Raw genomic sequence first — 51121 nt, 5'->3', positions numbered from 1 at the left:
CCGCAGAAAAAACTGTGGACACACATGCTGCGCTCTCGACCATCGACAATCTATGTGCGCTTAAATTCGCGCTTACCAATGACGAGTCCAATTAGCCTCCCGTCCGGTTGAATATGTGGAACAGCTCCGAGCCGGTTGCACAGGAACTGTTGGTATCGACAGGCGGTCTTCATATGCACGCGGAACAGTTGCTCAGTGAAAAGGCGTCTATTAGGACGTACCTCTTACAACCGGCGCACTTCTCAGTTGCTCAATCGGAGATTTATGCACAAAGGCATACTGGCCGCATTACTGGTCGCAACCACGGTCTTCGTCTTGCCTGTTGAGGCCGTCGCGCGTCAGCGCATGGAATGCCGGCGTGTCTGGGTGCACGGTCACCTTGTTCGCAGGTGCAGGCCGCTGCCCCCACCACGGCGCTATCGCCATCGGTCGCCTCCGCATCGGCCGCCGCCTCCAGCGGTTCCGCCACTTCCGCCGCTTCCACCGCCACCGCGTCAATAGTCGTTTGTTGGGGGGGGCGTTCAGTGGGGCGGTGCGCTATTGCTTCCGCACGGCGTCAAGAAGTTTGCGCACAAGGTTGACAACGGTGTCAGCCTTGACCGCGCGTCGTATCGACGGAGTGACCGTGGAGTTACAGATTCGCAATCAGGCGTAGATTACAAATCTGTAACGTGTTGGTCAGCGTTGCGTCAAGCTTGAAAGGCCAGGATTGGGACATAGTCTTGCAGACTATCGCGGCGCCGGCCCCCGGCCGGCTCCGCGTCTCATGTTCGCAATCTGGGGGGGGGGGACATCATGAAGCGCGAGCCAAGCAAACGAACGGTAAGCATCGCCTTGGGGGTGGTCGATTCGGGGTGCGCTCCACCGTCTGGCCACAGGAGGTCCAACATGAAACTTGACGCCGCCACTTTCGTGCGACTGCGCCGTCTCGCTCCGGTTCTCGATGACGTACTCAACGCAGGAGAGGTCGAGCACGCAGACCAAGCCGTGGGCCTTGCTTCACTTGCTGAGCTATGCTCACAGTTGTTCGACGCGTACGACTACCAACACCCGGGCGAGATTGCGGAAGCACGCCTCGACGCCCTAGCGTCGCAGTAACACACTTCCTCCGCACTGGCGGGCAGCTTCAGTAATCGTCGGTACAATCGAAGGACCTATCGCTTTGACCTCAGAACATGACCGCACGCCCGTGCGTACAAGACGACTTTCTGCAGGCGCGCGTAACGGACAAGACCATCCTAAACGTGTTCCTTGTGAACGGCATCAGACTGAGCGGTCAACTGGCCGGCTTTGACCAGTTTGCAGTTCTGCTGGAGCTGGTCCAAGCGTGCAACTTGTTTTCAAACATGCCATTTCGACCGTGATGCCGGTCAATGGCAGGGGCCCGACACGCGACCCAAGCGGACGCGCCGATAAGTAGCGACAAGCCGAACCGCTTGCGAGCTCGCGTCCGATGAGAACTGCCATGACATACTGTGGCCTACGCTTCGCTTGCGCATAGCCACGCGACGTCCACGTCGAGAAGTTCAGAAAGGCGCTCACAATCCGTACTCTTCGGAACGGTAACTCCGGCGCGCCAAAGAGTCACGTCACCTTCCGGTACGCCGAGCAACCTGGCCACCCCGATGCTGGGTTCGCTCATGGTCATCTCTTGGTTGATAAACGATATAAACCGTATATCCTGTTGTCAAGCGTTTTCCCGAATGCATTGGCAGGTCGGATACACGACAGAATCTGTGCAGACAAAACGAACACCACTGACTCGTCTTAGCGATAGGTCGATTCAATTTGCATGCAGGTCGGCAACATCGTCTAATCGACTTCCCGCAGGCGCCCGCCCCCTCTCTTCGAACGCCAGGAGCGCATTATGGCCCAGCTCAATTTTGACGATGTCGTCAAGGCTATCGCCTCTGAGACCAATACACCTACAGAGACCGTATCGAAGCTGTATGCGCAGACGTGGGCCGAGTACAGCGACGGTGCGCGAATCCTGGACTACCTGACTCTCCTGGTAGCCAAACGCGTTCGTGAAAATCTTCGCGGTCGTCCGCAAGACAAGCATTAAACAACCGCCACAAAATTCGTCACGACGCGAATCGTTAATACGCACGGGTATGGGGTCGGCGAAGCCTCCTTGTCGCGGTCTACAACGCCTACTGCCCTTGCGCTCGACGTTCAGCTCGGCGGACGCGAGCCAGCGTTGGGTGGGTCATTGCTGCCGCCCTGAACTGCGACGCGCACCGGCTGGTCTAGGCTGCCTGCCACATTGACCGCCTGCAGTCGTGGGGCATCGCAAGCAAGTTCCATCACCCGTCTGTCTGGCAGCGAACGTGACTACGCCTCGATGGACCGTCGGGTAAGGCGACTTTGAGTCGTTGCATTGGAGAGGGTTTGCTCGGGCGTTCAAGCAAAATGGGCATAGAGGGCCGTGGCACCGGAAGACTCGCTATGCCCGATACAGGGTGTCGAGTGCGCCAGGTCAGAACGCGTGCCGGATACCCACAATCGCGCCGAGCTGCCCCACGCCTGGGGCCGGCGCAGTACCGCCACCGCCCGCACTGACCGAGTAGTGAGCGTGGTCACTGTTCCAGAGATACGCGACGTTGCCGTAGACGGCCGTGCGCTTGGAGAGGAAGTACGTCGCGCGCAGGCTAGCCATCGTCGCGCGCGCGTCCTGCTGCTGGACGACGACGCGGTACGCTTCGCCGTCGATGGCGAAGGCAGGCGTGATGTAGTATTGCGCGCCGAGGTAGAAGAGATTGGAGCGAACGCTGCCACCGGGGCCGTTCGACTCGACGCGGCGTCCAATCCATCCGCCACCGACCTTGACGCCAGCGAAGTTGACGTAGCCGTTTGCCTGCAGGCGGGCATCCCTGTCGCTGCTGGACGTAATCGGGAACGGCGCGATGCCGTCGAAGAAGTTCGCCGCTGCGTTGGTGCCGCCGCGTTGCTCGTCGTAAGCCGTGGCCACCCCGAAGTACGTGCTGTCGTACTTGAGCATCGCGCTCCATTCACGACACTGGCTTGCATCCCCGGGAACCTGTCCGGCGCAGGTGCCCTGACCCGGCGAATTGCCGGTGCCCGCGCTATCCCGTCCGAACGAGTATGTCGCGCCGACCGTAAAGCCGTGGAACTTGCCTTTGTAGGCAACGGTGTTGTCACTACGCGCGTTCGGCACGAAGGCATCCAGCGACCCGATGCCATAGATGTCCGGTCCGAGAATGTCGGCATCGGACAGGGCCCAATACGTCATCGTGTACTGGCGGCCAAGGGTCAACGCCCCCCAGGGCCCTTCAAGCCCGACCAGCGCCTGTCGGCCGAAAAGCCGTCCGCCCTGCCCGGAGTCGCCGCCACGCACGTTGAATCCGCTTTCCAGGATGAACGTTGCCTTGAGTCCACTGCCGAGGTCTTCAGAGCCGCGCATGCCCCAGCGCGAAGGCAATTCTCCCGTGATACCGGGCATACGAATCAAGTGGTCCCCGGCGGCGTTCGCATGGGTCACGTACTCAACTCCCGTGTCCATGATTCCATAAAGCGTGACGCTGCTTTGAGCAAATGCCGCGGCACTGAACATCCCTGCCGCCACAGCCGCAATCCTGCCGTATTTCATGAAGTCTCCTTGAACACGATTCATTATTTCGCACTACGAATACAACCGACCTGCGTGAATCTATGGCGGCGAGCTTAGAGTTGGACAGAAAAAGCAACAACAGGGAAAACCTCAAGGCGACAAAGCACCCTGAGGTTGAGCAAGAAGCGGAAGAAGATTGAGTTGCCCGGATTTTCGCCCAAGACACGTACGACATTCCATGTCTGGTATTTATGGAGGAAGAATCTACTGCAGGGGCTTGTCTTTGACGTTCAGCGCAGCGTCCGGGAGTGCCGCTGAAATGTATTCAATTCAATCTTGAACAGAATTGGTTCTCACAGCCAGCGACGCACACGCGCGCAATACTTGGCATAACGTTGCGCATGCAACCTCACCATGTGCGCTTCCTCGAAACGCACCTGAATCTGGACCAGCAGTTCCGACATCAGCCAGATGGCGAGAACGGGCCACGTCCCGACGACGAGCAGCTGGCCAAGCATCGTGCCTCTGATACCAAGATAGACAGGATTGCGTGACAGTGCAAAGGGACCGGACGTGACGAGTTCAGTCTGAGTGTCCGCGTCCACGCCCATTCGCCAGGCGGCACCCATCGATGCCTGAGAGGCAACGACCCAAATCAGGGAGATGATGAGGCACGCGACGCCCACCAATCGAACCCACTCGAGGCCAGCAAGGTTCAGCACTGGCTGCCCGCGCTCCCCCGTGAATCCATAGACCGCCAGAAATAGCCCATCGATGACGGGAAGCCAAAGGTAGAACCATCGGGCGACGAAGTCCCGCGCCGAGTCGCCCCGAGAAAAGGACACAGCATTGTGTCGTCTGTTTTTCGCAATCAGGATGCGGCCGACGACGGCTGTTGAACCGAATACGACTGCGTGAACGAGGGGAAGAAATCGCCAGAGGCTGGGGTCAATCAGTTGCATGAGGCTCGAGGAAAATACGTACGCACATGAGGCGGTGTGCGGCAGTCGATACGAAGATGAAGCGGAATGGTCTCACAGGCACCCAAATCGTGCTGCGTGAACAGCCTCTACGCCGTGCCATGGAGCTGCGCGAAGGCCCCCGTTTCGCCGTGTTCAACAGGAGTGCCAGTATTGTGCACGCCGTGCATTATTGTGTTGCAACGGTTTCCCTTCTATAGGTCGCGAGCTTGTGGCATCGTCACACTACGCGGTAGCGCGTCCGGCATTTTTGATCCATCGCCAATACGTGAGCGCCACGCTCCATATGTCGGATGTGCAGGATGCGCAATCCAAGGAGGAAACCGGAATGTCTGAGACCCCATTCGCAAGCGCCAAAGACGAACTCGTCGCCCTTTGCATTCTCTTTCTGGAAGAGGTCAAGGATATGACCACGAGCGCTGAAGTCGAGCAATGGCTGAATGCGAAGTACGGCGTTGAAAGTGAGCTGTACAAGGACGTGTCGCGACTGATTACCATCGGCGTGAAAGAAGGCTGGGCCGCCGATGTCGAAATCGCCGGTCCGCGCTATCGCCGCGCGCGACTGGTTGTGCCCTGCGCACAGACGTTTTTCTTCAGCATCACTGCGGTGTTGATGGACAGCACGGGAAACACCCAGAACAACCTAGAAGGCAGCTTTCGCGGTGACTACCATTCGCACCCGTATGGTGAGTTCAACATGGTTGTGCCGCTCAATGAAGGCGCTGCGCTCGCAGGTCCGAGCGGCTGGTGCTATGGCGGCTGGACGGCGCCGGCGCCGGGAAGCCACCACTACCCTGAAGCCAAGGGCGGTGCTGTTATCGCACTGTTCTTCCTGCCCGCCGGACGGATTGCGTACGACGTTACGCCGCCGCAGCACTGAGAGCATAGTCGGTTAAGTGACGGGATGAGCATGCAGGTCGAAGTGTGCGTGTCCTAATCCCCTGACGCAACGCTCAGGGGCTTTGTCTTTTCTGAACTTATGCAGCACGTCGGGCTTCGCCTTCCAAGTAGCGACCTTCGACGGCAGTCATCGCCGCAGCCTGCACGACGATGAAGCGGTGCAGGTGGTGAAACTTTTTCTATTGCCAGGATTGAGGCAGGTTCCATTGAGGTGCGCTTGCTTCGGTCACGGGGCTCTCCTTGCAATTGTCCTTAGCCGGTGTAGCCAATCGGCTCAGCGGGGCCCCGCTGAGAGGCCCCCTCAGAAGCTCACCTAGTGTGCGAGCGACTCTCCATCCGGCACGTCTGCAACGACCGCGTGCGAGCTGGTCGCCTGCTTGAGCAGCAGCGCCACGCACGATATGCTCCCTGCGATTGCCACGACTGTGAAGATGCCCGGCAGGCTGACCTGTTGCCGGGAGAGCTCAGCGACGAGAAACGAACCGGCAATGCCGCCAAAGCGGCCTACGCCTAACATCCATGCCACGCCTGTGCCGCGCCCCGCCGTCGGATAGTACGCTGCGGCGAGCGACGGCATCGAGGCCTGCGCCGTGTTGACGAGCACGCCGGCGACAAAGACCGCGCACACCAGCAGGCCGATGTTGCCAATTGACTGGCCGATTGCAAAGACGCTGAGCGCGCCAAGCGCATACGCTGCGGCGACCACGCGGTTCGGATTGAATCGGTCCATCAGCATGCCGCACAGCACGGTACCTGCACCACCTAACGGGAACAGCGCGGAAATCATTGCTGCGCGCTGAGGGCTCATGCCGGCCTCCTTGAACAGCACAGGCATCCAGTTCACGAGGCCGTAGAAGATGACAAGGCCCATGAAGTAGCACAGCCACAACAGCACTGACCCGAGGATGTACGAGCGCGACAGCACAATGCGAATGCCGCCACTAACGGGCGCACGCACCACGGCTTCCTGCATGACGAACGCCTGCGCAGACCAGGCGCTATCGTTGATACGAACCAAAACCTTGCGAATCTTTTCGACCGGCTGCTGCTTGGCAACCATGTAGCGAATCGACTCAGGCAGCATGATTGCGAGCATCACGGTGAGGAGAAGGGGCAGGGCGCCGCCGAAATGCAGAACGCTACGCCAGCCGAACTGCGGAATCATCCACGCCGCAAGGAAGCCACCGAATGCCGCACCCAGCGGAAAGCCGCAGAACATCAGGTTGACGATAGTCGAGCGGCGCTTGTCCGGGCAGAATTCGCTCATGAGCGTCACCGCATTGGGCATCGCCGCGCCCAGACCTACGCCCGTGATAAAGCGCGGCATAGTCAGCTCCGTCAGATTCGACGCATAGCCCGAACCAATACACGCCAGACTGAACAGCAGTACCGAGCCGGTCAGAACGAGCCGTCGCCCCCAACGGTCCGATATCGGACCTGAAATCAGCGCACCGCACGCGAGGCCGAAAAGCGCGGCACTCAACACCGGTGCCAGTGCGGCTTTGCTGAGGTTCCATTCCGACAACAATGAAGGTGCGATGAAGCCAATAGCGGCCGTATCGAAGCCGTCCATCAGTACGATGATGAAACACATTGCGAACACCAGCCACTGATATCCCGAGAAGGGGTGCTCGTTGATGAGCGTTTGTACATCGACAGTCCTGGTCTCTTCCATTGCATCCTCACTTATTGGATTGAAGTGAATCCGATACGGCCTGAATGCCAGATTTCACCGGCGGCCAAGCTTAAGAGCGTCAATTTCGGGCAACAACCCGGCAAAGCGTGGACACCTGACTGGCGACAAAGAATCACGCCACTCGCACGCTCGCGCGATGTGCCGGTTTTGCATCAAGAAGCCCCTATGTTTGCCGACTATTTGACGACGTTGATGCGACTTCTCTCAGAGACAAGGGCAGAGTGAATTCTTCGCATAACAATCTTGAACAGCGTGAATCAGCAGGTGCGGACCTGCCGCGCCACATCGGTAAGCTGATGCCTGAGCCATTGCAACGCTGGGTCTGCGTCGTTGCGCTCATGCCAGACAACACGCACTGGTACGTTCGGACAGTCATAGGGCGTCGCGCGCATTTTCAGTTCACCGTGCCGCTCCAGTTCGCGGCCAAGCGATGAGGGAACCAGCGCGAGCATGTTGCTGTGCCGAAGCAGCGCGGGTATCGCCAGGGAATGTGCAACCGACATGCGCATGCGTGGTGCCCCACTCTTGTCGGCAAATGCGACGTTGAGCGCGTCGCGATTGAACATCTCCGATTGCCTCGCGAGACCGCGTTCAACGATAAAGCCGCCCACCGCCCCGTCCTCCTCACCACCCTGCGAGATAGCAACAAGCGGATAGGACAGCAGGTCCTCGCGGGTCAGAGGCCGGTCGGCAATGGGATGTTCACGATGCAGGAGCAGCACATCGGTCTGCTCCCAGACCTTCATCGACCTGAAGCGTGACGGGACGTCTGCGAATATGCCGACCGCGATATCGATGCGCCCGACGTCTATTTGCCCCGCAAGGTCGAGCCGCGTCGAGGGCCGGATGACCAGGTCCACCAGCGGCGCTTCCGCGCTCAGTCGCTGGCTGAGTCGTCCGAGCAGCAGGGACGTTATGCAGTCGTTCGCGGCAACAACGAATTTGCGTTGTGCACCGCTAGGGTCGAACGCATCCACACCGAGCGCGGCCTTGATTTGCTGAAGCGCGCCGCGCACCGGCGCTGCCATGCCATGCGCGCGCATGGTCGGCTCCATCCCCCTGGCCGTGCGCACAAAGAGGTCGTCGCCGAGCACTTGCCGCAGGCGCGTAAGCGCATGGCTGATAGCCGATTGACTGAGATGCAGGCGCTTGCCCGCCAATGCAAGGTTGCGGTCTTCGAATACTGCGTCGAACACGCGAAGCAGGTTGAGGTCGATGCGTTCTGCTGACATGGTTCTAACCCTTGTTGCGAACAACGGCCTGTTGCGCGGCATAACGGCGGCAACTCATCCCGAATGCCTCAAAGAGCGAGCGCGACGTCCCATCACTCTCCACGGTGACTTCCGGGTGCCACTGCACACCCAGTGCAAAGTCGTTGCCGTCGAGTCGATAAGCCTCAATCAATCCGTCCGGCGCGCATGCCTCAACAGCGAGTGGCGGCGCCAGTACGGCAACGCCCTGCCGGTGAAGCGAATTCACGCGCACGCGCTGCTCGCCCGTGAGTGCGGCGAGCCAGCCACCGGCAGTGAGGTCAATGTCGTGCTTGTACCGGTAGCGGGTGGACAAATCCTCGTTGGGGTCTTCAAGGTGTTCAGCGGCGCGCCCCGCCGCATGAATGTCGGTATGGAGCGTGCCGCCAAAGGCCACATTCATTTCCTGGAAACCACGGCAGATTGCCAGAAACGGCATGCCGCGCGCGGCAGCGCCCCGCATCAGTTCCAGCGCGACGTGGTCGCGGTCGGGGTCAACCAGCATGTCGATATCCGAGATTCCACCGTAACGTCGGGCTTCGACATTCGAAGCGCCACCTGGAAACAGCAAACCGCTCACGCCGTCGAGATAGTCTTCGATGGTCTCGATGTCCTGCGTAGCTGGAATCAGAACGGGACTCACGCGCGAGCAGGACATCAATGCCCGGATGTAGCTGTGCTTTGCGCTGTGCAGGTCGTGTTCGCCCACAAAGAAGCGGTCACAGACAAGGCCGACGAGTGGGCGGCGGATTTCACCCGAACTCATTACGCGACTCCCTGTGCAACGAGAGCCGGCTGGTTCGCCAGCGCCTTCAGGTCGAAGTCGGGGTCGCTGACCTGCTGCGGTGTCGGCTGCGCGCCATTTGTCAGCAGCTTGCGCGCGAGCATGTGGTCCTGTGGCCTGTTGATGCTGTCGACCGCGATGAGCTTCACGCCACGGAAGTAAAAGAGCGAGAACTTGCGGTCTTCGACCGCGCCGCGCAGTACGAACTCCGTGAACCCGGTGTGCACTCCTGCCATTTGCAGTTTCAGGTCGTATTGGTCCGACCAGAACCACGGCAGCGCACGGTAGGGTTCCGTCCGGCCGACGATGGAAGCCGCAGCGGTTTTTGCCATATCGTTCGCGTTTTGCACTGACTCGATACGGCAGGCAGGCGTGCCGGCGGGCGCCCAATGCGGCACAAACGAGACGCAGTCGCCCGCGGCCACAATCGACGGGTCGCTGGTGCGCGCGAAGGAGTCGACAGCAATGCCCCCCACCACCTTCAACCCGCTATCTGCGGCCAGTTCCGTGTTGGGAACGACGCCGATACCGACCACGATGAGGTCGCACATCAGTCGCGAGCCATCCTCGAGTTCGACCGAGACGACATTGACCGTGTTGTGCAAGGCCACCACCTTGCGACCAAACTTGAACGCAACGCCATGCTCCGTGTGGGCGCGCAGCATGAATTCAGACAGCCAAGGCGAAGCGACCCGTGCCAGCAAACGTGGCTCTGTTTCGACGACGGTCACTTCGAGTCCCTGTTGACGCAGCGAGGCTGCTGCTTCAAGGCCGATGTAGCCGCCACCGATGACGACGGCACGCCGTGCGGTACGTACCGCTTCAGCCAGCCGTCGCGCGTCGCGCAGGTCACGCAGGTAGTGCACCGCCTCGCGCGTCGCGCCTGGGCAGTCGAGCTTGCGCACACGCGCACCGGTCGTCAGCGCAAGATGGTCGTACGCGATTCGGGCACCGTCATGCAGTTCGACTTCTTTGCGTTCGCGGTCGATGCAGGTGGCGCATGTAGATGGCATCCACTGAATCTTTTCCTCTTCCAGGAACGCCTGCGACCGCAGGAGCAGACGGTCCTCCGTATAACTGCCAGTCAGAAAGCCTTTTGACAGCGGTGGACGGTGATACGGCGCGTGGGGCTCATCGCCTAGCAGCACGATATGCCCGTCGAAACCGAATTCCCTTGCGGACGCGGCAAGCTGCATGCCCGCATAGGATGCCCCAACAATCACAAGCGTCTGTTTCATGAGGTCACCCCTGCTTCTGGACAATCTGCACGACCAGTCCGCTCATGGCGGGTGTCATGACGAGCTGGCAGCTCAGCCGGCTCTCGGGACGGCGCTCGGCGGCTACGCCCTCGAGCAGTTCCAGTTCGGACTCGTCTGGCGACGGCAGCTCCGCTGTCGACGACGCGTCGACATAGACATGGCACGTTGCGCACGACAGGCAACCACCGCACTCGGCATCGATGCCGCGCACATTGTTGCGAATGGCGGCTTCCATCACGCTGGTGCCAGCGGGCACCCCGATTTCCCGGCGCTCACCGTCGCGCAGAATGTAAGTGACGATAGGCATGGCATCTCTCCTTTACGATGGGAACACCGTCAGAACGTTTCGAAATACTCCCGGTGTTCCCACTCGGTGACTTCCAGGTTGAAGCGGTTGAGCTCGGCTTCCTTGAGCTTGCAGAAGTAGTCGACGAATGCATTGCCGAAACCTTCGCGTAGACATTCATCGGCACGCAGCGCGTCGATTGCATCGCCAAGCGTGCGAGGCAGCGAGTCGGCCTGCGTTTCATAAGGCGTGTCCGCCGAGGGCGGCAACTCGAGATTGCGTCGCAGGCCATCCATGCCAGAGAGCACCTGCGAGCCGAAGTAAAGATACGGGTTAGCCGTCGGCTCGCCGACGCGGTTTTCGACACGGCTTGCCGGGTCATTCGGGCCACTCAGCACGCGCAGCATCACGCCACGGTTGTCGCGTCCCCAGATGGCGCGGTCCGGTGCATTCGAATACGGCCGGTAGCGCCGGTAACCGTTGATGGTCGGCGTCGACAAGGCCGTCGCGCCCTGGGCATGCGCGAGAAGCCCCGCCAGATATTTCTGGCCGATCGACGAAAGCGGTTCATCGGCACAGGTCGGCATGAACACGTTCTTCCCGTCCGCGGCATGCACGAGCGACTGATGCAGATGCCATCCGCTCGACACCACATTCGGAATCCGCGGCCGGCACATGAAAGTCGCGTGATAGCCGTTGCGCTGGCAAATCTGCTTGACCGCGCTGCGAAACAGAATCATGTCGTCGGCGCCGCGAATGCCGTTCGTGGGGGCAAACGTGAACTCGAACTGGCTCGGACCATACTCGATCTCGAGCGAGCGTACCGGCAGCCCGAGCCCATCGATGTTGCAGCGGAGCAGTTCCATCACGTCGTCGACAGCGTCGTAACGCAACTCCGTCAGATACTGGTAACCATGCGAGAGCAGTTCGACATCGGGTGGTGTACCGGGCTGCCCTGAGTGCTCGGGCTTCATGTTCGGGTTGGTCACCTTGAAGACGTGAAACTCGACTTCAAGGCCGGACACGAACTCGTACCCATGACCGGACAGCTGGCCGAGCGCGCGTTTGAAGAGATGCCGGGTGCCAAACGGCACCGGCCTGCCATTGGCGAAGTAGGCGTCGCACAGCACCCAGCCGGTATGCGGCGCCCAGGGCAGGATGCGGAACGTCTCGGGGTCGGCGACCATCAGCGTGTCGCACGCGCCCTGCATTTCAGGCATGTCGAAGCCGCCGCCGGCAGTGAACACCGGGAACACCGTACGGTGTGAGGTATCTTTGGCGAGGAGCGTGGTCGTGAGCGTCACGCCACTTTTGAATGCCTTGATAGCCTCGTCGACGACGAGGGTCTTGCCGCGCAGAAGTCCATGCTGGTCGGGAAACGAAAAACGCACCACCCGGACATCACTCTTTTGCAGGCGCTCCAGCAGCGCTTTGTACGCAACGTGCTGAGCGTCTGTCCACAAGCCATGTGATTCTACGAAAGACATCTTTGATTCGCGCGGCGACAGGACAGCCGCGCGCTCCATTCAGGTTGCGGGGAGGTCCTCAAGCCTTCGGTGCCGGCCACGGGGCGGCCGTGCGGCGGTTGATGTCCGCCTCCTTCCAATACTCATCCCAGCGGTCCGCCGGGCCGATGCCGTCGATGGACGCAGGGCCGGTAAGGTGGGCCGCCTGCTGCTCGTCAATCATCATCAACGTCTTTTCGCCCGCTTGCGTCTTCTCAATCGCATCGACCAGCAGACGGCGGTACGCGGTGATGCCCTTGTCGGTGGTGCCCAGGTGCTCGCGCGTGCGGTCCTGAATAATACCCTGCGATTCGACGGCCCATTGGTCGTGAACGTTGATGTCAAAGCCCATGCCCGTGTACGTCTCGGTCAACTGCTCCTGCAGGTTGAAGCCGTAGTCGTTGCGTTTGTTCTTGCGCGACGTGTAGTCGGGCAGCTCATACAGTTCGAGCCGCTGCTCGCGCATCTGCTGCTTGTTGGTCGGCGCGCCAAAGCTCGTGAAGATGGCATACCAGTAGCAATTCTCGTCATCGACAGGTACGTGCCATTGCGTGATGGTCATCTCCGAGCTCATCGGAATCACGAAGGCCTGCGGGAACACGACGTTGGTCACACGAACGTGCGTCTGCTCGTCGTTAAGCGGCCGTTTGGCAATGAGGCGCAGGCCGTAATCGGCAGGGCTGACGAGAATCTCGGGCGATTCATATTCGCGCAGCACCTTCGTAATCGGCATGTCTGAGTCCGCTGACGCGCCACGGAACTGCTTGCCGTAGCTCTGGCTCACGTCTTCGTCTTCGAAGAAGCGGTGCAGGAACGATGCGTGAGCCGGGTCGATGCCGACTTCGAGCGCTTGGAGCCAGTTGCATTCAAAGAGGCCCTTGAAGGCAAACGTGTAGTCGCCCGGCGCGGCAAAGCAGTCGAAATTCGGGAAAGCCGGCGGTTCACCGTTGCCGATGCAGGCGAACAGGATGCCGCTGCGCTCCACGACGGGATACGCGCTCTGACCGACCTTCTTGCACAGCGTGCTGCCGGCAGGTTCTCCCGGCGTCGACAGGCAGTTGCCGTTGACATCGAAGAGCCACCCGTGGAACGCACAGCGCAGACCGCCCGCCTCGAGGCGTCCTGCCGCGAGGTCGGCGCCGCGGTGCGGGCAGTCACGGTCCAGCATGCCGTAGCGGCCCTGCTCGTCCTTGAATACAACGAAATCCTGGCCCATCAGACGCACGGCCCGGACCGGACGCTCGGCGGGCAGTTCGTCGACCAGCGCCACAGGCTGCCAATAGTTGCGCAACAGCTCGCCGGCGGGCGTGCCCTTGCCGACGCGCGTTATCAGGTCGTTTTGCTGGGAACTCATCATGGCTTTTCTCCGGCGGGAATGGTATGCATCACTCGAGTCAATGTATGCAACAAATCACATGGTGAGCACGAAGCATACGCGTAAGAATTCACTGATTCAATTTATGCATGCATTAGACGCTAGACAATCGCGCGCATCGGCTTCTGCATAGGCCGATTGAGTATACATAAGTATTTGATTTTTAATAATTTATTCAGCATTACCAGGATTTTCCCTGATACCGGCATTTGTACCGCAGACGAGTGCTGTTGCATACATCGTTGAACTTAAGCTCTGACACCAATAACCATTTGACGGCAATCGCTGCGACCATCGTCTACAATGCGGTACATGCTGAATGCAGCGCGTCTGCGATGATTGTCTGGCCCTGATTCGGGCCACTGGAGAAGAGAATGGAGTCCCAGCAAGAGCGCGTACTGGTCTATTTGCGCGACCTGATTCTCAAGGGCGAATTCGCGCCCGGAGAGCGCCTCGCCGAGGTGGCCCTTGCCGAGCGGCTGCAGGCGTCGCGCACACCGGTTCGACTCGCGCTCACCACCCTTGAGCAGGAGGGGCTGGTGGAACCCTCTCCGGCGGGCGGATATGTCATGCGACGCATCACGGCCACGGAAATCTCGGACGCCATCGCCGTGCGCGGACACCTCGAGGGCATGGCGGCCCGGCTGGTTGCCGAACATGGCGTGCCGCGACAGCTGTCCAACGCGTTGAACGAATGCCTGCGTACAGGCGACCGGTTGCTCGCCAAGTCCGAGCTGACGCTCGACGACTACGCGGTGTACACCGAGATGAACAACCGGCTCCATCAGCTTATCGTTGAAGGCTCCGGCAACGCGGCACTCATCCGCGCCATCGAAATGAACAACCGGCTGCCGTTCGCCGCAGCCAGCGCGATGCTGCCGATGCAGTCCGCCATCGATGAGGGCCGCCAGTGGCTTTTCATGGCACACCAGCAGCATCACAGCCTCGTTCAGGCAATGGAGCGAGGCGAAGGCGCCCGGGCTCAGGCACTCGCCTCGGAACACGTGCAGATTGCCCAGAGGAACCTCACCTACGCGCTTGAGCGCCCGGAGCTTTGCATGAAGCTCGCTCCGGCACTGCAGCTCGTTGCCGAAGCGGTCCTGTAGCAGCAGTCAGCACCGGGCAAGAAAGGCCTGCAGCCAGTCATGCGCGTCGGCGTTCGATGGGGAGGGCAATTCGGCCAACGTAACGCGGATGAAGTGGAGATAGCCAGAAATGCGCTAGAACTGGGCGCGCGCATCCGGCGATGCACGCTTGGTTTGCGATGCTTCACGAACGACGCTCACAGCCTCGTCGACCGCTTCGCGTGCAGCCGCCAGATTGGCGGCCGTCGGCGCATCAAACAGGAGCGCAAGACCGTCGAGCATGCACCGGTACGCACCTTCGGTGCCCTGCCATGCCTCGGGATGTATCGGGAACTATCGGACCCGGACCCGGACTCGGACCCGCGGAGAGCATATAAGGCTCGCCTATCGGAGACACTTCCGCTCAGGTTAGTCAACGGCGCGGTTGGTCGACGTGGCAATCGAACCAGCGGACCATTCGCCCAAGCCGAATCCCCGGCGAATCCACGCCACCTTGGCCAACATACGCACCCACGAATCTGGGGGCGCCTCAGCGGCGGCTTTAGGGGCGAAGCGTTTGTGATGCGGACAAAGACGCAGCTTTCCGGCCGCAATCGTCAGCAAAAATTCGGGCGCTGCGTCCCCTAGCCGTACTACTGCTTCTCTGCCGCCTTGCAACCAACTGCGCAGTATCTGCAATCCGGCTATCCGTCGAACCCAAGGAAAGTTGCAAATTGTTCCACCGTCGCGCGTGGGATACCAAGCTTGTTGACCGCCGAGTTCTCGTCCGCATAGCCCAACGACATTCCACATACGACATCGAAGCTGGGTTCCAGCTTCAGCTTTTGCGCGATGACTGTCTGGTATCGCGCGAACGAAACCTGCGCGCAGGTATCGAGCCCTCGAGCGCGCGCCGCCAACATCAGCGTTTGGAGGAAGATTCCGCAGTCGAGCCAACTGTATTTCTTGAGCCGCGTGTCGATTGTGAAAATCAATCCTACGGGCGCGCCGAAAAAGTCGAAATTACGTCCTGCTGCGCGAACTCGGGATGCAACGTCCGCTTTGTCGATTCCGAGCGCTCCGTAGTAACGGGCGCCGAAATCCTCTTGCCATGGCCTGCAAACCTCGGGCAAAGGGTTCGGCATGTGCTGCAACGGCGGGCAGTCATCTGCGACGTGTGCCTGCCCCAAAGCTTCACTGAGTTCCCGTTTCGCCCGGCCATGGAGCACGTGCACGTTCCACGGCTGAGTGTTGGAATTGCTCGGTGCAGTGCGCGCGACATCCAGTATCTCAACGATGTCGTCCTTCGAGACTGCATCAGGTCGGAAAGCACGAATCGCCCGCCGCGAACGAATCACGGCATCGACAATACAAGCATCCAGATGCGATTGGGAGCCGGTCTCCACGGCTTCAAGGATATCTGTGTACATAGTGTCTCGATGATGGCACAACAAAACGCCACGCTGCGGTGAAAAGCATGCAACATCCTTCTGAACGACAAGCAATGTCCACGTTCGATTCGTGGACAGCCGAGGACGGACGGCCATCGACTGCCGAAAGGGCCCGTTCGCCGGCAGCCAGGCCCAAAATTACCTTCCAAGATAGCGAAATGAGATGGCGCGAGTGCTAGGCAGGCTGCGGCTGGCAGTTGCTCCTGCTACCACGCAGGCGAACACTATCTGTAGGTTTGGGACTCGCCCGCGGCCAGGCACGCGCTTCATACCGCGTGCAATTCCGCGCCTGGTGCGAGCGGCGGGCCGAATGCCATTCGTCGAACCGCACCGCAAGTCGGCTTCGATTCGCCGAATCACATCACTTTCCCCAACGCTACACTCGCTTCTATCGAGCGATGCTGTTGAGCCCACTCACAGCCCGCACGATGCCCTATGGGTGTCGTTGCTAGATTTGCTGGAGCGGAACGTGAAGACTATGTGTGACAGGTCGCTTCGCTGCCAGGTCGAAAAATGGCTCGTGCCCGCTCCCGCAGCACCCGTTCACGTGACCGAATTCGGCCGGACGCGTTGGGGCGGAACACGATATGTCTGCGTCGAGACATCATCACAGAGTGGCATGCGCGTACTGTTCTTCTTTCGTCACCGTGACGGCACGTGGTGGGTGTTTACCCCTGCCGCCGGCAGTCGGAAGTTGACCGCAGAACGCCGGGTCGCGTAGAAACATGTTTCCAGGCTCGACAACCTCAGCGATGCCTGTCACTCAGGTCGTCAGCCGGCGGTAAGCACTCAGATGGCGCACCAGGCCTTGCTTGTCGCCGCGCGTCTCAAAAAGTATCGCCAAGTTGTGATGTGCGTCAGCGTAGGCAGGATTGAGTTCGAGACACCGTTCGTAGCTGCGCTCCGCTTCGTCGATTCGACCCAGTCCCTCGAGCGCGACAGCTCGGTTGAAATGCAGCACTGCGTCTTCCGGAAAATGGGACAGCGCATCGTCGAACACACGCAGCGCGTCCTCGCAACGCTTCTCGTCTTCACACAGTAAAGCGCCTAAATCAACGTAGGCGGCGTAGAACGGCTCGGGCGAGAACTCTACTGCTTGTCTGTATGCCCGCTCCGCGCCTTTCACGTCGGACTTCCTCAACTGCTCTCCAAGGTCGTACCATTCCTCAGCTTGGATAGCGGCATCTTTCCGCCATGGCGATGTGTCGAGGACAGCGACATTTCCCTTGATTTCCGCAACCTCGAAGTCAAGCAGGAACTGCCCCGTGGCAGCGTCCCACTGCGACGGGCCGGTCTTCACGACGACATCGTTCCCGACGGCTGTGACGCGAATACCTGAGAGTGGTAATTCGTCCGGCAGCTCGTCCCGCAATCGCGAGAGGGCTTGGACAATTTTGCGCGGAGGTATTTTCGCGGAACGTAACTGCAATGCGGTTCGCAGCAGAACGACATCCTGAAAGGTGAATCGGAGTTCGTTGCGCGGCCCGCGCGACGGCGTCACGAACCCCGCCGCAACCAGACCCGAGACAACGCGCCGGGACACGCCCAGCATCGCCTGCAGCTTGGGTAGCGTAACGTCGTGCGCGGTGTTTGGTGGCGTCACTTGCGCGCCCGGGCCCTTGCTGTGGTCTCGGTGGATACCTTTGGCGCGCGGGCCGCGGGCTTCCGCGCTTTGGGGGCTGCAGAAATTTCTACGACCGGCTCCGCGCTCTCTCGCTTGGGCGCGGCCGTGGCTTTCGCCTTGGCGCCTCCCTTAAGACTGGCACGCAATGCCTCCATGAGGTCGATAACCTCGCCGCTTGACGCCACCTCTTCAGACTCGGCCGAGACGACCTCCTTGCCTTCAATCTTTCTGTCGATGGCCGCAAGGATGCGCTTTTTCTCTTCGTCCTCGTAAGCCGACGGGTCGTAGCTATCCTCGGCACCCTGCTCGATGATTTGCAACGCCAGCTTTAGTTCAGCATCCGTCACTTGAACGTGTTCGACGCTCAAGTCCTTCAGTGACCGCACCTCGTCCGCAAAGAGCAACTGTTGAAAAACCAGCCCGTCTTCGTTCGGCCGCACCTGAACGATTCGGGTCTTGCCCTTGAAAGCCCACTTGGCCAATGCGCATCGACCGCTCTCGGCCAGCGCCTGCTGGAGCAAGCCGTATGGCTTTCCGCCTCGTTTGTCGGGTGCGATGTAATACGCCTTGTCGTAGTAGACCGGGTCAATCGCTTTCTCCGGTATGAAGGCCAGTATCTCGACGACGTGACTCGCGGCTTCCTCGAGCGCCTTGAGTTCGTCGCCGGTGAATACGACGTATTTGTCCTTCTCAAACTCATAGCCCTTCTTCATCGAAGAGCGTTCGACAACCGCGCCCGTCGACTCCGAGATGTACTGCTGTTTCACGCGGGAGCCATCGGGAGCAAGCAGGTTGAATTTGACGTCGGACGCACTTTCCGTCGCAGGATAGAGCTTGACAGGGATGGAAACGAGCCCAAAGGACAGGGATAACGAGGCGATGGAACGAGCGGGCATGAACTTCTCCTCGCGGAGGGCCGGTTTTCCCTAGCCCGCCAAGCAATGCATGTGCCCCCATCGGGGCTCCGGGTCTCCAGCTGGCACTCGGAACGTCCCACATTCCTGCGCTGGCCACCAGTCGAATCATTGTAGACGCTTCATTGCTGATGCCAACGACTGCCTCGTTGACCAGTAATCAGCCCACGGGTCTTGGGTCTGGAAGCTCAGGTACTCGCGCGCCGTCAACACGGTCCACTGCGCGCCACTCTTCAGTGCGGAAAGCTGCTCCCAGGACACCGGCATTGAGACCCCCATGCCCGGCCGAGCCCGGGCCGAAAAGGCGGCGACAGTTGTCTGGCCCATTCCGTTGCGCAGGTAGTCGACATAGACCTTGCCGACTCGATTTATGGGCCCTGAGGTTGCCGAAAATCGTTCGGGAATGAACTTGGCGAGATGTCGGACGAATGCGCGCGAGAACCCCTTTACCGTGTCGTAGTCATGCTTCGGTACCATCGGCACGACGATGTGCAATCCCTTGCCACCAGTTGTTTTGAGCCATGCCTTGAGCCCCAGCTCGGACAGGAGCGTGTGCACTAGGAGCGCCGCTTCCTGAATCTGCCCCCACTTGAGTCCTTCGCCGGGGTCCAGGTCGAAGATGACCCGGTCGGGCCTATCGAGCGTCAGCACTGTTGAGTTCCACGTGTGAAACTCGACAACATTCATCTGTGCCGCCGACATGAGCGCGTCAGGCGTGTCGACTGTCAGCAAGGGCCGGTGCCCAGGCCACCGATTCGGGTCGTGTTCCTTCAGACCTGGCATCCTTGTCGTCTCCGCATGCTTCTGGAAGAACATTTCCTCGCTGACGCCGGCGGGCGCGCGCAGCATCGCTAGTGGACGGTCCTTCAAGTGGGGCAACAGCCACTGCGCCACGCTCTCGTAATAGCGGAACAGGTCAAGCTTGGTGATGCCGGTCGTTTGGTCAATCACTCTGTCCGGGTGGGTGACCTTGACTTGTGGCGCAGGCATGGACGCTGACGTCGTGGTGGCTTCGCGGGTGATGTCGCCGGGAGACTTGTCGACGCGCAATCCTTTGAAGGAGGCCTGCCGCACGAGACCGTCGGGGGTCCACTCGGCGAACTCAACCTCCGCGACCAATATCGGCTGGACCCAGCGCTCGCTGCCAGCGGCCCGACTGGACGACCGAGGTGACTTTGCAGCGGGGACGTCAAATGGCGCGGAATCCACTTCGAGCGGGGTGAAACGGTTCCACAGGTCCCGCGCAGTCCGGGCATCCCAGCCCGTGCCGACGCTGCCGGCGTCGTAGAGCTTGCCATCCACGTAATACCCGAGCAGCAAGCTGCCAATCTCCCCAGCCGTGCCGCTGCGATTGGTAAAACCACAAATGACAAGCTCCTGTCGCAACCGGCATTTTGCCTTCAGCCACGTCTGCGACCTCCCTGAGACATACGGCGCATCGCGCCGTTTGAGCATCAAGCCTTCAAGACCCAGCCCCGAGGCAGCTTCGAATACCTGGGCCGGTGGCGCCTCAAAATCCTGGCTGAAGCGAATCCGTTCGCCCGCATTTTTCAGAAGCTGCGCGAGCAGCGCGCGCCTCGCCCACAGTGGCACACCCCGTAGGTCCTTTCCATCCAGGTACACCACGTCAAACAGGAAGTAGACGATGTTCCCGTTGGAAGCGTTCTCCATCGCATCCTGCAGCGCGGCGAAATCGGGAATGCCATCTTTGAGTACGACGATTTCGCCATCGAGCCACGCGCTGGAGACGGGGAGCCGCTCGACCTCTGCGGCGAGACCTGCCAGCTTCTTTGTCCAATCGTGCCGCCCGCTCGTAAAGAGTCGCACACGCCCCTTGTCGACACGCGCGAGCATGCGGTACCCATCAAGCTTGGCCTCGGTTATCCATTCACCTCCCGTCGGCAGGAAGCGGGCGAGGGTCGCGAGTTGCGGCTCGAGTTTCGCGGGAAGCGGAGCCGGCACCGCGGCAGAGAGGTCTATTTCCAAATCGGCTCCGCGCACGTGCCGGGCCGACTTGGGTTCGCGCTCTTCCACAAGCCCGAGCGGCCTCGCGACCACGCTGTCAGGGAGCGCCTTGATGACATCGTATTGCGCAAGCGGTTGCGCCCACTCGTCGCGTTTCTTGAAGAGCATCCACGGGTCTTGCTTGTCGTCCGGCTTTGCGATGCGCACCAGCTCCCACATGCCGGCGAGCTTTTCACCATGAAGGCGAAAAACAAGCTTGCCGCCTTTCATGCCTTCGCGCGGGTCGCCAACCGGGTCCCAGGTTCCGCGGTCCCACACGAGCACGCTGCCGGCGCCATACTGCTTGGGGGGGATAGTGCCTTCGAAGCTCGCGTAGTCGACCGGATGGTCCTCGACGTGAATCGCCATCCTCTTTTCCTTCGGGTCGTAGCAGGGACCCTTCGGAACGGCCCAGGACATCAACACGCCGTCGAGTTCGAGTCGAAAGTCATAGTGCAGTCGGCCAGACCAGTGCTTTTGGATAACAAAGGCCAATCGCTGGTCGTCAGCTAACGGGCTCGCAGCCGACGGCGCGGGCTCCGGCGTGACGTCGAAATCACGTTTCTTCCGGTAGTGGGACAGCGGCGAACGTGTTCGGTCAGGAGGAATGGAGGGCATGGGTTCAGTTTAGGGCCAACTGCTCTTCAGGCAGGGCCGGCATGGAATCCGAATGGTCCAATCGAATTGCTTGTTCTGACTCCGGCTTCGCGTACGACGCGACCTACCAAGTGTGGCCGAATGGAAGTCTGGTTAAACGTTCATGGTGCTAGGTCACATTGACGGCAGCATCGGCACCTCCTACAGGGGGGACCGGGGCGACGTTAGGGCCGGTACGCCGTACGCCTCGTCCTTTTTTTTGACGGCAGCTAACGACACGCTGGCAAGGGGGAGAGCATTGAAGTCTTTCATTGGCCGGAGACGCTCTTCGTCAACCTGCACACATTGCAGTCATCCACCGTCGCACTATTCTATGAACGAGACCGTTGAAGACGAAGAGGAGGCGCTAAATGGCAACGTATCACGAACTCAAGGCTCTATTGGCCGACCTTGCCCGTCAAGCAGAGGAAGCAAAGGCGCTCGAAGTTCATGCGGTCATTGACGAAATTCGCGCGAAAGTCGCCGAATACGGACTCACGGAACAAGACATTTTCGGGCGCCGCAGGCGTGCTCAGGTAAAGAGAGGGTTCGTCGGCGTACCAAATATCGCGACCCTAAGACGGGCGCTGAACGGACGGGACATGGCCGGGCGCCCGCCTGGATTAAGGCCGTGAAGGACCGCACCAGCCTCTTGATAGCAAGTTCAGCCGGCGCAGCGCCGGTCAAGCACACCAGCAGAAAGGCTGCCGGCAATGGCACAGCTTCAGAGAAAACTACGGCTGGCAAGGGCGCGGAGACGAAGCCCGCGCGTCGCGCGAGACGTGGGTCAGCCAGAAAAGCGACGATTGAGGCGACAGGCTAGCTTCGGACTGAGCCGACTTAATTGACGTGCGTGCCCGTGCGCCGCGCGCGCAGTTGCGCGGAATCAGCCGCGGGCGGAAATACGTGCCAGTAGCCGTCGTCGTGTTGGAAGAAAAACAGCGCGTGCAAACCCGTCGGTTGCCAAGTCTCTACGCACACGTAGCGCCCTCGGCCCGAGCAGGTGCGTCCAAACTCGGTTACATGCACAGGCGTGGTAGGGGCGAGCCATTTTTCGACTTGGCATCGCAGTGACTGCGCCTTCATGTCTTTCATCTGCTGCTCCCCATGCACCGGTAGTTTCGCAGCCCATTCGCCAGATGCCGCTAAAACATGAACCGGTCGCCTTCGATGTTCGAAGCCATTTCCCCGCGCCGCATCGAGACCTTCAGAAACCGCTTTAACTATAGCGCCGAAAACCGGCAGCGGCGTATGCTTCAGCAAGATAGCAACACAAACAAGCCTAGCGCAAAAGCGCGTGTGCGGCGGCTCTTGACCACGATTATTGGTGCGCTGCGCCACAGAATTATTTGGCCCTGAGTGGCCGACCTGGTTGATTCCCCGCCGGGCGGACATGCGCGTCTCACAGGGGCACACGGTGGCCGGCGCCCCGGAACGCAAGGCGTCGAACGAGTGGGAGGCAAGGATGGGACAGGTCGACTTCAGCACACTCGAGCACCAAGGTTGGGAGAGGGTCGCGCAGCCCTATCACACATACTTCGGTGATTTGACCACGCAGTCGAATCCGGCCATGCTCGACGCGCTCGGGATTGGTCGGGGCGCGCGTTTTCTCGACATCGCATCGGGGCCTGGCTACCTCGCTGCCGCAGCCGCCCGACGTGGCGCAGACGTCACCGGCGTGGATTTCTCGGCAGCGATGGTCGATAAGGCGAGACGCGTCTTTCCGGAACTTGAGTTTCGCATCGGCGATGCCGAGGATTTGCCCTTTCCCGACGACAGCTTCGACGCAGTGGGAATCAGCTTTGGGATGCAGCATTTTCCGCATCCTGAGCGTGCACTCGCGGAGGCATTCCGTGTTCTGCAACCTGGCGGCAGAATTGCCTTTACGGTCTCGGCAACGCCGGACAAGGCAGTCGGCTTCGCTATGGTGTTAAAGGCAATCGATGAGCACGGGACGACCGACGTGCCCTTGCCGCCGGGACCGCCCTTCTTTCGGTTCAGTGATTGGGAGGAGTCGAGGCGCGCGTTGCTTGATGCCGGGTTCGTGCAACCGGTGGTGCGGGAGGTTGACCAAACGCTTGTGCTTCGTGCGCCGGATACACCGTTTCACGCGGTCATGCGCGGTGGCGTCCGAATTGCCGCAATGCTAAACGCCCAGACTCCAGCCGCGCTGGCATCCATTGAACAGGCCGTCGCGTACGACGCAGAGGCGTACCGGAACGATGCAGGAGAACTGCGGATTCCCATGCCCTGCGTCTTGGCCTCCGCACTCAAGGCATAAGGGCCGGCTGTTTTATCGGAGCGGCCCTGGACCATCGACATACCTCTTTCGGCGACTATTGGTCGTCGTTGTCGGCCACTCGCACTTCGCGCGGTCTTTCGGGAGAACACCAGGGCTCGGGCGCCCTCGCATATGGGTTGTACGTCGCTTGAACGTCATGTACCGAAGCCTCATGAGTCGCGCCTACACGAATGACACAAAGAATTGAAAACGCCAATCTCGCAACATATGAGCTGGAGCTAGCAGGCATGCTTGCACGCGCATTCGAACAGGACCCGCTCGCCCGTTACGTCTTTCCGGACGACGCGGTGAGAAGACGTCGTCTGATATCCGTTTACCGACTCTATCTGCGTGTCTTTGCGCGAGGTGGACGGGTGTTGGTCAATGACGCGCGTAGTGCGGCAGCGCTGTGGCTACCGCCAGGCCGGTATCCGCTAACGTGGGCACAGCACCTTCGGTTGCTGCCACGAATGTTATGGGCCACGGGCGCCACCGGTTTCGCAGCGGCAACCCGCGTATTGGACCATCTGGATAGCATGCATCCCGCGGGCAAGCCGTTCTGGTATCTGGGCGTGCTCGGGGTCGACCCTGCTAGCCAACATCGGGGACTTGGAAGCGAGCTCTTACGCGTCGGACTTCGCGTGTGTGACCAAGAAGATGTTGCGGCGTATCTGGAGACCGCCGAACCCGGCAACTTGTCGTTTTACGCCCGGTTCGGCTTCTCCGAACTTGTCGAGTCCCGGCTGCGCGGCGGACCAACGGTCTGGAGCCTTTGGCGCGACCCAGACCGTGATTCGGTCTGACCGCCCTCGGGGGCATCGACGGCCCCCACGCATACCAGTTCGTTACGAGCTGATGGACTTCGAAGTAGCGAAGCGGGAAAGAAAAGCCGTGGTCGATGCCGACGATGGTCGGGACGTCCTCTTTCAGCAGGTCTGCGAGCCAGACGGCTACGCCGCGCCGGCTCCAGTATTTGCGTGGACTGGGCGGGGGAAGCACCTCCTCCGGCTGCTCGCCTGGGGTCTGTGCGACGTACACCCGCAGTCCCTTCAGGCCATCGGTCGGAGTTCGGGCTCCCGAGTAGTCAATTCCAACATAGCGATGAAAAGCAGCTGACATATCTCGCTGTTTCTGATGACCGCTGTCTGGTCAACCATCCCTTGTGGAATCGGGGCTTTCAACTGCGGCCCCGCCGGGCTAAGGCTTGAGTCCGATAGGTCAGAACCACAAGTTATTGATTTTACGTTGATTTGTTGGTGTTTTTGCAAAGTTAACCAAAACTTCAGGCGGCGGTTAACCGAAACTGATGGTGTCCTCCATTGGCAGGGCGCGCACAAAAACGGCGCACCCCTGTCGTGAATTACGACTTCGCGGGGCGGCCGGTCTTCACCGGTTCCAAGGCGGAGACTGCCGCCACCAGACGCTTATCCGGCGCAAACGCGAGCATCTGCAGCCCCGCGCGCAGCAACTCGCTCTTCTTCACCGAAATGCCTGCCGCGACGCAGCGCTTCTTGAGTTCTTCGATCTTTGCGTAGTCCGACTTGGGCATCGTGAAGCTGTCGCGCACGACCTTCTCTTTCTTGGCGCGGCGCGCTTTCTCTTCGGTTGCGGCCGGTGCCGCAGCGGCATCCGCCTTCTTGGCCTTGCGTGCTTCAGCCGTCTTTGCAGCGGCTTTCTTCGGCGCCGCTGTCTTGCGTGCCTTGGCCGGCTGCTTGTCGGCTTTGGCTTCGGCTGCGGGTTGCTCGGCGCTCTTGGGGAAGTGGAACTTCTTTTTGGTGGGCTCTTTGAGGACGGGTGTGTTCATGTCGATTCCTTGGAAACAGTAAAAACAGTATATACGATTTTAGAGGCGGCACTTTTGGCGGCCGGTGGACGCAGCGTTTTCCGCTTGTCCCCAAGGGAGGTCAAACTTCGGGCCACACGGCGATTCCGTCTGACGATTCCGCGCTCGCGTAGAATCCGCGCCTCGGCATGAGAAGGGGGGGGCTGATTAGGTGTTTGCGAGCGTTGGCACTCGACGCCATGCTTGTAACACTGTCACGGGCTTGCAAAACTGGCTCGGCAAGATGACATGTACAAAAATAGGTACGACGGGGCGAAGCAGTGACCAAGAAACATAATGTGCTGTTTCTCTGCAGAGAGAACGCGGCACGCAGCATCATGGCCGAGGCCTTGCTGCGCGAGCTGGCTGGCGGCCGATTCGAGGCGTTCAGCGCGGGGTCTGATCCGGCCGCACGCGTGCATCCGCTGGCGATCAAGCAGTTGCGGCCCGGCATTTCCGACCTGGAGCGGCTCGGTCCCAAGAGCTGGCTGGAGTTTACGGGCGAATGGGCGCCCAGGATGGACCTCGTCATCGCCCTGGACAGTTCCGTTGCCGAATATCACGCGCCGCGCTTTCCCGGTGAGCCCGAGTTCTACGAGTGGAGCTTCGCGGACCCGCTCGCAGACGGCATGAGCCAGCGCGAGAGAGCGCGCTCGTTCGAGAGCGTCTTCTGGCAGATTCTACGGCGCATCAGCGTGCTGATTGCGTTGCCGCAGTGCACATTGCACGCGCCGCGTCAGGTTCCGAGCCGCGTCGTTCCCGAGGGCGAAGCGCTACTGCAAGTGTAGGCGCCGGGCGTGCGGGGCAGCGCCACGCCCCCGGGCCTGGCGCTGCCCGGGAACGTTCGATGCTCGCCTCCGGTTATCGATAGGCTGACCGGAGGCATCATGAACTACCAGCCCCACGCTCACTTGCTTTGCATGGGACCGGAGTACGCGCTAAAGCGCTACTCCGGATCGACACGTTCGCTGCCCCCCGAGGGGGCGGATGCCTTCCTTGGGGCGGCCCGGCGCCCCAAGGAAGTCCCCCGCCCCGCAGGAAGTCCCCTTGGGGGATTGGGGGATTGGGGGATTGGGGGACGGGAGGCACCATGAAGCCCGCGATTAAAACCCCCGACCCTCACGACATCGTGAGAGAGATTGCCGAGTCGACGCATACCGACGAAGAGACCGTCTCCAATCTGTACGCGGAAACGCTCGACGAGTATCGCCGCAGCGCAAACATCTTCGACTACCTCCCGCTGCTGGCTGCAAAACGCGTCCGCGAACGGCTGCAGCGGCATTGAGCGACATGCAGCGGCAATTCGGCAAACTGCTATGTAAATCGCCCTCGAATCGCCCAATCGCTTTGGGGCTTCACCCTCTACACTGGTTTCCATGGAGCGAGTTGTTGAGTCCATCGGCGCGGTCTTCCCCCCGCGTTGGTTTTAGCCGTACCAGTGATAGCGGTTCAAGCAGCTGTAGTCGGCGCAGGATGTTATCGAAGCAACGGTATTTGAAGTGCACGCAGGAGCAGCACCGCGCAGTCGGAGGTCGGGCGGTATCGGCAACAAGCAGCAACAAGCAGCAACAAGCAGCGAAGGCGGCACGATTTGAAATGCAATAGGGGTTAGCAACGAGGAGTAGGCGCGGGCCAATTGAAGCAGCAGGCAGTCCATGCAAATAAGAGCTGCACCTGTGATGAGAAAAAGTCGGCAAGCATCTACGCGCCTGCTCGATATTGCTCATCCACACGAGCCCTGTTCCCCGCGGAACAGGGCTTTTTTTTGTCGGGTCCCGTGCAAGGCATGTTCCATGCGGAGCGGTGGCGCCACGTTTTGAGCCACGCCGGGCGTGGATGGCCGCAGCGATTCGCCGGCGCTCAGTGTCCGAACGAATCTGCCTTGAGCGCCGGCGCTCCTGCCGCCTCAGGCCGCGCCATCTGCTTGATCAGCAGCGCCACGCACGCGATCGCACCCGCCACGGCGACCGTCGCAAAGATGCCCGCGAACGTGAAGTGCCGCCGCGTGAGTTCCGCGACAAGAAACGACCCCGCAATCCCGCCGAAGCGGCCGACGCCGAGCATCCAGGCGACGCCGGTGCCGCGCCCTTGGGTCGGGTAGAAGGCGGCGGCGAGCGCGGGCAGCGACGATTGCGCCGTATTCATCAGCACCCCCGCGACGAACACCACGAACATGAGCGCGCCGATATTGCCCACCGCCTGCCCGATGAAATAGACGCTGACGGCGGTCAGCGCGTAGCACGCCGCGATGATCCGGTTCGCGTTGAAGCGGTCCATCAGCACGCCGCTCACGACGGCGCCCACGCCGCCCAAAGGAAAGAGCGCCGAGATCAGCGTCGCGCGCTGCGGGCTCAGGCCCACTTCTTTCAGCAGGATCGGCATCCAGTTGATCGACGCGTAGAAGATCACGAGGCCCATGAAGTACGCGATCCACAGCATCACCGAGCCGACGACGTACGCGCGCGACAGCACCACGCCCGCACCCTTGCCGCCGGTTTGCGGCGCGGTCTCGGTCATGACGAACGAGACGGCCTGTGCCGCGTCGCCGGAGATGCGCGCGAGCGCGGCGCGAATGCGCTCGGCGGGGTGCTGGCTGGCGACCATGTAGCGCACCGATTCCGGCATCTTCAAGAACAGCACGATCGCCAGCACGATTGGCGTGGCGCCGCCGATGAGCAGCACGCTGCGCCAGCCGAAATGCGGAATCAGCCACGCCGCGAAGAAGCCGCCGAACGCGGCGCCGAGCGGAAAGCCGCAGAACATCAGGTTGACCATCGTCGCGCGCCGGCGGTCCGGGCAGAACTCGCCCATCATCGTCACCGCGTTCGGCATCGCGGCGCCGAGGCCGACGCCGGTGACGAAGCGCAGCGCCGTCAGCTGCCCGATGCTCGATGAAAATGCGGATGCAAGACACGCGAGCCCGAAGAGCAGGACGGAGCCGGTCAAGAGCGAGCGCCGGCCGAGCCGGTCCGAGAGCGGCCCGGAGATCAACGCGCCGCACGCGAGGCCGAACAGCGCGGCGCTCAACACCGGCGCGAGCGCGGGCTTGCCGATCCCCCATTCGGTGATGAGCGAGGGCGCGATGAAGCCGATCGCCGCGGTGTCGAAACCGTCGAGCAGGACCACCACCGCGCACATGGCGAAGATGAGCCACTGAAATCCGGAGAACGGATGCTCGTTGACGAAGGCTTGTACGTTGACGGCGGAATCGCGGCTCATCGGTGTCTCCTCTGCGTGCCGGCGAATAGAAGCGATTGAAGGCTGGTTCCAGCTAGCCGCCCAATGCCGACAACACCAGCACATGCGAGCGGCCGATCCACGCAGCCGAATCTCGATGATCGCGCAACGAATCACCCGTGTTGGGATGAACGAACACGTCGAGCTCGCCGTGATTGAGCGAGAGCCACGCGAAGATCGCGGCGAAGTGCGCGTTGTCGAACGCAAGCTGATACGACCATTGCGGATGCGGTCCCACCAGGCGCTCATGAAAGCGGCCCAGTTTCAGCACGCCGCCGAAGCGCGTTTCGATCGCCTCGCGAAACGTCCAGGCGGCGTCGCGGCTCGCGGCATCGAAGTACACATGCGCGTGCCAGTCCGCGATTTCAGTGGTGTCGAGGTAAGTCATAGCCGGTTCCCGAAGCTCGTCGAAGTTCATCAGTCTGCCCCCACACACTCTACGCTCAGTCCCTCGGGCGACGGCGCCACCACCACGCAATTCCTGCCCATGGCCTTGGCCGCGTAAAGCGCGGCGTCGGCCCTGGCCATGACGGCCGTCATGGTGTCGCCGTCGCCGAACTCGTCCACGCCCGCGCTGAACGAGCACGCGATGGCGCCGCAGCCGGCGGGCGTCGGGGATGCCGCAACGGCGGATCGCAAGTGGTCGACGAGCTTGGCCGCTTCGGCCTTGCCGGTCGACACGAACAGCACCGCGAACTCCTCGCCGCCGAGTCGTCCGATGAAGTCGGTGCGCCGCAGGCCTTGCGACAACACGGAGACGAAGTGCGCGAGGGTCTGGTCGCCGACCGCGTGCCCGTGCTGGTCGTTGACGGCCTTGAAGTGGTCGATGTCGAGAATCGCGATCGACAACTTCCGTTTCGCCGCGCGTGCCGCCGCGAGCAGCGTTTCGACACGCGCGATGAAGGCGCGGCGCACGAGCGCGCCGGTCAGCTCGTCGATGGTCGCGAGGCGCTCCATGCGCTCGGCGAGGCGGTCGTGAGCGAGCATGACCATGCCGATCGACAGGAACGGCAACGTCAGGATGCCGAGCGCGAGGAACGCGATGTTCAACGGCGAGGGTTCGAGAAACACCGATTGATGCGTCAGCCCGAAGACGGACACGAGCCCGCGGGCCAGGTGAAAGATCGCGCCCGCCAGCGCGGTAATGGCGACGAACAGGTAGCCGTATTTGGGGCGATGCAGCGGCCGGAACCGATAAGCCATCCAGGCGATCGCAAAGCGCGCGTACGCGAAATACAGCGACATCATGGTCACGCGCGCGCTGAGGTTCGGCGCCGCGAAGGTCCAATAGACGAGGCCGACGAGCAGCGCGCAAACCCCGGCCGATTCCGGCCAGTGCGCAGGCTCCCGGCCGAAGAACTGGCGGCAGCCTTGCAGCATCAGCATCGCACCGATCACGAGCAACGTGCTTGCACCGATGACGGCAAAACTCTCCGGCTCGTGGCCGCGCAATTCGAGAACGACGAGCGCGATGGTGACGAGCCCGTAAGCGGAAAACCAGCGGGCCAGCCCTGGGATGCCGGCTTTCAGCAGTGAACCGAAGACCGCCATGCTGATCACGCAGGAGAGGATCGCGATGGCAATCAGGCCGACAGGGCTAAGCATGGTGTGTGGCACGAAAGGGTGAGCCCGTGGCACGGTTGCCGTGAAACGGGCGGCCAGCGCAGCGGTGCGCTTTCATTGGGACTGCATGCCGAACAGGTTGAAACTATAGCAGCGCGCCTGCGCTGAAGTGCGCTTTCAAGCGGTTTCCAGCTCGTTGAAGTGAATGTGGCCGTCCTTCATCACGAGCGGAATGTGGCCGCCCTGGCCGAGCAGGCAGTGGACCGACTTGAGCGGATTGCCGTCGACGACGAGCACGTCGGCGATCGCCTCCGCACCGCACGCCGCAGCGCACTGCGCGTGCGATCGATTCGGCGGTGTAGGCGTGCGCGAGCACGTAGGTGTTGCGTGCGCGCGTTTCCTCGACGATCGCGCGGATCTCGTCTTCCGAGTAGCCCCATGCGCCGATCGGATCGGTCGGCGAGGAGACGCCGCCTGAGGCCATGATCTTGATCTGGTCGGCGCCCATCTGCAACTCCTCGCGCACGACCTTGCCTTCGATCAGCACGTCGTGGCCGGACAGCAGCTCGGGCTGGGTCGGGTCGAGCAGGGCGCCGTTGCGCAACAACACGGAATTCATCGGCGGCGGTCTCCATAGGGAGGCGCGCCGGGAGGCAGCGCGGTTTTTTGTCGTAGAGTGACCCCGCTCAACCCGGTTGCCAACCCCGCTACGCGTTTTGCAACCGCTCGCTGATCGCCTGCCCCACCTCCGTCGTGCTCGCCTTCCCGCCGAGATCCCCGGTATGCGGGCCTTGCTTGAGCACGTCCTCGATCGCTGCGACGATCGCATCGTGCGCGGCGCGCTCCGGCCCGGCGACGTTGCCGCCGAGAAAATCGACCATCATCGCCGCCGACCAGATCATCGCCACCGGATTCGCGATGTTCTTCCCCGCGATATCGGGCGCGGACCCATGCACGGGCTCGAACAGCGACGGAAACTTGCGCTCCGGATTCAGGTTGCCCGACGGCGCCAAACCGATCGTGCCGGTACATGCCGGCCCCAGATCGGAAAGGATGTCGCCGAACAGGTTCGACGCGACCACCACGTCGAAGCGCTCGGGGTTCATCACGAAGCGCGCGCAGAGGATATCGATGTGCTGCTTGTCCCACGCGACGTCGGGATACTGCGCGGCCACTTCCGCCGCGCGCGCGTCCCACCACGGCATGCTGATCGCGATGCCGTTGCTCTTCGTCGCGACCGTGATCTTCTTTTCGCGGCGCTGCGCGAGATCGAACGCGAACTTCAGCACGCGCTCGGTGCCGAAGCGCGAGAAGATCGATTGCTGCATCACCACTTCGCGCTCGGTGCCTTCGTACATCACGCCGCCCACCGGCGAATACTCGCCCTCGGTGTTCTCGCGCACGATCATGAAATCGATGTCGCCCGCTTTGCGGTTCGCGAGCGGGCAGGGCACGCCCTCGAAGAGGCGCGCCGGACGCAGGTTGATGTACTGATCGAACTCGCGGCGGAATTTGAGCAGCGACCCCCACAGCGAGATGTGGTCGGGCACGCTGGCCGGCCAGCCGACCGCGCCGAACAGGATCGCGTCGGCGCCCTTCAACTGCGCTTTCCAGTCGTCCGGCATCATCTTGCGGTGCTTCAGGTAGTAGTCGCAGCTCGCCCATTCGATGTGCTGGAAGTCGAAGCCGATAGCGAAGCGCTTGCTCACCGCGTCGAGCGCGCGCAGCGCTTCGGGCATCACTTCGACGCCGATCCCGTCGCCGGGAATCACGGCGATCCGATAAGTTTTTTGGGGCATGTCGAGTCCTCCTCCAGGGAATGCGAGCGATTCTATTCCCTTTTGTTTCGCCTAAAATCGTGCTTTCGGTTAAGCCACTCTGCACGAATCGTGAATAAATCGCTCAACCTCGACGACGTCCGCGTGTTCTGCGTCGTGGTGCGCAACGCGAGCTTCAGCGCGGCGGCGGAGTTGCTGGCCGTGTCGCCCGCGTATGTCAGCAAGCGCGTCGGCATGCTGGAAGCGCAGCTCGGCACGCGCTTGCTGCACCGCTCGACGCGCCGCGTCGCGATCACCGAGGCGGGCGAGCGCGTCTACGCGTGGGCCGAAAAGATTCTCGACGACGTCGACCAGCTCGTCGAAGACGTCTCCGCGACGCGCCAGGTGCCGCGCGGCACGCTGCGCGTTTCCAGCAGTCTCGGCTTCGGCCGCAAAGTCGTCGCGCCGATCCTCGAACGCCTGTCGCAGCGTCATCCGCAACTGCGCGTGCGGCTCGATCTGTTCGACCGGCTGATCGACGTGGCCGGCGAAGGCTTCGATCTCGACATCCGCATCGGCGACGAGATCGCCCCGCATCTGATCGCCAAACATCTTGCGCCGAATCATCGCGTGCTGTGCGCCGCGCCTGCTTATCTGGAACGGCACGGCACGCCGAAGCATCTGGCGGACCTCGCCTCTCATCACTGCATCGCCATCAAGGAGCGCGATCAATCGCTCGGCGTCTGGCGGCTCGCCGTGCGCGGCGAGCCTGTGACGATCAAGGTCACCGGCCCGCTGTCGACGAATCACGGCGAGGTGGCGGTCGACTGGGCGCTCGCCGGGCGCGGCATCGTGCTGCGTTCGATCTGGGACGTGCGCGAGCACTTGGAAAGCGGCGCGCTCAAGCAGGTGCTGCCCGACGTGACGCAGCCCGCCGATATCTGGGCGGTGTATCCGTCGCGGCTGGCGTCGTCGGCGAAGGTGCGCGCTTGCGTCGACTTCGTGGGCGAGGAATTCGCGCAACTGGGCATCGCGCGCATCCGGGCAATCCCTTAGCCCACGCCCTCCAGGAACCGCGACAGCAATTCGTGCTGTGCAGCGCCACCAAAACGACGCGTTTCGATCGCGCAAGACCCCGAATCGGGACATTCCGACAATTTTGCGGTGCTTAAATTTCAATCAACACGCGGCTCCCGGGCGTTGTCCATGGCGGGGCGATGTGCGGGACCCGTGTGCCAAGCGATACGAAAAGGATGCTCGAAACAATCTGTGTTCACCCTTCCCCGGGTACAAGGAGCAGTTCCATGAACGACGACGAAATCAAACACGGTGGTTTCAGCCGCCGCGACATGATGCGTGTACTGGCGGCGGGAGGCATGCTGGCCACGGGCGGCGGTCTCATGGGCGTGGCGCAGCGCGCGCTCGCCGATACGCCGAAGAAAGGCGGCAAGATCCGCGTCGCCTACGAATCGAGCTCGACCGCCGATACGCTCGACCCGGCCAAGGGCTCGACGGGCGCCGACTACATCCGCTTCTTCATGTTCTACAGCGGCCTCGCGCAGTTCGACGGCAGCCTGACGCCGCAGCCCGCGCTCGCCGAAACGTTTACGTCGGCCGACGCGAAGACGTGGGTCATCAAGCTCAGGAAGGGCGTCACGTTCCATGACGGCAAGTCGCTGACGCCGGCCGACGTCGCCTACTCGCTGATGCGCCACAAGAACCCGGCGACGGCGTCGAAGCTGAAGTCGGTGGCCGACCAGTTCGCCGACATCAAGCCGACCGGCCCGGACGAAGTGACGATCACGCTCACGTCGCCGAACGCCGACCTGCCCGCGATTCTCGCGACGCCGCAGCTCGTGATCGTCAAGGACGGCACGGCCGATTTCACGACGGCGGTCGGCACGGGCCCGTACAAGCTCAAGACGTTCAAGCCCGGCGTGACGACGATCGGCGTGCGCAACGACAACTACTGGCGCCCGGGCAAGCCGTATCTCGACCAGGTCGAGCTGATCGGCATCGGCGACGACGCGGCGCGCGTCAATGCGCTGCTCTCGGGCGACGTGCACCTGATCAGCGCGGTCGATCCGCGCGCGACACAGCGCGTGAACTCGACGCCGGGCTACGCGATCCAGGAGACGAAGTCGGGCCTCTACACCGACCTCATCATGCGCCGCGACAACTCGCTCACCGGCAACCCGGACTTCGTGATGGGCATGAAGTACCTGTTCGACCGCGAGCAGATCCGCTCGGCCGTGTTCCGCGGCTTCGCGGCGATCGGCAACGACCAGCCGATTCCGCCGGGACACCGCTACTACTTCGCGGGCCTGCCGCAGCGCCCGTACGATCCGGACAAGGCGAAGTTCCTGCTGCAGAAGGCGGGTGCGCTCGGCATCACGCTGCCGCCGATCTACGCGACGTCCGACGCGAACGGTTCGATCGAGATGGCCGAGATGCTGCAGTTGTCGGGCCAGAAAATCGGCGCGAATATTCAGGTGAACCGCGTGCCGCCCGACGGCTACTGGTCGAACCACTGGATGAAGCATCCGCTCGGCTTCGGCAGCATCAACCCGCGTCCGAGCGCCGACGTGCTGTTCACGCAGTTCTTCAAATCCGACGCGCCGTGGAACGAGTCGGGATGGAGGAACCCGAAGTTCGACCAGTTGCTGCTCGCCGCGCGCGCCGAAACCGACGACGCCAAGCGCAAGCAGATGTACGCGGACATGCAGGTGCTCGTCAGCAACGAAGGCGGCATCGGCATCCCGGCGTTCATCAGCCTGCTCGACGGCTACGACAAGCACCTGAAGGGCCTCGGCTCGATTCCGACCGGCGGCATGATGGGCTTTTCGTTTGCGGAGCACGTCTGGTGGGAAGCGTGAACTAGTCTTAGTCTTAGGAGTCCCGTGCGATGAACGCCACGATAGCCGCGCTGATTGCGCGGCGATTTCTGCTCACGCTGCTGACGTTGCTGATCGTGTCGATGATCATCTTCACGATCACCAACCTGCTGCCGGGCGACGCCGCGCAACAGGCGCTCGGCCAGGCCGCGACGCCGGAAACGCTCGCCGCGCTGCGACTGCAGTTCGGCCTCGACCAGCCCGCGTACCTGCGCTATGTGCACTGGCTCATCGGCCTCGCGCACGGCAACTTCGGGCAGTCGCTGTCGAACGACATGCCGGTGAGCGAATTGATCGCCGGGCGCTTGCCGAAATCGCTGTCGCTCGCGGCGATCACGACGCTCGTGTCGGTGCCGGTCGCGATCTCGCTCGGCATCCTCGCGGCGGTCAAGCGCGGCTCGGTGCTCGACCGGATCGTGAGCCTCGGCACGCTCTCGCTGGTCGCGACGCCCGAGTTCCTGGTCGCGACGTTCGCGGTGCTGATCTTCGCGGTGAAGCTGCACTGGCTCTCGGCGCTCTCGTACGGCGGCGAAATCGACAGCTTCGATCACTTCATGCGCGCCTATGCGATGCCGGTGATCACGCTGTGCTGCGTGATCATCGCGCAGATGGCCCGGATGACGCGTGCCGCCGTGATCGAGCAACTCGGGTCGTCGTATGTCGAGATGGCGGTGCTCAAGGGCGCAAGCCCCGCGCGCGTCGTGCTGCTGCACGCGCTGCCGAACGCGATCGGCCCGATCGCCAATGCCGTGGCGCTGAGCCTGTCGTACCTGCTCGGCGGCGTGATCATCGTCGAGACGATCTACAACTATCCGGGGCTCGCGCGGCTCATGGTCGACGCGGTCAGCAACCGCGACCTGCCGCTCGTGCAGGCGTGCACGCTGCTGTTCTGCCTCGGCTATCTGATCCTCGTGCTGCTCGCGGACCTGTGCGCGATCATCTCCAACCCGAGGCTGCGGACATGAGACGACAACCCCCACGGCGTGCGCCGTCGCTGTCGGCGAGCGGCTGGATCGGCCTTGCGATGGTCGCCGCCGCGTTGTTCGTCGCGGTGTTCGGCCCGTGGCTTGCGCCGCATGCGGTCGGCGAGATCGTCACGCCCGACGTGTTCGCCCCGTTCTCCGCGAAGCTGCCGCTCGGCTCCGACTATCTCGGCCGCGACATGCTGAGCCGCATCATGTACGGCACGCGCTTGACGGTGCTGCTCGCGCTCACCGCGGCGCTGTTCGCCGCGGTGGCCGGCACGGGCCTCGGCCTGCTCTCCGCGGTCGCGGGGCGCGCGGTCGACGAGACGATGAGCCGCGTGCTCGACGCCGTCAGCTCGATCCCGACCAAGATGTTCGCGCTGATGATCGTGGCCGCGTTCGGCTCGTCGCTGACGCTTCTGGTGCTGACCGCCGGCATCAGCTACACGCCCGGCGCGTACCGCATCGCGCGTTCGCTGGCGGTGAACATCAGCCAGCTCGAATACGTGCAGGTCGCGAAGGTGCGCGGCGAGAGCGCGATCTACATCTGCTGCGTCGAGATCCTCCCGAACATGCTGCATCCGATGCTCGCCGATCTCGGCCTGCGCTTCGTGTTCGTCGTGCTGCTGCTCTCCAGCCTGAGCTTCCTCGGCCTCGGCGTGCAGCCGCCGTATGCGGACCTCGGCTCGCTCGTGCGCGAGAACATCGCCGGGCTCGGCGACGGCGCGCCCGTCGTGCTGATGCCGGCCATCGCGATTGCGATCCTGACGGTCGGCGTCAATCTGCTGATCGACGGCCTGCGTGGCGGCAAGCGCCTGCGCGTGCGTCGCGTGGCGGAGGTTTGAGATGAATTCAAGCAACCTCGTCGAAGTCCGCGGGCTGCGCGTGGTGGGAAGCAGCGAGGGCCGCCCCGAGACGACGATCGTGTACGACATCGATTTCACCGTCGCGCGCGGCGAAGTGCTCGCGCTGATCGGCGAATCGGGCTCGGGCAAGACGACGATCGCGCTTTCGCTGATGGGGCACGCGCGGCGCGGCTGCCGCATCGCGGGCGGCTCGATCCGCGTCGGCGACTCCGACGTGCGTTCGCTTTCGCCCGCGCAGCTCGCCTCGCTGCGCGGCCGCAAGGTCGCGTACATCGCGCAGAGCGCGGCGGCGGCGTTCAACCCGGCGCGCTCGATCATGGATCAGGTGATCGAAAGCGCGCTGATTCACGGCACGCTGACGAAGACCGCTGCGCAGGCGAAGGCGGTCGAGCTGTTCCGCGCCCTCGCGCTGCCGGAGCCGGAGAAGATCGGCAAGCGCTATCCGCACCAGGTGTCGGGCGGTCAGTTGCAGCGCCTGCTGGCCGCGATGGCGCTGATCACCGATCCTGAACTCGTGATTCTCGACGAGCCGACCACCGCGCTCGACGTCACCACGCAGATCGACGTGCTGCAGGCGTTCAAGCGCGTCGTGAAAGAACTGGGCACGACGGCGGTCTACGTGTCGCACGATCTGGCGGTGGTCGCGCAGATGGCCGACCGCATCGTGGTGTTGAGCGATGGCCGGATTCGCGAAGCGGGCAGCACCGGGCAGATCCTCCATGCGCCCGAGCATCCCTACACGCAAAGCCTGATCGCCGCGGTGACGCCGGCACTGCGCGGTGCGCGGGGGCCGGCGGCATCCGCCGTCACCGCCGATGCGGCTGCGAAGCAGCGCCCGCTGCTCGAAGTGAAGCGCCTCGTTGCGGGCTACGGCAAGACCGACGCGAAGGGGCTGCCCGCCGCGCGCATTCTCGACGACGTCGATCTCGTGATCCCGCACGGCAAGACGGTCGGCGTGATCGGCGAATCGGGCTCCGGCAAGACGACGCTCGCGAAAGTGATCGCGGGGCTCGTGCCGGTGGCGGGCGGCCAGTTGCTGCTGGACGGCGAAGCGATGCCCGCGCGGCTCGGACAGCGCACGAAGGAGCAATTCCGGCGCATCCAGATCGTGTTCCAGAACGCCGACACCGCGCTGAACCCGGTGCATACGGTCGAGCAGATTCTGTCGCGGCCGCTCGCGTTCTATCACGGGGTGAAGGGCGACAAGGCGCGACGCCGCGTGGCCGAACTGCTCGATCTCGTGCGGCTGCCTGCGGCGCTCGCGTCGCGCCGTTCGGGCGAGCTGTCGGGCGGCCAGAAGCAGCGGATCAACCTCGCGCGTGCGCTCGCCGCCGAGCCCGACCTGATTCTTTGCGACGAGGTGACCTCGGCGCTCGATACGGTGGTCGGCGCGGCGATTCTCGATCTGCTCGCCGATCTGCAGCAGAAGCTCGGCGTGTCGTACCTCTTCATCACGCACGACATCGGCAAGATGCGCGCGATCAGCGACGACATCGTCGTGCTGTACGCGGGCCATCGCGTCGAGGCGGGCGACCGCACGGCGCTCTGCGCACCGCCGTTCCATCCGTACGCGGACCTCTTGATCTCGTCGGCGCCGGAGCTGCGCACGGGCTGGCTCGACGAGGCGACCGAGCGCTGCCACGGAGCGCTGCCGCCGATCGGCAGCAAGGCGGATCACGCGGAGCTTTGCACGTTCCTCGGCCGCTGCCCGTTGCGAGTCGACGGTCTTTGCAACACGACGGCACCCGCGAAGCGGCACTTGTCGAACGGCGCCGAAGTGCTCTGCCATCGCTCGGAGGCCGATCTCGTCGCGCTGCAGCAGGTGCCGTCGGCGCACGAACGGACGGTGGTGTGACGTCAAGCCGTGCGATGTGATTCGCTTGGAGGGCGCCGGGGCGGGCGGTTATGGGCTGCCTATCGAGCGCGAGGCCGAGCGCGTGTCGGCCACACGCCTTCGTTCGACTTCGGCCCCTACCGCGGCGCATTCGAAGCGAAATGGACGCGCGAGCGTTACGTCGCGCTCACGCGCATTTTGGCCGGCGTGCCGGTGCAGTGGCGGTACTTCATCAAGCACCGGATTTTCGATGCGCTCGATCAGCGCATCGTGGCGAACGACGGAGATCGATACGTTCAATAGCTTCAAGGATGTGCGCCAGGTAGTCAGCCAAGCGCTGCGGGTTGCCGTTCATACGGGACGAGCCTCGGCTAGCACCGTGGCCCGGAACGTGTCCGGCAGCGCATTGGGGGGCAACACGTCTACCGACACGCCAAGCAATTTGTGCAGTTCGTGACGGATCGCCCCGATGTCGAACAGGGTTGTTTCCGGTGCCGGGTCAATGAGGATGTCCAGATCGCTGCTCTCGGCGCGCGTGAACGCACTCAGCTCCCCAGCAACCTCCCCAACCGCACCACCGTCACCCCCGGGCGCAACTGCCTCAACGACGGCATCACGAGCACGCAGTTGTCATACGGCGTGACGACGGGCTCGCCGTCGCTCCACCCAATCACCGTCCCCGCCTTTTCGAACGTCTCCAGCCCCGTATAGGCACCCGCGAAGCGAAAATCCATGCTCTTGGCGACGACCGGCTCCGTCACGCGAATCACCCGCATCGTTTCCGGCTTCGGCACAAACCAATCCGCAGGCAAATCCGCTTCGTCGACCACCCCCGACAACACCAGAAACCGCGCCGTACAATCCTTCGCCACCGTCACCGCCGACGGCTCCCAATGCTGCCCGCACTCGACCAGCAGCGCATTGCGCGGGCTTTGCGGATCGCCGAAGTCCGCGTAGTCGCGCATGCGCCGGCCTTCGGGATGGCCTTCGTCGCTGATCACGGTCGCGGGCGCACCGAGCGCGCGGGCGAGCGCGATGCCTTTGTCGAGCGGCCCGGAGACGATCAGCGGCGCGCTCTTCTCATGCATCGAATGCAAGTCGAGCAGCGCATCGACGGTATCGACGACAGGGCGCAACGCCCGCGCGCGCCGCAGTTCGACCGAATTGGCGCTTGCGTCGTCGAGCTTTTCCGAAGTCCACACGCGATTGAAGTCCTGATCGACATAGCGCGACGCATCGGGCGCCCTGCGATCGAACGTGCGGTAGGCGTCGATGTTCGCAAACGAGAGCGTGAGCCTGCCGCGCCGCGGACGCACGCCGAGATCGAGCAGCGCCTTGACCGCGATCGCGCCGCACACTTCGTTGCCGTGCGTGAGCGCGTTGATCATCACATGCGGTCCCAACGCGCCGCTGTCGCAGGTGTAGACGTACGGAATGCCGGTGTTGCCTGCCGCATAGGCGCTGAGGTCGGGAAATTCGAGGTCGACGGGGTAGGCGCCGGCGTGATCGCGCGGCGTGGAATCGGTCGTCATATCGGTGTCCTTTCAACGAAGACAAAGCGGCTTTAAGCCAGCCCGCCTTGGCAAAGATATTTGATGTGCAGGTAGTCGTCGAGCCCGTAGCGCGATCCTTCGCGGCCATAGCCCGATTCTTTCATTCCGCCGAACGGCGCCGCTTCGCTCGCCACCGCGCCTTCGTTGATGCCGATCACGCCGCTCTCCAGGCGCGACGCGACACGCCAGATGCGGCGCACGTCGGTCGAATAGAAATAAGCGGCGAGGCCGAACGGGGTGTCGTTGGCTTCGCGGAGCACGTCCGCGTCGTCGTCGAAGCGGAACAGCGGCGCGACGGGGCCGAACGTTTCCTCGCGGAACAGCGCCATGTCGCGGTTCGCGTTGCCGAGAACGGTCGGCGCGTAATAGTTCGTGCCCTCGAGGCCGTCGCCCGTCAGACGCCGGCCGCCCGTCAGCACGGTCGCGCCGTGCGCGAGCGCGTCCTTCACATGGCGCTCGATCTTGTCCACGGCGCGCGCGTTGATCATCGGGCCGATCTGAGAATCTTCGCGCGTCGCGGGGCCGACGCGCAGCGCCGCCACGCGCTCGACGAGCTTGCGCGCAAACGCGTCATAGACGCCGCTTTGCACGTAGACGCGATTCGGGCACACGCAGGTCTGCCCGCCGTTGCGGAACTTCGACGCCATCAGACCGGCGACGGCCGCGTCGAGGTCCGCGTCGTCGAACACGATGAACGGCGCGTTGCCGCCCAACTCCAGCGAGAGCTTCTTCAACGTCTCGGCCGATTCGCGCGCGAGATGCTTGCCGACCGGCGTCGAGCCCGTGAACGTGATCTTGCGCACGCGCGGATCGGCGAGCCAGTTCGCGACGGCGGCGGGCGCACGGTCGCGCGAGGCCGTCACGATGTTGAGCACGCCCGCAGGCAGTCCGGCTTCCTCGGCGAGCCGCACGAGCGCGAGCGCGGTGAGCGGCGTGTCTTCCGCGGGCTTCGCGACGACCGTGCACCCGGCCGCGAGCGCGGGCGCGATCTTGCGCGCGATCATCGCCAGCGGGAAATTCCACGGCGTGACCGCGGCGACGACGCCGACCGGCTCCTTCACCGCCATCATCCGCTTGGCCGGCATCAGCGCAGGGATCATGTCGCCGTAAGCGCGCACCGCTTCCTCGGCGAACCACTCGACGTACGACGCGCCATACGCGACTTCGCCGCGCGCTTCGGCAAGCGGCTTGCCTTGCTCGCGCGAGATGATGCGCGCGAGATCCTCGCCGTTGGCGACGATGGCCGCATGCCAGCGCTTGAGAAACTGTGCCCGCTCGCGGGCGGTGCGCTCGCGCCAGATGTCGAACGCGGCGTGGGCGGCGTCGGCGGCAGCTTGGGCGTCGGCCGCGCCGCTGTCGGGGACGCTTGCGAACTCGATGCCGGTGGCAGGGTCGCTGACCGGATGACGGGCGCCGGAGGCGGCGTCTTGCCAAACGCCGGCGATGAAGTTGTGGGAGCGGGAGAGTTCGGGGCGAGTGAGCGTGAGCGGCATGGCGGGAATTGAATCTGAAAGAATAAGGATTACGAAATGTAAAACACCGGCGATACCGCTCGAAAGAAGCAATACCGCCCAACTGCCGTTATCGATCTGTCGGCCGCGCGCCGTTCCGATGCCCTGCTCGGGCGCTCATTCCGTCAGCGGAAACAGCCTTTCGATCGGTAAATGGTTCTTCACGAACGGCGTCTTGATGACGACGTAGCTGAAATACTTCTCGATGCCGATATTGCGCTCCAGCAGGCCCTCCATCACGCTCTGGTAATGCACGACGCTGCGCGTGACGAACTTGAGCAGATAGTCGTAGCCGCCGCTCACGAGATGGCATTCCGCGATCTCGTCGACGTTGCGGATCGCGGCCTCGAACTTGGCGAAGTCTTCGCGGCGATGGTCCTGCAGCGTGATCTCGGTGAAGACGAGCTGGATGTCGCCGAGCTTGCTGAGCTCCAGGTGCGCGCCATAGCCCGCGATGTAACCGGCCTTCTCGAGCCGCTTCACGCGAATCAGGCACGGGCTCGGCGACAGGCCGACCGCGTCTGCGAGCTCGACATTCGTAATGCGGCCCTTCCGTTGCAACTGGGACAGGATGCGAAGGTCGATCCGGTCCAACTTCATCGATCCGTTTGCGTTCGTCGTCACGGCGGGTAGTGACCTATGGAAGCGTGGTGAGCGAACTATCGTAGCACGCGCCGTCTCAAAATTATTCCTCCGCAAACCGTTGTGCGGCAAGCCTCTTAGGGAGGCGGGACGGCGGCGCGCAAGGCGTTGCCGCGCCGCCGTTCCGAGCCGGCTCAGGCCAGCGCGGCGCGCACGTCGGGGGCGTCGAGCACGGTATCGAGCGTCTTCTTCAAGCGCTCGAACAGGACGTCGAACTCCTCGCTCGTGTAGCAAAGCGCGGGCGCGAAGCCGAGGATGTTGTCGCTGAACGCGCGGAAGATCACGCCGTTGCGATAGGCCGTCGAGGCGATCCGCTCGCTCAGGTTCAAGGCCGGGTCGAAGCGGCGCTTCGTGGTTTTGTCGGCGACCAGTTCGAGCGCGCCGAGCAGACCGCGGCTGCGCGCATCGCCGACGAGCGGATGCGCGAGCAGTTCGCGCAAGCCGGCTTCGAAGCGCGGCGCCTGCGCGACGCCGTTCGCGAGCAGCCCCCCTTCGTGATAGAGACGCATCACTTCGAGCCCGATCGCGGCGCTCACGGGGTGCGCCGAATACGTCTGGCCATGACCGACCGCGGAGCCGGTGCCTGCGCCGTCGGCGATGCCTGCATAGACCGCGTCGGACATCAGCACCGCGCCCATCGGCGCATAGCCGGCCGTGAGGCCTTTGGCGATCGTCATCAGGTCCGGCTCGACGCCTTCGCCTTCGCACGCGAAGAGCGGGCCGGTGCGTCCGAAGCCGGTGATGACTTCGTCTGCGACGAAGAGGATGTCAAGTTCGCGGCATGTCTCGCGCATCGCTTTCAGCCAGCCCTTCGGCGGCACGATCACGCCGCCCGAGCCCTGAATCGGTTCGCAGAAGAACGCGGCCACGCGCTCGGGATCGAGCGCCGCGACTTTCTCGCGCAACGCCGCGACCGATTGCGCGATGAGCGCCAGCGGATCGTTGCCCGCTTCGCTGCGATACGCGTACGGCGACGGAATGTGATGCTGATGCGGCAGCGGCAAGTCGAAGTTCTGGTGGAATGCGGGAAGCGCCGTGAGCCCCGCGCCGACCGACGACGACCCGTGATAGCCGCGCTCGAGCGCGATGAACTGCTTCTTCTGCGGCCGGCCGGTCGCGTTGTAGTAGTTCGTGATGTAGCGGACCGCGGCGTCGACCGCGTCCGAGCCGCCCAGCGTGAAATAGAGATGCCGCAGCGACTTCGGCGCCTTTTCGATCAGTTGCTCCGCGAGCTTGATCGCCGGCTCGCTGCCGAAATGGAAGTAGCCGGTCGCGTAGGGCAGGCGGCGCAATTGTTCGGTGGCGGCGCGCACGATGCTTTCGTGACCGTAGCCGGTGTTCACGCACCAGAGGCCGGAGAACGCGTCTAGCAGTTCGTGGCCGTCGATATCGCGCAGCCACGCGCCGCGCCCCGATTCGAGGATCGTGACGCCGCGCGCTTCGTGCGCGCGCAGGCTCGCTACCGGGTGGATCAGATATTTGCGGTCGGACTCGATCAGGGCGGAGGTCGGCATGATTTGGGCGCGGTGAGGGCGTGCGGGGCACGTCACGAAGTGCTGGGAAGGTGCGCGCATCGTGGGCTGCGTGTGTCACGAGAGCGCGGACCGCTTGCGACCCATGGTAGCGGGAGAGAAATAACGAAGACGCTGGGATTGGTGCTTCGTTAAGCGCGGGAATTGTGTTTTTGCGGTGAGGGCAGCATTTTGTGCCGCGGGCGGCAGGTGGTGGCGCAAAAATCGAGCTTTGAGGCGCAGTCCATCGGTTTGACCGTGGTTGGAAGCACGAAACTTGTGCGCTTGGAGGCGGGCTATTCCGCTCCCGGCTTTTCAAGCTCGCTCGATTCCCATCGCCCTCTTCGCGCCGCGTTGGCAAGCATGCCGACTGTCACCGGGAAGCGAGTGAGATCGCCTTGTCGCTTCAATACCCCCGCGACCGGTCCACCAGCCCCACCAGCGGTTCGCCTGCGCGATGGCGCTGCAAGTTGTCCAGCACGACCTCCACCGCGCTCTCAGGCTGCGTCATGCTCGCGATATGCGGCGTCAGCATCACGCGCGGATGCCGCCACAGCGGATGATCGGCGGCGAGCGGTTCAGGATCGGCCACATCGAGCACCGCCGCGCCGAGCTGCCCGCTATCCAGAGCCGCTAGCAAGTCCTCCTGCTGCACATGCCCGCCGCGACCGACGTTGATCAGCGACGCCCCGCGCGGCAGTTGCGCGAACCGATCGCGGTTCAAGAAATGGCGCGTGGCGTCCGTCAACGGCAGCAGGCACACGAGGATGTCGGTGCGTGCAAGAAATGCGGGCAGCGCGCCGGCGCCGGCAAAGCACTCGATCCCGTCGAGCGAGTGCGGCGACCGGCTCCATCCGGCGCATGGAAAGCCGAAGCTCGCAAGCCGCGTCAGGACCGCCTTGCCGAGCACACCCAGCCCGAGCACGCCGACTCGCCGCGCGCTGGCGACATCAGTCCGCTGCGGCTCCCAACGCCCTTCGCGCTGCTGCGCCGCGTAAGTCAGCCAGCCGCGATGCAGCGCGAGCGCCGCGAGCGTCACGTATTCGACCATCCCCGCGACGATCCCCGGCTCGACCATCCGCACGACCGGCACATGCGGCGGAATCGCCGACAAGTCGAACTGATCGACGCCCGCGCCCGTCGAAAACACCACTTCCAGGTTCGGAAACGCCGCCGCGAGATCGATCTGCGGGACCTGCCATAGCGCCAGATAGCGGACGTCGTGCGCGTCGCACGGCGGCATGTCGCCGGTCCAGATGTGGAAGGGCGTGCCGGGCGCCTGCTCGGCAAAGAGGCGCGCCCACTGCGCGCCGCGTACCGGATCGGCCTTGTAGACAAACGTCATGGCGTCAAAGAAACAGGACATCGGCGATCGAGGGGCCTCGATCAGCCGAGTGCCTGATTGGTAATCGCAAACACGCGCGCCTTGCCGGCGATCCGGGGCGGCTCGCCGCGCGCCATCGTCACGACGCTGTCGACCTTCGGCAAGCCCAGCGCTTCGAGCCAATCCGGCAAGCCGCTCTCGCCCGTCACGTCGATGCGCGTGAATTTCCCGCCGTTCGCGCCGAGCCAATGGCTGATCAGCGCCTTCGCGCCTTCGGGGTGTGGAGCGACGACCGGCCCGATCACGTGGCCGCGCCCGAAGCGGCGCATCATCGCGAAGCCGATCGGCTCGCCGCCGCGCGCGAGCACGACACCCTCGGCGACGCCGAGCAACGCATCGATGAGCGGCGTGCGGTCGTAGCCGGCCGCCTGGTTCCACAGCGCCGCGAGCCGGTCGCGGTCGCGCGCGCCGAGCGGGCGGACGCGCTCGCCGGGCGCGAGCGCGACGACGGGCGGGTGCGCGCCGCCGGTCCCCTGGTGCTGATGGATGCTGCCGATCGCCTTGAAGCCGAACTTCTCGTAAAGGGGCTGGCCGGCAGGCGTCGCGTTCAGGAAGGTTGTGCGCTTGGCGAGCGCGTCGACCGTGAGCGTCATCAGATCGCGGCCGATGCCGCGGCCCTGCTGATCGGGCGCGACGATCACCATGCCGAGCGACGCGTGCCTCGCCCCGAACTCCCAATAGAGCGCCGTGCCGATGACGCCGCCGCCGTCTTCCGCGGCAAACCCCGCGCCGAGGTTCAGCGCGAACTCCCAGTCTTCGCGGCGATGCGGCCATTTGACGGCCATCGACAGTTCGTGCGCGGCAGTGAGATCGTCGGCCGTCATCGGGCGATATCGGACCTGTGCGGCGGCTTCTGAGCGAGCAATTGGTTCAGTCACGTTCCACTCCTCTTGATGGCCTGTCGTTCGCGTGAACCGGCCCGTGGTGCTTCACTTCGCGTGCGTACTGTCGCACCGGCCGAATGGTGCGGCTAGGACGATCTTATTGTGCGGCCGATACCGCATGCCGCACTGCGCGCGCCCGGCACAACGCGCGCCGCGCGCGGTCGACCCCCGTCATCACGGCAGCAAATGCTGCGGCATCGCCCGTACCATGATTGGCGCCTTTTTCAGCGAACCGAACCGGAACCCACATCATGGACAGCTTCGATCCCGCTCTTGTCGCCGTGCGCAGCGCGCACTTCATCGGGGGCCGCTATGTGACGGGCGCTGCGGCGCTCGACGTCGCGCGTCCGTCGGACGGCGTCGTGTACGCGGACTTGCCGATCGCCGATGCGGATCTCGTCGACCGCGCGGTGGAAGATGCGTGGCTGGCGTTCAAGACCGGCGACTGGGCGCGCCGCGCGCCGCGCGAGCGGGCCCGCGTGATGCGCCGCTGGGCCGAGCTGATCGAGGCCGACGTCGACACGCTCGCGCGCCTGGAAGCGGTCGGCTCGACGCGCCCGATCCGCGACGCCGCGCAATGGGACGTGCCGTTCACCGCCGAGGGCATCCGCTTCTACTCGGAGTTCGCGGACAAGATCGGCGGCGAGGTCGCGGCGACGCGCCCCGATCACCTGGGCATGATCGTCGCCGAGCCGTACGGCGTGATCGGTGCGATCGCGCCGTGGAATTTTCCGCTGGTGATGGCGTCGTGGAAGGTGGCGCCGGCGCTCGCTGCGGGCAACGCGGTGGTGCTGAAACCGTCCGAACTGACGCCGTTTTCGACGCTGCGGCTTGCCGAGCTCGCGATCGAAGCGGGCGTGCCGCCCGGCATCTTCAACGTCGTGCAGGGCGACGGGCGCACGACAGGCGACGCGCTCGTGCGTCATCCGAAGATCGCCAAGGTCACGTTCACCGGATCGAGCAAGACCGGAGCTGCGATCATGAGCGCGTGCGCCGAGACCGGCACGAAGCCCTGCACGCTGGAGCTGGGCGGCAAGAGCCCGCAAATCGTGTTCGCCGACGCGCCCGACCTCGATCTCGTCGCGCGCCGTGTCGCGGGGGCGATTACGGGCAACGCGGGGCAGGTGTGCGTCGCGGGTTCGAGGCTGATCGTCGAGCGCTCGGCGGCGCCGCGGCTGATCGACGGCATCGGGGCGGCGTTCAACGCGCTCAAGGCCGGGCACACGTGGGCGCCGGGCACGACGCTCTCGCCGATCATCTCGCCCGGACAGGCGCAGCGGATCGAGGACATCGTCGCGCGCACGGTGCAGCAGGGCGCGCAGATCGCGACGGGCGGCGGCCGGATCGCCGTGGAAGGCGAAGGCGCGTTCTACGCGCCGACCCTCCTGACCGGCGTGACGACCGAGTCGGACGCGGTGCGCGAAGAAGTGTTCGGCCCGGTGCTGACCGTGCAGACCTTCGACGACGAAGACGAAGCGCTCGCGCTCGCGAGCCACGAAAAATATGGGTTGGCGTCAGGCGTCCATACGTCGGACTTGAGCCGTGCGCTGCGCGCGATGCGCAGCATCGAGGCGGGCACGGTGTGGATCAATCGCTATGGACGCACGTCCGATTTCGTCATCCCGACCGGCGGCTACAAGCAATCGGGGCTCGGCAAGGACCTGGGGCGTCACGCGTTCGAGGCGAATCTGCGCTTCAAGAGCGTGTTGATCGATTTGAATCGGGGGGCTTGAGGCCAAGCGGGGGCCTGCTCGTGGTGTAGGGTTGGCCGCGCATTTGTCTTCATTGCTTAAGGCCGCGTTGGTCTTCGACGCGGCCTTTGTTGTGCTTGTGTGGACGCCATTACTCGACAGGCATTGCCCAATCTTCAAACAGAAGTCCCCGCACGCGCTTGAATTCCCGCACGTTATTCGTCACTAAGACTGCACCTGCGGAAATCGCATGGCCGGCAATCGCGGAATCGTTTTCGCCGATAGGGTTTCCCAGCTTCGCCAGATCGACGCGTATGCGCGTCGCCTCATCCACGGCTGAAGCATCCCAAGGGAGCACGCCGTCCAGACGCGCAACAAACGCCGACACCAGCCCCGCGTGCTTCGGCGACGCCTTCTTCCCGATGGATCCAAAGCGCATTTCTGCGTAAGTGACTGCCGACACGACGATTCGCTGCTGCGCATCGACGCAAGCCTCGAGTCGCGCCAAAACTTCAGGCGGACGCTCACGCATGATGAATGAACAGATATTGGTGTCGAGCATGTAGAGCTGTGTCACTGGTCAGACTCCTCGCCATCGTCATCGGCGCTCGAAAGATCGAACCGACCGGGGCCGATGACGGGGGGACGCTTAGCAAGAAAATCCTCGTCGGCCAACGGCTCGACGGCAAAGGAAGACCAGTTCGGACGTACCGGGCGCAACACGATAGTGTCTCCTTCCCGGCGAATTTCGAGTTCGGTCACGCCCTCGAACTGCATGTCCTTGGGAATGCGAATAGCCTGGTTGGCGTTGTTCTTGAAAATAGAAACGGTTCGCACGATGCGCTCCCGGAAGGCTGGAAAGTGGGTATTATTTTATGCATATGCTGGCATATGTCAAGGCCGGCGATCGCTCGGAAACGGCGGCGTAAGTAACGGCGCTGCAAGTGCGCCGACTCCTCCCGCCCCCCGCCGCATTCTCTGCTGCACGACGCCCCAAAAACGGCCGAATCTTTCTCCAGCCGAGTCCAATACGCGGCAAGCCACATTTTTTGCGGTGCTGTAATGCTTCTCAGCAGCCGGCGTTTCGAACGTGCCGGCGGCTCATTTGCCCCGACCAAGGACATCGACATGGCGCACTTCAAGCCCAAATACATCACCTTCGACTGCTACGGCACGCTGACCCGCTTCCGCATGGGCGACATGGCGCGCGAGATCTTCGCCGACCGCGTCGGCGCCGAGCGCATGGAACAGTTCGTCAAGGATTTCGCCGGCTACCGTCTGGACGAAGTGCTCGGCGCATGGAAGCCGTATCAGGACGTCGTCATGAACGCCGTGCGCCGCACGCTCAAGCGCTGGAACCTCGCATACGACGCTGCCGAAGCGCAGCGCTTCTACGACGCCGTGCCGACCTGGGGCCCGCATGCGGACGTCCCGGCGGGGCTCTCGAAAGTGGCGAAGGAATTCCCGCTCGTGATCCTGTCGAACGCGTCGAACGACCAGATCCACAGCAACGTCGACAAGCTCGGCGCCCCGTTCCACAAGGTCTTCACCGCACAGCAGGCGCAGGCGTACAAGCCGCGTTTCCAGGCGTTCGAATACATGCTGGACAACCTCGGCTGCAATCCGGAAGACATCCTGCACGTGTCGTCGAGCCTGCGCTACGACCTCATGTCGGCCCACGACCTCGGCATCAAGAACAAGGTGTTCGTCGCGCGCGGACACGAGCCGTCGACGTCCTACTATGGCTATCACGAGATCACGGACATCGGCGGGCTGCCCGGCGTACTCGGTCTCTAAGCCGCCGCGCCATCCGCGAAGGAGCACGATGAAGCTCGAATCCTACTGGCTCGACACCGCCCCGCAGTTTCGCAGCGGGCAAGCTGGCCCGGTCGAGGGCGCCGCCGACGTGGTCGTGATCGGCGGCGGGTTCACCGGCTTGTCGGCGGCGCTCGAGCTCGCGAAGCGCGGCGTGCCCGTGACGGTGCTCGAAGCCGGACGCATCGTCGGCGAAGCGTCGGGCCGCAACGGCGGCCACTGCAACACCGGCCTCGCGCACGACTATGCGGCGCTCGCCGGGCGCATCGGCGCCGAACGCGCGAAGGCGTTCTATCGCGCCTACGAGAGCGCGGTGAAGACGGTCGAATCGATCGTCGTCGACGAGCAGATCGATTGCGATTTCTTCCACGGCGGCAAGATCAAGCTCGCCGCCAAACCGCAGCACTTCGACAAGCTCGCGAAGACCTACGAGTCGCTGCGTGCCAACGTCGATCCGAACGTCGAGCTGGTGCCGCCCGAACGGATTCGCGACGAAGTCGGCTCGGACAGGTTTTACGGCGGGCTCGTCCAGCGCAACGGCGCGCAGATGCACATGGGCAAGTTCGGCGTCGGTCTGGCGGAGGCGGCGGCGCGGCACGGCGCGCGGATTTTCGAACACGCGCCTGTGACGGGCCTGCAGCGCATTTCCGGTGAAACCTACGAGGTGGTCAGCGCGCGCGGCACGATCCGCGCGGGCCGCGTGCTCGTCGCGACCGGCGCGTCGCAGATCGGGCCGCTGCAATGGTTTCGCCGGCGCATCGCGCCGGTCGGCAGTTTCATCGTCGCCACCGCGCCGCTCGCGACCGCGCAGCTCGACGCGCTGCTGCCGAAGCGCCGCGCGTACGTGACGACGCGTCACATCGGCAACTACTTTCGGACGACCGCCGACAACCGGCTGCTGTTCGGCGGACGCGCGCGCTTCGCGATGTCGAATCCGCGTTCCGACGAAAAGAGCGGACGGATTCTGCGCGCCGCGCTCGCGAACTACTTCCCCTCGCTGGCCGATGTGCGCCTCGATTACTGCTGGGGCGGTCTCGTCGACATGACGGCGGACCGTCTGCCGCGCGCGGGCCAGCACGAGGGGCTTTTCTATTCGATGGGCTACAGCGGCCACGGCGTGCAGATGTCGGTGCACATGGGGCGCGTGATGGCCGACGTGATGTTCGGCGCCGCGCAGCGCAACCCATGGCGGCAGCTCGAATGGCCGGCGATTCCGGGGCACTTCGGGAGCCCGTGGTTTCTGCCGCTCGTCGGCGCGTATTACAGGCTGCAGGACATTCTGCATTGAACGCAGCGATTGGGAGCGCGGGAGGCGACGGCATGAGCGGACGATTCATCCGCCTGGGCGAGACCGGGCGCAAGACGGTGAAGCTGCGCATCGACGGCAAGGACATCGATGCGCTCGCAGGCGACACGCTGCTCGTCGCGATGCTGTGCTCGGTCGGCCATGTGCGGCAGTCGGAGTTCGGCGGCGAGGTGCGCGCGGGGTTCTGCCTGATGGGCGCTTGCCAGGACTGCTGGGTTTGGACCGCGGACGGCGAGAGGCTGCGCGCGTGCACGACCGTGGTGAGCGAGGGGATGCACATCGTGACGACGCAACCGGAGGTGGCAT

At 63.2% G+C, this 51121-nt stretch carries 48 protein-coding genes and 2 pseudogenes; 19 read left to right on the top strand and 31 right to left on the bottom strand.

Features of this window, described 5'->3' with window-relative positions; translation table 11 throughout:
- The first annotated feature begins 888 nt into the window (after positions 1 to 888).
- The 3 genes from J3489_RS31165 to J3489_RS31155 all read left to right on the top strand — a co-directional run bounded on the left by J3489_RS31165 (position 889) and on the right by J3489_RS31155 (position 2065).
- Positions 889 to 1098: a hypothetical protein gene (locus J3489_RS31165; protein WP_207004666.1), complete on the top strand. Its 210-nt coding sequence runs from the start codon at positions 889 to 891 to the stop codon at positions 1096 to 1098.
- Between the two features lie 77 nt (positions 1099 to 1175).
- Positions 1176 to 1364, top strand: a complete 189-nt coding sequence (locus J3489_RS31160; protein ID WP_242540441.1) for an RNA chaperone Hfq — start codon at positions 1176 to 1178, stop codon at positions 1362 to 1364.
- A 503-nt stretch (positions 1365 to 1867) separates the two neighbouring features.
- On the top strand, positions 1868 to 2065 hold the full coding sequence (locus J3489_RS31155; protein WP_207004665.1) for a DUF3562 domain-containing protein: 198 nt from the start codon (positions 1868 to 1870) through the stop codon (positions 2063 to 2065).
- Between the two features lie 414 nt (positions 2066 to 2479).
- Here the strand turns inward: J3489_RS31155 and J3489_RS31150 are convergent, their stop codons facing one another.
- Together J3489_RS31150 and J3489_RS31145 are read right to left on the bottom strand one after the other, a co-directional pair.
- Positions 2480 to 3610 carry a porin gene (locus J3489_RS31150; protein ID WP_207004664.1) on the bottom strand — a complete coding sequence of 377 codons (1131 nt, stop codon included), beginning with the start codon at positions 3608 to 3610 and terminating at the stop codon, positions 2480 to 2482.
- Positions 3611 to 3924: 314 nt separating this feature from the next.
- Complete coding sequence (locus J3489_RS31145; RefSeq protein WP_207004663.1) at positions 3925 to 4533, bottom strand: methyltransferase family protein; 609 nt, start codon at positions 4531 to 4533, stop codon at positions 3925 to 3927.
- Between the two features lie 346 nt (positions 4534 to 4879).
- On the opposite strand from J3489_RS31145, the gene J3489_RS31140 reads away from it, so the two are divergent.
- Entirely contained in the window at positions 4880 to 5431 is a 552-nt protein-coding gene (locus J3489_RS31140; protein WP_207004662.1) for a 4-hydroxylaminobenzoate lyase, read from the top strand.
- A 333-nt stretch (positions 5432 to 5764) separates the two neighbouring features.
- Here J3489_RS31140 and J3489_RS31135 read toward each other — a convergent pair whose 3' ends face one another.
- The 7 genes from J3489_RS31135 to J3489_RS31105 all read right to left on the bottom strand — a co-directional run bounded on the left by J3489_RS31135 (position 5765) and on the right by J3489_RS31105 (position 13588).
- The gene (locus J3489_RS31135; RefSeq protein WP_207004661.1) at positions 5765 to 7126 is read right to left on the bottom strand and encodes an MFS transporter; all 1362 of its coding nucleotides are present in this window, start codon (positions 7124 to 7126) and stop codon (positions 5765 to 5767) included.
- Between the two features lie 278 nt (positions 7127 to 7404).
- Positions 7405 to 8379 carry a LysR family transcriptional regulator gene (locus J3489_RS31130; protein ID WP_207004660.1) on the bottom strand — a complete coding sequence of 325 codons (975 nt, stop codon included), beginning with the start codon at positions 8377 to 8379 and terminating at the stop codon, positions 7405 to 7407.
- A gap of 4 nt (positions 8380 to 8383) precedes the next feature.
- Positions 8384 to 9163 carry a gamma-glutamyl-gamma-aminobutyrate hydrolase family protein gene (locus tag J3489_RS31125; RefSeq protein WP_207004659.1) on the bottom strand — a complete coding sequence of 260 codons (780 nt, stop codon included), beginning with the start codon at positions 9161 to 9163 and terminating at the stop codon, positions 8384 to 8386.
- The gene (locus J3489_RS31120; protein ID WP_207004658.1) at positions 9163 to 10419 is read right to left on the bottom strand and encodes an NAD(P)/FAD-dependent oxidoreductase; all 1257 of its coding nucleotides are present in this window, start codon (positions 10417 to 10419) and stop codon (positions 9163 to 9165) included. The genes J3489_RS31125 and J3489_RS31120 overlap by 1 nt, the downstream gene beginning before the upstream one ends.
- Positions 10420 to 10423: 4 nt before the next feature.
- The gene (locus J3489_RS31115) at positions 10424 to 10747 is read right to left on the bottom strand and encodes a 2Fe-2S iron-sulfur cluster-binding protein (RefSeq protein ID WP_207004657.1); all 324 of its coding nucleotides are present in this window, start codon (positions 10745 to 10747) and stop codon (positions 10424 to 10426) included.
- Positions 10748 to 10776: 29 nt separating this feature from the next.
- The gene (locus J3489_RS31110; protein ID WP_207004656.1) at positions 10777 to 12213 is read right to left on the bottom strand and encodes a glutamine synthetase family protein; all 1437 of its coding nucleotides are present in this window, start codon (positions 12211 to 12213) and stop codon (positions 10777 to 10779) included.
- Between the two features lie 58 nt (positions 12214 to 12271).
- Complete coding sequence (locus J3489_RS31105) at positions 12272 to 13588, bottom strand: aromatic ring-hydroxylating dioxygenase subunit alpha (RefSeq protein ID WP_207004655.1); 1317 nt, start codon at positions 13586 to 13588, stop codon at positions 12272 to 12274.
- Between the two features lie 392 nt (positions 13589 to 13980).
- Here J3489_RS31105 and J3489_RS31100 point away from each other — a divergent pair, with 392 nt between their 5' ends.
- Complete coding sequence (locus J3489_RS31100; RefSeq protein WP_207004654.1) at positions 13981 to 14712, top strand: GntR family transcriptional regulator; 732 nt, start codon at positions 13981 to 13983, stop codon at positions 14710 to 14712.
- Between the two features lie 114 nt (positions 14713 to 14826).
- On the opposite strand, the gene J3489_RS31095 is transcribed toward J3489_RS31100, so the two are convergent.
- From J3489_RS31095 to ligD, 5 genes are all read right to left on the bottom strand, one after another.
- A complete protein-coding gene (locus tag J3489_RS31095) occupies positions 14827 to 14973 on the bottom strand; it encodes a hypothetical protein (protein ID WP_207004653.1) in 147 nt (48 codons plus the stop codon).
- Positions 14974 to 15374: 401 nt separating this feature from the next.
- Positions 15375 to 16100 carry a nitroreductase gene (locus J3489_RS31090; protein WP_207004652.1) on the bottom strand — a complete coding sequence of 242 codons (726 nt, stop codon included), beginning with the start codon at positions 16098 to 16100 and terminating at the stop codon, positions 15375 to 15377.
- A 784-nt stretch (positions 16101 to 16884) separates the two neighbouring features.
- A complete protein-coding gene (locus J3489_RS31085; protein WP_207004674.1) occupies positions 16885 to 17673 on the bottom strand; it encodes a tetratricopeptide repeat protein in 789 nt (262 codons plus the stop codon).
- A 47-nt stretch (positions 17674 to 17720) separates the two neighbouring features.
- Positions 17721 to 18641: a non-homologous end joining protein Ku gene (gene ku, locus J3489_RS31080; protein ID WP_207004651.1), complete on the bottom strand. Its 921-nt coding sequence runs from the start codon at positions 18639 to 18641 to the stop codon at positions 17721 to 17723.
- A gap of 126 nt (positions 18642 to 18767) precedes the next feature.
- Positions 18768 to 21281 (bottom strand): DNA ligase D, encoded by a 2514-nt coding sequence (ligD, locus tag J3489_RS31075; RefSeq protein ID WP_207004650.1) that lies wholly within the window; start codon positions 21279 to 21281, stop codon positions 18768 to 18770.
- Between the two features lie 389 nt (positions 21282 to 21670).
- On the opposite strand from ligD, the pseudogene J3489_RS38015 reads away from it, so the two are divergent.
- Positions 21671 to 21957, top strand: a pseudogene (locus J3489_RS38015) (H-NS histone family protein); the annotation flags it as partial.
- A gap of 182 nt (positions 21958 to 22139) precedes the next feature.
- Here J3489_RS38015 and J3489_RS38990 read toward each other — a convergent pair.
- Entirely contained in the window at positions 22140 to 22694 is a 555-nt protein-coding gene (locus J3489_RS38990; RefSeq protein WP_374193504.1) for a hypothetical protein, read from the bottom strand.
- Between the two features lie 70 nt (positions 22695 to 22764).
- Between J3489_RS38990 and J3489_RS31060 the strand changes: the two genes are divergently transcribed.
- Entirely contained in the window at positions 22765 to 23580 is an 816-nt protein-coding gene (locus J3489_RS31060; protein WP_207004649.1) for a class I SAM-dependent methyltransferase, read from the top strand.
- Positions 23581 to 23771: 191 nt separating this feature from the next.
- The gene (locus J3489_RS31055) at positions 23772 to 24383 is read left to right on the top strand and encodes a GNAT family N-acetyltransferase (RefSeq protein WP_207004648.1); all 612 of its coding nucleotides are present in this window, start codon (positions 23772 to 23774) and stop codon (positions 24381 to 24383) included.
- 557 nt (positions 24384 to 24940) lie between these two features.
- On the opposite strand, the gene J3489_RS31050 is transcribed toward J3489_RS31055, so the two are convergent.
- Positions 24941 to 25384: a hypothetical protein gene (locus tag J3489_RS31050; protein WP_207004647.1), complete on the bottom strand. Its 444-nt coding sequence runs from the start codon at positions 25382 to 25384 to the stop codon at positions 24941 to 24943.
- A gap of 299 nt (positions 25385 to 25683) precedes the next feature.
- Between J3489_RS31050 and J3489_RS31045 the strand changes: the two genes are divergently transcribed.
- Positions 25684 to 26190: an arsenate reductase ArsC gene (locus J3489_RS31045; protein WP_207004646.1), complete on the top strand. Its 507-nt coding sequence runs from the start codon at positions 25684 to 25686 to the stop codon at positions 26188 to 26190.
- A 302-nt stretch (positions 26191 to 26492) separates the two neighbouring features.
- The gene (locus J3489_RS31040; RefSeq protein ID WP_242540440.1) at positions 26493 to 26687 is read left to right on the top strand and encodes a DUF3562 domain-containing protein; all 195 of its coding nucleotides are present in this window, start codon (positions 26493 to 26495) and stop codon (positions 26685 to 26687) included.
- Between the two features lie 575 nt (positions 26688 to 27262).
- Here J3489_RS31040 and J3489_RS31035 read toward each other — a convergent pair.
- The 5 genes and pseudogenes from J3489_RS31035 to J3489_RS31015 all read right to left on the bottom strand — a co-directional run bounded on the left by J3489_RS31035 (position 27263) and on the right by J3489_RS31015 (position 32001).
- Complete coding sequence (locus J3489_RS31035) at positions 27263 to 28621, bottom strand: MFS transporter (protein WP_207004645.1); 1359 nt, start codon at positions 28619 to 28621, stop codon at positions 27263 to 27265.
- Positions 28622 to 28673: 52 nt separating this feature from the next.
- Positions 28674 to 29027 carry a DOPA 4,5-dioxygenase family protein gene (locus J3489_RS31030; protein ID WP_207004644.1) on the bottom strand — a complete coding sequence of 118 codons (354 nt, stop codon included), beginning with the start codon at positions 29025 to 29027 and terminating at the stop codon, positions 28674 to 28676.
- 29 nt (positions 29028 to 29056) lie between these two features.
- On the bottom strand, positions 29057 to 30244 hold the full coding sequence (locus J3489_RS31025) for a GGDEF domain-containing protein (RefSeq protein ID WP_207004643.1): 1188 nt from the start codon (positions 30242 to 30244) through the stop codon (positions 29057 to 29059).
- Between the two features lie 274 nt (positions 30245 to 30518).
- A pseudogene (locus J3489_RS38985) lies at positions 30519 to 30734 on the bottom strand (amidohydrolase family protein); the annotation flags it as partial.
- 175 nt (positions 30735 to 30909) lie between these two features.
- The gene (locus J3489_RS31015; RefSeq protein WP_207004642.1) at positions 30910 to 32001 is read right to left on the bottom strand and encodes a tartrate dehydrogenase; all 1092 of its coding nucleotides are present in this window, start codon (positions 31999 to 32001) and stop codon (positions 30910 to 30912) included.
- A gap of 90 nt (positions 32002 to 32091) precedes the next feature.
- Here J3489_RS31015 and J3489_RS31010 point away from each other — a divergent pair, with 90 nt between their 5' ends.
- From J3489_RS31010 to J3489_RS30990, 5 genes are all read left to right on the top strand, one after another.
- On the top strand, positions 32092 to 33015 hold the full coding sequence (locus tag J3489_RS31010) for a LysR family transcriptional regulator (protein WP_207004641.1): 924 nt from the start codon (positions 32092 to 32094) through the stop codon (positions 33013 to 33015).
- Positions 33016 to 33263: 248 nt separating this feature from the next.
- Positions 33264 to 34835: an ABC transporter substrate-binding protein gene (locus tag J3489_RS31005; protein ID WP_207004640.1), complete on the top strand. Its 1572-nt coding sequence runs from the start codon at positions 33264 to 33266 to the stop codon at positions 34833 to 34835.
- A gap of 29 nt (positions 34836 to 34864) precedes the next feature.
- Entirely contained in the window at positions 34865 to 35818 is a 954-nt protein-coding gene (locus tag J3489_RS31000) for an ABC transporter permease (RefSeq protein ID WP_207004639.1), read from the top strand.
- On the top strand, positions 35815 to 36663 hold the full coding sequence (locus tag J3489_RS30995) for an ABC transporter permease (RefSeq protein WP_207004638.1): 849 nt from the start codon (positions 35815 to 35817) through the stop codon (positions 36661 to 36663). Before J3489_RS31000 ends, J3489_RS30995 begins: the two co-directional genes overlap by 4 nt.
- Before the next feature lies 1 nt (position 36664).
- On the top strand, positions 36665 to 38539 hold the full coding sequence (locus J3489_RS30990) for an ABC transporter ATP-binding protein (RefSeq protein WP_207004637.1): 1875 nt from the start codon (positions 36665 to 36667) through the stop codon (positions 38537 to 38539).
- A 48-nt stretch (positions 38540 to 38587) separates the two neighbouring features.
- Here J3489_RS30990 and J3489_RS38650 read toward each other — a convergent pair whose 3' ends face one another.
- The 8 genes from J3489_RS38650 to J3489_RS30955 form a co-directional block, all read right to left on the bottom strand.
- On the bottom strand, positions 38588 to 38818 hold the full coding sequence (locus J3489_RS38650) for a hypothetical protein (RefSeq protein ID WP_207004636.1): 231 nt from the start codon (positions 38816 to 38818) through the stop codon (positions 38588 to 38590).
- 51 nt (positions 38819 to 38869) lie between these two features.
- Positions 38870 to 39067, bottom strand: coding sequence for a nucleotidyltransferase family protein (locus tag J3489_RS38005; protein WP_242540445.1), 198 nt, complete (start codon positions 39065 to 39067; stop codon positions 38870 to 38872).
- Positions 39064 to 40050 carry a M14 family metallopeptidase gene (locus tag J3489_RS30980; RefSeq protein ID WP_207004635.1) on the bottom strand — a complete coding sequence of 329 codons (987 nt, stop codon included), beginning with the start codon at positions 40048 to 40050 and terminating at the stop codon, positions 39064 to 39066. Before J3489_RS30980 ends, J3489_RS38005 begins: the two co-directional genes overlap by 4 nt.
- 32 nt (positions 40051 to 40082) lie before the next feature.
- On the bottom strand, positions 40083 to 41564 hold the full coding sequence (locus tag J3489_RS30975; RefSeq protein ID WP_207004634.1) for an NAD-dependent succinate-semialdehyde dehydrogenase: 1482 nt from the start codon (positions 41562 to 41564) through the stop codon (positions 40083 to 40085).
- Positions 41565 to 41699: 135 nt separating this feature from the next.
- Entirely contained in the window at positions 41700 to 42182 is a 483-nt protein-coding gene (locus J3489_RS30970; RefSeq protein ID WP_207004633.1) for an Lrp/AsnC family transcriptional regulator, read from the bottom strand.
- Positions 42183 to 42358: 176 nt separating this feature from the next.
- The gene (locus J3489_RS30965) at positions 42359 to 43738 is read right to left on the bottom strand and encodes an aspartate aminotransferase family protein (protein WP_207004632.1); all 1380 of its coding nucleotides are present in this window, start codon (positions 43736 to 43738) and stop codon (positions 42359 to 42361) included.
- 403 nt (positions 43739 to 44141) lie between these two features.
- On the bottom strand, positions 44142 to 45080 hold the full coding sequence (locus J3489_RS30960) for a 2-hydroxyacid dehydrogenase (protein ID WP_207004671.1): 939 nt from the start codon (positions 45078 to 45080) through the stop codon (positions 44142 to 44144).
- 41 nt (positions 45081 to 45121) lie between these two features.
- Positions 45122 to 45943 (bottom strand): GNAT family N-acetyltransferase, encoded by an 822-nt coding sequence (locus tag J3489_RS30955; protein WP_207004670.1) that lies wholly within the window; start codon positions 45941 to 45943, stop codon positions 45122 to 45124.
- Between the two features lie 311 nt (positions 45944 to 46254).
- Between J3489_RS30955 and J3489_RS30950 the strand changes: the two genes are divergently transcribed.
- On the top strand, positions 46255 to 47736 hold the full coding sequence (locus J3489_RS30950; RefSeq protein WP_207004631.1) for an aldehyde dehydrogenase family protein: 1482 nt from the start codon (positions 46255 to 46257) through the stop codon (positions 47734 to 47736).
- Between the two features lie 109 nt (positions 47737 to 47845).
- On the opposite strand, the gene J3489_RS30945 is transcribed toward J3489_RS30950, so the two are convergent.
- Positions 47846 to 48271 carry a type II toxin-antitoxin system VapC family toxin gene (locus tag J3489_RS30945; protein ID WP_207004630.1) on the bottom strand — a complete coding sequence of 142 codons (426 nt, stop codon included), beginning with the start codon at positions 48269 to 48271 and terminating at the stop codon, positions 47846 to 47848.
- On the bottom strand, positions 48268 to 48531 hold the full coding sequence (gene vapB / locus J3489_RS30940; protein WP_207004629.1) for a type II toxin-antitoxin system VapB family antitoxin: 264 nt from the start codon (positions 48529 to 48531) through the stop codon (positions 48268 to 48270). The genes J3489_RS30945 and vapB overlap by 4 nt, the downstream gene beginning before the upstream one ends.
- A gap of 291 nt (positions 48532 to 48822) precedes the next feature.
- On the opposite strand from vapB, the gene J3489_RS30935 reads away from it, so the two are divergent.
- The 3 genes from J3489_RS30935 to J3489_RS30925 all read left to right on the top strand — a co-directional run.
- Positions 48823 to 49491 carry a haloacid dehalogenase type II gene (locus J3489_RS30935; protein ID WP_207004669.1) on the top strand — a complete coding sequence of 223 codons (669 nt, stop codon included), beginning with the start codon at positions 48823 to 48825 and terminating at the stop codon, positions 49489 to 49491.
- Between the two features lie 28 nt (positions 49492 to 49519).
- The gene (locus J3489_RS30930; protein ID WP_207004628.1) at positions 49520 to 50797 is read left to right on the top strand and encodes an NAD(P)/FAD-dependent oxidoreductase; all 1278 of its coding nucleotides are present in this window, start codon (positions 49520 to 49522) and stop codon (positions 50795 to 50797) included.
- A 32-nt stretch (positions 50798 to 50829) separates the two neighbouring features.
- Positions 50830 to 51121, top strand: a 292-nt coding sequence (locus tag J3489_RS30925; protein WP_207004627.1) for a (2Fe-2S)-binding protein, incomplete at its 3' end; no start/stop codon positions are given.

The organism is Trinickia mobilis (assembly GCF_017315705.1).
GTDB classification, from domain to species: domain Bacteria; phylum Pseudomonadota; class Gammaproteobacteria; order Burkholderiales; family Burkholderiaceae; genus Trinickia_A; species Trinickia_A mobilis.
This window is presented reverse-complemented; position numbering and strand designations above follow the sequence as displayed.

Excerpts from the sequence above, each read along its gene's own strand:
- J3489_RS31165 (WP_207004666.1), top strand. The coding sequence starts at position 889 with ATGAAACTTGACGCCGCCACTTTCGTGCGACTGCGCCGTCTCGCTCCG.
- J3489_RS31160 (WP_242540441.1), top strand. The coding sequence starts at position 1,176 with ATGACCGCACGCCCGTGCGTACAAGACGACTTTCTGCAGGCGCGCGTA.
- J3489_RS31155 (WP_207004665.1), top strand. The coding sequence starts at position 1,868 with ATGGCCCAGCTCAATTTTGACGATGTCGTCAAGGCTATCGCCTCTGAG.
- J3489_RS31150 (WP_207004664.1), bottom strand. The coding sequence starts at position 3,610 with ATGAAATACGGCAGGATTGCGGCTGTGGCGGCAGGGATGTTCAGTGCC.
- J3489_RS31145 (WP_207004663.1), bottom strand. The coding sequence starts at position 4,533 with ATGCAACTGATTGACCCCAGCCTCTGGCGATTTCTTCCCCTCGTTCAC.
- J3489_RS31140 (WP_207004662.1), top strand. The coding sequence starts at position 4,880 with ATGTCTGAGACCCCATTCGCAAGCGCCAAAGACGAACTCGTCGCCCTT.
- J3489_RS31135 (WP_207004661.1), bottom strand. The coding sequence starts at position 7,126 with ATGGAAGAGACCAGGACTGTCGATGTACAAACGCTCATCAACGAGCAC.
- J3489_RS31130 (WP_207004660.1), bottom strand. The coding sequence starts at position 8,379 with ATGTCAGCAGAACGCATCGACCTCAACCTGCTTCGCGTGTTCGACGCA.
- J3489_RS31125 (WP_207004659.1), bottom strand. The coding sequence starts at position 9,163 with ATGAGTTCGGGTGAAATCCGCCGCCCACTCGTCGGCCTTGTCTGTGAC.
- J3489_RS31120 (WP_207004658.1), bottom strand. The coding sequence starts at position 10,419 with ATGAAACAGACGCTTGTGATTGTTGGGGCATCCTATGCGGGCATGCAG.
- J3489_RS31115 (WP_207004657.1), bottom strand. The coding sequence starts at position 10,747 with ATGCCTATCGTCACTTACATTCTGCGCGACGGTGAGCGCCGGGAAATC.
- J3489_RS31110 (WP_207004656.1), bottom strand. The coding sequence starts at position 12,213 with ATGTCTTTCGTAGAATCACATGGCTTGTGGACAGACGCTCAGCACGTT.
- J3489_RS31105 (WP_207004655.1), bottom strand. The coding sequence starts at position 13,588 with ATGATGAGTTCCCAGCAAAACGACCTGATAACGCGCGTCGGCAAGGGC.
- J3489_RS31100 (WP_207004654.1), top strand. The coding sequence starts at position 13,981 with ATGGAGTCCCAGCAAGAGCGCGTACTGGTCTATTTGCGCGACCTGATT.
- J3489_RS31095 (WP_207004653.1), bottom strand. The coding sequence starts at position 14,973 with ATGCTCGACGGTCTTGCGCTCCTGTTTGATGCGCCGACGGCCGCCAAT.
- J3489_RS31090 (WP_207004652.1), bottom strand. The coding sequence starts at position 16,100 with ATGTACACAGATATCCTTGAAGCCGTGGAGACCGGCTCCCAATCGCAT.
- J3489_RS31085 (WP_207004674.1), bottom strand. The coding sequence starts at position 17,673 with ATGCTGGGCGTGTCCCGGCGCGTTGTCTCGGGTCTGGTTGCGGCGGGG.
- ku (WP_207004651.1), bottom strand. The coding sequence starts at position 18,641 with ATGCCCGCTCGTTCCATCGCCTCGTTATCCCTGTCCTTTGGGCTCGTT.
- ligD (WP_207004650.1), bottom strand. The coding sequence starts at position 21,281 with ATGCCCTCCATTCCTCCTGACCGAACACGTTCGCCGCTGTCCCACTAC.
- J3489_RS38990 (WP_374193504.1), bottom strand. The coding sequence starts at position 22,694 with ATGTCCGCCCGGCGGGGAATCAACCAGGTCGGCCACTCAGGGCCAAAT.
- J3489_RS31060 (WP_207004649.1), top strand. The coding sequence starts at position 22,765 with ATGGGACAGGTCGACTTCAGCACACTCGAGCACCAAGGTTGGGAGAGG.
- J3489_RS31055 (WP_207004648.1), top strand. The coding sequence starts at position 23,772 with ATGACACAAAGAATTGAAAACGCCAATCTCGCAACATATGAGCTGGAG.
- J3489_RS31050 (WP_207004647.1), bottom strand. The coding sequence starts at position 25,384 with ATGAACACACCCGTCCTCAAAGAGCCCACCAAAAAGAAGTTCCACTTC.
- J3489_RS31040 (WP_242540440.1), top strand. The coding sequence starts at position 26,493 with ATGAAGCCCGCGATTAAAACCCCCGACCCTCACGACATCGTGAGAGAG.
- J3489_RS31035 (WP_207004645.1), bottom strand. The coding sequence starts at position 28,621 with ATGAGCCGCGATTCCGCCGTCAACGTACAAGCCTTCGTCAACGAGCAT.
- J3489_RS31030 (WP_207004644.1), bottom strand. The coding sequence starts at position 29,027 with ATGACTTACCTCGACACCACTGAAATCGCGGACTGGCACGCGCATGTG.
- J3489_RS31025 (WP_207004643.1), bottom strand. The coding sequence starts at position 30,244 with ATGCTTAGCCCTGTCGGCCTGATTGCCATCGCGATCCTCTCCTGCGTG.
- J3489_RS31015 (WP_207004642.1), bottom strand. The coding sequence starts at position 32,001 with ATGCCCCAAAAAACTTATCGGATCGCCGTGATTCCCGGCGACGGGATC.
- J3489_RS31005 (WP_207004640.1), top strand. The coding sequence starts at position 33,264 with ATGAACGACGACGAAATCAAACACGGTGGTTTCAGCCGCCGCGACATG.
- J3489_RS31000 (WP_207004639.1), top strand. The coding sequence starts at position 34,865 with ATGAACGCCACGATAGCCGCGCTGATTGCGCGGCGATTTCTGCTCACG.
- J3489_RS30995 (WP_207004638.1), top strand. The coding sequence starts at position 35,815 with ATGAGACGACAACCCCCACGGCGTGCGCCGTCGCTGTCGGCGAGCGGC.
- J3489_RS30990 (WP_207004637.1), top strand. The coding sequence starts at position 36,665 with ATGAATTCAAGCAACCTCGTCGAAGTCCGCGGGCTGCGCGTGGTGGGA.
- J3489_RS30980 (WP_207004635.1), bottom strand. The coding sequence starts at position 40,050 with ATGACGACCGATTCCACGCCGCGCGATCACGCCGGCGCCTACCCCGTC.
- J3489_RS30975 (WP_207004634.1), bottom strand. The coding sequence starts at position 41,564 with ATGCCGCTCACGCTCACTCGCCCCGAACTCTCCCGCTCCCACAACTTC.
- J3489_RS30970 (WP_207004633.1), bottom strand. The coding sequence starts at position 42,182 with ATGAAGTTGGACCGGATCGACCTTCGCATCCTGTCCCAGTTGCAACGG.
- J3489_RS30965 (WP_207004632.1), bottom strand. The coding sequence starts at position 43,738 with ATGCCGACCTCCGCCCTGATCGAGTCCGACCGCAAATATCTGATCCAC.
- J3489_RS30960 (WP_207004671.1), bottom strand. The coding sequence starts at position 45,080 with ATGACGTTTGTCTACAAGGCCGATCCGGTACGCGGCGCGCAGTGGGCG.
- J3489_RS30955 (WP_207004670.1), bottom strand. The coding sequence starts at position 45,943 with ATGACGGCCGACGATCTCACTGCCGCGCACGAACTGTCGATGGCCGTC.
- J3489_RS30950 (WP_207004631.1), top strand. The coding sequence starts at position 46,255 with ATGGACAGCTTCGATCCCGCTCTTGTCGCCGTGCGCAGCGCGCACTTC.
- J3489_RS30935 (WP_207004669.1), top strand. The coding sequence starts at position 48,823 with ATGGCGCACTTCAAGCCCAAATACATCACCTTCGACTGCTACGGCACG.
- J3489_RS30930 (WP_207004628.1), top strand. The coding sequence starts at position 49,520 with ATGAAGCTCGAATCCTACTGGCTCGACACCGCCCCGCAGTTTCGCAGC.